General features: G+C 27.7%; 47 protein-coding genes, 1 tRNA gene, 1 pseudogene and 1 other annotated feature (2 of these 50 only partly in view). Of the genes and pseudogenes, 9 read left to right on the forward strand and 40 right to left on the reverse strand.

Features of this window, described 5'->3' with window-relative positions; all coding sequences use genetic code 11:
- Window positions 1-59 carry the start of a redox-regulated ATPase YchF gene (gene ychF / locus ACYUEX_RS07535; protein ID WP_460287388.1) on the reverse strand. The gene continues 1,039 nt to the left of window position 1, outside the view, so 59 of the gene's 1,098 nt are visible here — the first part of the coding sequence; the start codon lies at window positions 57-59; its stop codon lies beyond the left edge, outside the window.
- Window positions 60-383: 324 nt separating this feature from the next.
- On the opposite strand from ychF, the gene pdaA reads away from it, so the two are divergent.
- Window positions 384-1,166 carry a delta-lactam-biosynthetic de-N-acetylase gene (gene pdaA, locus ACYUEX_RS07540; RefSeq protein WP_460287389.1) on the forward strand — a complete coding sequence of 261 codons (783 nt, stop codon included), beginning with the start codon at window positions 384-386 and terminating at the stop codon, window positions 1,164-1,166.
- Window positions 1,167-1,188: 22 nt separating this feature from the next.
- On the opposite strand, the gene ACYUEX_RS07545 is transcribed toward pdaA, so the two are convergent.
- From ACYUEX_RS07545 to ACYUEX_RS07630, 18 genes and pseudogenes are all read right to left on the reverse strand, one after another.
- Window positions 1,189-1,842 (reverse strand): cyclodeaminase/cyclohydrolase family protein, encoded by a 654-nt coding sequence (locus tag ACYUEX_RS07545; RefSeq protein ID WP_460287391.1) that lies wholly within the window; start codon window positions 1,840-1,842, stop codon window positions 1,189-1,191.
- A 2-nt stretch (window positions 1,843-1,844) separates the two neighbouring features.
- Entirely contained in the window at window positions 1,845-2,993 is a 1,149-nt protein-coding gene (locus ACYUEX_RS07550; protein WP_460287392.1) for a glycosyltransferase, read from the reverse strand.
- A gap of 2 nt (window positions 2,994-2,995) precedes the next feature.
- Window positions 2,996-4,276, reverse strand: a complete 1,281-nt coding sequence (locus ACYUEX_RS07555; protein WP_460287394.1) for a glycosyltransferase — start codon at window positions 4,274-4,276, stop codon at window positions 2,996-2,998.
- Window positions 4,277-4,285: 9 nt separating this feature from the next.
- Complete coding sequence (gene murJ / locus ACYUEX_RS07560) at window positions 4,286-5,818, reverse strand: murein biosynthesis integral membrane protein MurJ (protein ID WP_460287395.1); 1,533 nt, start codon at window positions 5,816-5,818, stop codon at window positions 4,286-4,288.
- Window positions 5,805-6,545 carry a WecB/TagA/CpsF family glycosyltransferase gene (locus ACYUEX_RS07565; RefSeq protein ID WP_411167966.1) on the reverse strand — a complete coding sequence of 247 codons (741 nt, stop codon included), beginning with the start codon at window positions 6,543-6,545 and terminating at the stop codon, window positions 5,805-5,807. The genes murJ and ACYUEX_RS07565 overlap by 14 nt, the downstream gene beginning before the upstream one ends.
- A 127-nt stretch (window positions 6,546-6,672) precedes the next feature.
- A complete protein-coding gene (locus ACYUEX_RS07570) occupies window positions 6,673-7,761 on the reverse strand; it encodes a tetratricopeptide repeat protein (protein ID WP_460287397.1) in 1,089 nt (362 codons plus the stop codon).
- A 421-nt stretch (window positions 7,762-8,182) separates the two neighbouring features.
- Window positions 8,183-8,308 (reverse strand): hypothetical protein, encoded by a 126-nt coding sequence (locus ACYUEX_RS07575; protein WP_411167968.1) that lies wholly within the window; start codon window positions 8,306-8,308, stop codon window positions 8,183-8,185.
- A complete protein-coding gene (locus ACYUEX_RS07580; RefSeq protein WP_411167969.1) occupies window positions 8,292-8,432 on the reverse strand; it encodes a hypothetical protein in 141 nt (46 codons plus the stop codon). The genes ACYUEX_RS07575 and ACYUEX_RS07580 overlap by 17 nt, the downstream gene beginning before the upstream one ends.
- A 54-nt stretch (window positions 8,433-8,486) precedes the next feature.
- A pseudogene (locus tag ACYUEX_RS07585) lies at window positions 8,487-8,633 on the reverse strand (transposase); the annotation flags it as partial.
- A gap of 81 nt (window positions 8,634-8,714) precedes the next feature.
- Window positions 8,715-10,232, reverse strand: coding sequence for a thiol-activated cytolysin family protein (locus ACYUEX_RS07590; RefSeq protein WP_460287398.1), 1,518 nt, complete (start codon window positions 10,230-10,232; stop codon window positions 8,715-8,717).
- Window positions 10,233-10,794: 562 nt separating this feature from the next.
- On the reverse strand, window positions 10,795-13,833 hold the full coding sequence (gene lacZ, locus ACYUEX_RS07595) for a beta-galactosidase, LacZ type (protein WP_460287399.1): 3,039 nt from the start codon (window positions 13,831-13,833) through the stop codon (window positions 10,795-10,797).
- Between the two features lie 261 nt (window positions 13,834-14,094).
- Entirely contained in the window at window positions 14,095-19,281 is a 5,187-nt protein-coding gene (locus ACYUEX_RS07600; protein WP_460287401.1) for an endo-alpha-N-acetylgalactosaminidase family protein, read from the reverse strand.
- 681 nt (window positions 19,282-19,962) lie between these two features.
- Window positions 19,963-20,865: a carbohydrate ABC transporter permease gene (locus tag ACYUEX_RS07605; RefSeq protein ID WP_460287403.1), complete on the reverse strand. Its 903-nt coding sequence runs from the start codon at window positions 20,863-20,865 to the stop codon at window positions 19,963-19,965.
- Between the two features lie 5 nt (window positions 20,866-20,870).
- Window positions 20,871-21,752 carry a carbohydrate ABC transporter permease gene (locus tag ACYUEX_RS07610; protein WP_460287405.1) on the reverse strand — a complete coding sequence of 294 codons (882 nt, stop codon included), beginning with the start codon at window positions 21,750-21,752 and terminating at the stop codon, window positions 20,871-20,873.
- Between the two features lie 74 nt (window positions 21,753-21,826).
- Window positions 21,827-23,104 carry an ABC transporter substrate-binding protein gene (locus tag ACYUEX_RS07615; RefSeq protein WP_460287407.1) on the reverse strand — a complete coding sequence of 426 codons (1,278 nt, stop codon included), beginning with the start codon at window positions 23,102-23,104 and terminating at the stop codon, window positions 21,827-21,829.
- A gap of 202 nt (window positions 23,105-23,306) precedes the next feature.
- Complete coding sequence (locus ACYUEX_RS07620; protein WP_460287409.1) at window positions 23,307-23,921, reverse strand: DUF624 domain-containing protein; 615 nt, start codon at window positions 23,919-23,921, stop codon at window positions 23,307-23,309.
- 5 nt (window positions 23,922-23,926) lie between these two features.
- On the reverse strand, window positions 23,927-25,540 hold the full coding sequence (locus ACYUEX_RS07625) for a response regulator transcription factor (protein WP_460287411.1): 1,614 nt from the start codon (window positions 25,538-25,540) through the stop codon (window positions 23,927-23,929).
- Entirely contained in the window at window positions 25,533-27,308 is a 1,776-nt protein-coding gene (locus ACYUEX_RS07630; protein WP_460287413.1) for a sensor histidine kinase, read from the reverse strand. The genes ACYUEX_RS07625 and ACYUEX_RS07630 overlap by 8 nt, the downstream gene beginning before the upstream one ends.
- Window positions 27,309-27,792: 484 nt before the next feature.
- On the opposite strand from ACYUEX_RS07630, the gene ACYUEX_RS07635 reads away from it, so the two are divergent.
- Window positions 27,793-28,299 (forward strand): hypothetical protein, encoded by a 507-nt coding sequence (locus ACYUEX_RS07635; RefSeq protein ID WP_460287415.1) that lies wholly within the window; start codon window positions 27,793-27,795, stop codon window positions 28,297-28,299.
- Between the two features lie 358 nt (window positions 28,300-28,657).
- Here the strand turns inward: ACYUEX_RS07635 and ACYUEX_RS07640 are convergent, their stop codons facing one another.
- Window positions 28,658-30,385 (reverse strand): phospho-sugar mutase, encoded by a 1,728-nt coding sequence (locus tag ACYUEX_RS07640; protein ID WP_460287417.1) that lies wholly within the window; start codon window positions 30,383-30,385, stop codon window positions 28,658-28,660.
- A gap of 119 nt (window positions 30,386-30,504) precedes the next feature.
- Window positions 30,505-31,104: a 50S ribosomal protein L25 gene (locus tag ACYUEX_RS07645; protein ID WP_460287419.1), complete on the reverse strand. Its 600-nt coding sequence runs from the start codon at window positions 31,102-31,104 to the stop codon at window positions 30,505-30,507.
- Window positions 31,105-31,308: 204 nt separating this feature from the next.
- On the opposite strand from ACYUEX_RS07645, the gene ACYUEX_RS07650 reads away from it, so the two are divergent.
- A complete protein-coding gene (locus tag ACYUEX_RS07650; protein ID WP_460287421.1) occupies window positions 31,309-32,772 on the forward strand; it encodes an aminotransferase class I/II-fold pyridoxal phosphate-dependent enzyme in 1,464 nt (487 codons plus the stop codon).
- Window positions 32,773-32,812: 40 nt separating this feature from the next.
- On the opposite strand, the gene ACYUEX_RS07655 is transcribed toward ACYUEX_RS07650, so the two are convergent.
- The 15 genes from ACYUEX_RS07655 to ytxC all read right to left on the reverse strand — a co-directional run bounded on the left by ACYUEX_RS07655 (window position 32,813) and on the right by ytxC (window position 50,822).
- Window positions 32,813-33,958 carry a M15 family metallopeptidase gene (locus ACYUEX_RS07655; protein WP_460287423.1) on the reverse strand — a complete coding sequence of 382 codons (1,146 nt, stop codon included), beginning with the start codon at window positions 33,956-33,958 and terminating at the stop codon, window positions 32,813-32,815.
- A 137-nt stretch (window positions 33,959-34,095) separates the two neighbouring features.
- A complete protein-coding gene (locus ACYUEX_RS07660) occupies window positions 34,096-35,166 on the reverse strand; it encodes a hypothetical protein (protein ID WP_460287425.1) in 1,071 nt (356 codons plus the stop codon).
- Between the two features lie 2 nt (window positions 35,167-35,168).
- On the reverse strand, window positions 35,169-35,618 hold the full coding sequence (locus ACYUEX_RS07665; protein ID WP_460287427.1) for a 2-thiouracil desulfurase family protein: 450 nt from the start codon (window positions 35,616-35,618) through the stop codon (window positions 35,169-35,171).
- A gap of 90 nt (window positions 35,619-35,708) precedes the next feature.
- Complete coding sequence (locus ACYUEX_RS07670; RefSeq protein WP_460287428.1) at window positions 35,709-38,066, reverse strand: endonuclease MutS2; 2,358 nt, start codon at window positions 38,064-38,066, stop codon at window positions 35,709-35,711.
- Window positions 38,067-38,086: 20 nt separating this feature from the next.
- Window positions 38,087-38,446 carry a hypothetical protein gene (locus ACYUEX_RS07675; RefSeq protein ID WP_460287429.1) on the reverse strand — a complete coding sequence of 120 codons (360 nt, stop codon included), beginning with the start codon at window positions 38,444-38,446 and terminating at the stop codon, window positions 38,087-38,089.
- Window positions 38,447-38,456: 10 nt separating this feature from the next.
- Window positions 38,457-40,808, reverse strand: coding sequence for a DUF3656 domain-containing U32 family peptidase (locus ACYUEX_RS07680; RefSeq protein ID WP_460287430.1), 2,352 nt, complete (start codon window positions 40,806-40,808; stop codon window positions 38,457-38,459).
- A 145-nt stretch (window positions 40,809-40,953) separates the two neighbouring features.
- Window positions 40,954-41,811, reverse strand: coding sequence for a cell division protein ZapA (locus tag ACYUEX_RS07685; protein ID WP_460287431.1), 858 nt, complete (start codon window positions 41,809-41,811; stop codon window positions 40,954-40,956).
- A 191-nt stretch (window positions 41,812-42,002) separates the two neighbouring features.
- Window positions 42,003-44,381, reverse strand: coding sequence for a phenylalanine--tRNA ligase subunit beta (pheT, locus tag ACYUEX_RS07690; protein ID WP_460287432.1), 2,379 nt, complete (start codon window positions 44,379-44,381; stop codon window positions 42,003-42,005).
- Window positions 44,382-44,399: 18 nt separating this feature from the next.
- Window positions 44,400-45,419 carry a phenylalanine--tRNA ligase subunit alpha gene (gene pheS, locus ACYUEX_RS07695; protein WP_460287433.1) on the reverse strand — a complete coding sequence of 340 codons (1,020 nt, stop codon included), beginning with the start codon at window positions 45,417-45,419 and terminating at the stop codon, window positions 44,400-44,402.
- Window positions 45,420-45,467: 48 nt separating this feature from the next.
- Window positions 45,468-45,695 (reverse strand) — a binding site (T-box leader).
- A 67-nt stretch (window positions 45,696-45,762) separates the two neighbouring features.
- Window positions 45,763-46,548, reverse strand: a complete 786-nt coding sequence (locus tag ACYUEX_RS07700) for a TrmH family RNA methyltransferase (protein ID WP_460287434.1) — start codon at window positions 46,546-46,548, stop codon at window positions 45,763-45,765.
- Between the two features lie 14 nt (window positions 46,549-46,562).
- On the reverse strand, window positions 46,563-47,231 hold the full coding sequence (locus ACYUEX_RS07705) for a potassium channel family protein (RefSeq protein ID WP_460287435.1): 669 nt from the start codon (window positions 47,229-47,231) through the stop codon (window positions 46,563-46,565).
- Window positions 47,232-47,245: 14 nt separating this feature from the next.
- Complete coding sequence (locus ACYUEX_RS07710; protein ID WP_460287437.1) at window positions 47,246-48,586, reverse strand: TrkH family potassium uptake protein; 1,341 nt, start codon at window positions 48,584-48,586, stop codon at window positions 47,246-47,248.
- A 302-nt stretch (window positions 48,587-48,888) separates the two neighbouring features.
- Window positions 48,889-49,248: a 50S ribosomal protein L20 gene (rplT, locus tag ACYUEX_RS07715; RefSeq protein WP_322413098.1), complete on the reverse strand. Its 360-nt coding sequence runs from the start codon at window positions 49,246-49,248 to the stop codon at window positions 48,889-48,891.
- Window positions 49,249-49,268: 20 nt separating this feature from the next.
- Window positions 49,269-49,466 (reverse strand): 50S ribosomal protein L35, encoded by a 198-nt coding sequence (rpmI, locus tag ACYUEX_RS07720; protein ID WP_016206790.1) that lies wholly within the window; start codon window positions 49,464-49,466, stop codon window positions 49,269-49,271.
- Window positions 49,467-49,931: 465 nt separating this feature from the next.
- On the reverse strand, window positions 49,932-50,822 hold the full coding sequence (ytxC, locus tag ACYUEX_RS07725; RefSeq protein ID WP_460287438.1) for a putative sporulation protein YtxC: 891 nt from the start codon (window positions 50,820-50,822) through the stop codon (window positions 49,932-49,934).
- 135 nt (window positions 50,823-50,957) lie between these two features.
- On the opposite strand from ytxC, the gene ACYUEX_RS07730 reads away from it, so the two are divergent.
- Window positions 50,958-51,659, forward strand: coding sequence for a DUF6873 family GME fold protein (locus ACYUEX_RS07730; RefSeq protein WP_460287440.1), 702 nt, complete (start codon window positions 50,958-50,960; stop codon window positions 51,657-51,659).
- A gap of 130 nt (window positions 51,660-51,789) precedes the next feature.
- Here ACYUEX_RS07730 and ACYUEX_RS07735 read toward each other — a convergent pair whose 3' ends face one another.
- Window positions 51,790-52,467 (reverse strand): HD domain-containing protein, encoded by a 678-nt coding sequence (locus tag ACYUEX_RS07735; protein WP_460287442.1) that lies wholly within the window; start codon window positions 52,465-52,467, stop codon window positions 51,790-51,792.
- A gap of 100 nt (window positions 52,468-52,567) precedes the next feature.
- On the opposite strand from ACYUEX_RS07735, the gene ACYUEX_RS07740 reads away from it, so the two are divergent.
- Window positions 52,568-52,642, forward strand: a tRNA-Cys gene (locus tag ACYUEX_RS07740).
- Between the two features lie 44 nt (window positions 52,643-52,686).
- Here ACYUEX_RS07740 and hslO read toward each other — a convergent pair.
- The 3 genes from hslO to ACYUEX_RS07755 all read right to left on the reverse strand — a co-directional run bounded on the left by hslO (window position 52,687) and on the right by ACYUEX_RS07755 (window position 54,681).
- Window positions 52,687-53,568, reverse strand: coding sequence for an Hsp33 family molecular chaperone HslO (gene hslO / locus ACYUEX_RS07745; protein ID WP_411167999.1), 882 nt, complete (start codon window positions 53,566-53,568; stop codon window positions 52,687-52,689).
- 22 nt (window positions 53,569-53,590) lie between these two features.
- The gene (locus tag ACYUEX_RS07750; protein WP_460287688.1) at window positions 53,591-54,325 is read right to left on the reverse strand and encodes a class I SAM-dependent DNA methyltransferase; all 735 of its coding nucleotides are present in this window, start codon (window positions 54,323-54,325) and stop codon (window positions 53,591-53,593) included.
- A 104-nt stretch (window positions 54,326-54,429) separates the two neighbouring features.
- On the reverse strand, window positions 54,430-54,681 hold the full coding sequence (locus ACYUEX_RS07755; RefSeq protein WP_460287444.1) for a small, acid-soluble spore protein, alpha/beta type: 252 nt from the start codon (window positions 54,679-54,681) through the stop codon (window positions 54,430-54,432).
- A gap of 152 nt (window positions 54,682-54,833) precedes the next feature.
- Between ACYUEX_RS07755 and ACYUEX_RS07760 the strand changes: the two genes are divergently transcribed.
- The 4 genes from ACYUEX_RS07760 to ACYUEX_RS07775 all read left to right on the forward strand — a co-directional run.
- Window positions 54,834-55,826, forward strand: coding sequence for an aspartate-semialdehyde dehydrogenase (locus tag ACYUEX_RS07760; protein ID WP_460287446.1), 993 nt, complete (start codon window positions 54,834-54,836; stop codon window positions 55,824-55,826).
- A complete protein-coding gene (gene dapA / locus ACYUEX_RS07765; protein ID WP_460287447.1) occupies window positions 55,826-56,704 on the forward strand; it encodes a 4-hydroxy-tetrahydrodipicolinate synthase in 879 nt (292 codons plus the stop codon). The genes ACYUEX_RS07760 and dapA overlap by 1 nt, the downstream gene beginning before the upstream one ends.
- 10 nt (window positions 56,705-56,714) lie before the next feature.
- Window positions 56,715-57,470, forward strand: a complete 756-nt coding sequence (gene dapB, locus ACYUEX_RS07770) for a 4-hydroxy-tetrahydrodipicolinate reductase (protein ID WP_460287449.1) — start codon at window positions 56,715-56,717, stop codon at window positions 57,468-57,470.
- Window positions 57,471-57,590: 120 nt separating this feature from the next.
- Window positions 57,591-57,671, forward strand: the 5' end (the start) of a protein-coding gene (locus tag ACYUEX_RS07775; RefSeq protein ID WP_411168004.1) for a hypothetical protein. The gene runs 84 nt beyond the window's last position; 81 of the gene's 165 nt are visible here — the first part of the coding sequence; the start codon lies at window positions 57,591-57,593; its stop codon lies beyond the right edge, outside the window.

The following is a 57,671-nucleotide window of genomic DNA, read 5'->3' on the forward strand; positions in this document are numbered from 1 at the left end:
ATTGCATTAAATAAAGTACTTTTACCTACATTTGGTAAACCAACTATTCCTAAATTCATCTATGTACATTCCTTTCTTATCTTAATCATATCTTTAAAATTATACTCTACAATATTAATAATTTCAACATTTAAAGAAATATAGAAAGGCAATTAATAGCATTTATACATTGTATTTCTATGTGTAAAAGAATTATTTTAGATAAAAATAAGATTATATATAAGTTGTAATAAAGATTATACATTTATTAAAGAATATATCTTTAATGTATTACAAATAAAGCTAATATTATAACAACTTATATAAAAATTTGGCTGTGTTAGAGAGAAATGTCTAACAGAGCGAAAAATTTAAATATATATAAGTAAAAAGGTGGTGAAATAATGAAAAAATTTAATGTATTTACAGCTTCATTAATAACTTTAATTCTTATTTTCACATCTTCTCTTACAAATGCAAATGTACTTGTTTCTGATGATTTAGAACTAAATTGGTACTTTGTTAATAGAGAAAAAGGAAAAACCCCTGAGCCTCCAAAAGAATCAGTAGCTTTCTTTAGTGAACTTGGCGCTTATTATGTAGGTGATACAAACTCAAAAGTATTGTATTTAACATTTGATGAGGGTTATGAAAATGGAAACACTCCAAAAATTTTAGATATTTTGAAAGATGAACAAGTTCCTGCTGCATTTTTTGTAGTTAAGCCATATGTAAAGGAGCATCCTGAAATAGTCAAAAGAATGGTAGAGGAAGGACACTTAGTATGTAATCATACCTCTCATCATCCATCAATGGCTAGTATATTAGATAATGATAAATTTAATAAAGAATTTACTGAAGTTGAAGAGGAATTTAAGACCTTAACATCTCAAGATATGCCTAAATTCTTTAGGCCTCCTATGGGTAAATACTCTAAAAATTCTTTAAAGAAAACACAGGGCTTAGGATATAAAACTATATTTTGGAGTTTCGCTTATAAAGATTGGCTTGTAGATAATCAACCTGAAGAATCTGCTGCAATAAAGAAAATATTAAATGGAGCCCATCCAGGATCTATAATGTTATTACATGCAGTTTCAAATACAAATACTAAAATATTAAAGGATGTTATTAAAGAACTTAAATCTGAAGGATATGAATTTAAATCATTAAATGAACTACCCTAAAAAAATATAGTCTCTAAAGAGACTATATTTTTTTAGGGTATATAATATTTTCAACACTATTTATTAAATTACGTTTTTTTATGTATGATTCATTTATTATTGATTTACATTTATTTTCTATTTCCTCACAAATATCTTCATCTCTTAAAAAATTTAAATTCACTTTAACATTAAGTACCGAACTCTCTATTGCAGAATGTAATAAAATTGTTGCTACACCAGCATCTGAAATTAAGTTTTTATTACCATACTTAATTGCAAATTCAATATTATCATAGAATTTAATACATTCTTCTGCTAAAGAAAGCGGAGTTTCCATTGCTTTAAAAGTATTTTTCTTTATCTTCTCTTCTCTAAATTTAAGTTCTACCTCTGTTTCTTTAGGCAATTTATAGCTATTCATAAGATTTAAAAAATCTTCTCTATCACTTTCCATAAAACTTTGAGCACTTTTCGTAAATTTTTCTGCTTCCTCTTGTAAATTTATCATCATATTCTTTTCTTCATCATTTAGCTTTTCAAAGACTTTTTTACCTACTGTCAATGAATAGACCATTGAATTCAAGCTAGATGCTAAAGCTGCAACTAAGGCTGCAGTACTTCCACCTCCTGGTGAAGGAGCATTAGAAGATAATTCACTTATAAATTTATCTATACTATAATCTTTAAATAACATATTTATCCTCTCTCATTTAATACTAAATTGTAAACTTCTATTATTTCATTAGTTATTTTTTCCTTAGAAAATTTAGCTATACACATATTTCTAATTTTATTTGAGTTGTAATTTTCTATGTTATCTCTAACATATTCCATAGCCTTTCCTAATTCATCAATATCATCTACCTTAACTATTTGCCCATTATTACTATCTATAATATCCTCAGCACCACCATTATAAGTTCCTATAATAGGTTTACCTGATGCAAGTGCTTCTATATAAACCACTCCAAAAGTTTCATATTTTGATGCTAAAACAAAGGAATCACAAGAACTCATATATTCCGAAACCTCTTCTCTAGATAAAGCTCCTACAAAATCAACTTGATTTCTTATTCCTAAATCCTCACATAGCTTAATTAAATATTCTTTTTGGCTTCCATCTCCACCTATAATAAGTTTAGATGAAGTTTCTTTAAAATATTTATTAAAAGCCTTTATAAGAATATCCATTCCTTTTTCACCTTCTAGAAAAGCTAAAGAAAAAAAAGTAAAATCTTTATTTTTAGCTTTTTTTATATGAAAATTCTCTACAGGTATTAAGTTATGTATAACCCCTATATCTTTTCTACCAGAAAACTTAGAAATTTCTTGCTTTAATCCATTTCCTACCGCTATAAGTTTATCTGCTTCAACATAAGATTTTTTTATTAAAGGTTTATAACTTTCCTTTATGTAAATAGCTTTTTCCAATGAAGAATGTTCTGTTATTATTAAAGGTATATTATATTTTTTTGAAATATAATTCGCACTTATTCCAGCCCAAAAAGAAGATTGACAATGTATTATATCTATCTTTCCCTCTTTTTTTATTATTTCTTCATATAACTTTTCTAGCCTTTTATTAAATATTTTAAACATCATAGGATTTTTAGGTAGAAAATTATAATTCTTATATCTATAGGTTTTTAGCCCTTCTTCAATATTATAATTTAATCCTATTTTTTCTTTAACCTTAAAAGCCAAAGTCAAAGGCCAAATTTCATTATAAGCTACAGTAATTTTTATACCTCTATTTTGTAATGCTAATGCTTGTTCTTTAAAAAAACTTCCATGCACAGGGTTTCTTTTATTATGATACCATGATGGTATAAACATAACATGCATAACTACTCCCCCTTTAAAATAGAATTTAATTTTTTAGATATATTTTCCCACTCATATTCTGTAATTGGATTAGACTTTTTACCTTCTAATATTTTATTGGATAACTCTATAAGCCCATCAAATATTTCCTCTAATCTGTTTAATGAAACTTCACACTTTTCTAAACCACTTACCACATCTATTATAGGATCATTTTCGTCTCCTAAAACTACCAATATATATCCATCACATCCAAAATAATCATATATCTTAGCAGGTATTTGTTTTGATTTTTTATTTCCAAATAGAAGTAAAACATCTGCATTTACCATATAACCTAAGGCTTCTCTATAAGGAATCCTATTTGAAACTGTAACATTACTTATTTGACATAGCTCATTTTTAATTTTCTCATCGTCTATATTTCCAAAGAAAAGTATATTTAACTTTTCATAAAGTTCTATATTTTCTATACTTAATCTTCTCATCGCTTCCATAAAGGGCTTTATATCCCTAAGCTTTGAAAAAATTTCTCCAGTATAAATAATATTTATTTTTTTATTATCAATCAGTAAAGGTCTTTCATTTATTTTTATATCATTATAAACTTTCTCATCATATCCCCTAGTTATTATATAAGTATCTTCCTTTTTAATACTATATGTGTCCATATAATCATCTCTATTAGCATTAGTTACAAAAATAAACTTATCTGCTAAAGCAACAATATTTTTCTCATATCCTTCTTCAAAGTTTCTTCTTATTGAGCTAGATCCTTCTCTAGTAGAATCCTTAAGCCAAGGATCGCTCCAATAAGTTATCCATTTTAAATTAGGATATTTTTTCTTAATCTTGTATGCACAAATGTGACTTGATGGTGGTTCATGCATAGAAAACATAACATCAAAGTTTTCTTTCTCCATTAATTTTATTCCGTATTCACTTGCTTTAAATGCCCAATACAAATACATATCTGGAACTGCAAATATTTTTTTCACTCTTCTTAAAGCACTTTTAATTTTAACTTTGCTCACATTTTTCTTAATGGTACTTCCTTCTTGAGCTTTTTTAGGCATAATTAGCTCAAATATCTTGCCTCCTGATATTATATGTAAGTTAATTCTTTTATCTAGCATTTTAAAAATATATTCATCATAATAAACTGAATTTACAGGAAAGTTTACAGTTAATAAGTGAATCTCGTTTTCTTCAATTTTTGCTAAATTATTTAAATATTGAAGAGTTTCTATAGATGCTGAATTATTTATTAATGGCGAATAACATGCAATAAATAATATTTTCATTTTATTAAACTAAACCTCCCTTCTAACTTTTCCTTTTATCATGCTTAAAGCTTCATTAAGTTCTTCTATTTGTAGTAACTTACATATTACTACAAAGAAAACTGCTCCAACTATTCCATCTAATAAAATAATTGCAAAAGAATTCTCCAATTTAAATAAATTATTCATAAAATACAATGCTACTAGCATTAAAGTTGAGCTTAACGTTACTTTAATTATTTTTATAATCATATCTTTTACATCAAATTTTCCAATTATTTTCTTAGTTGAATTTAATAAGAGTATTGCTATTAATCCAGATGAAATAGATGTTGCTATAGCTATACCTAAAACGCCTATATATTTTGATAGTATTATGCTTAAAATAATATTTATTACAACACCAATAACTCCATTTATCGTTGTTACCTTTGTCTTTTTCATAGAAAATAAAGAGGAATTCAATATATCTCTTATTCCTGCAAAGGGTAGTTGTATTGAATATCCTAAAAGAGCCATAGATGTTATAATAACAGCTCCTGAATCAAATTTTCCTCTTGCATAAAAGGCTACAACTATTTCTTTTCTTAGAAATAACATACCAAAAGTAATAGGAATTAAAAATAAACATATAATTACGATAGACTTAGTTAAATATTTAATAAATCCCTCTTTGTCTCCAGAGTTCAACCTATTTGCCATTAACGGATAAACCACTGATACTATTGAAGTTGTTATAGCAGTATTAGCAAATTGGACTATTCTTTGTGAATATTCTAAAGATGCCATACTTCCTGTACTTAATCCAGAAGCTAAACTTTTATCCACTAGCATATTTATTGAATTTGCTCCCGCTCCAATTATAACCGGAATTATTAAAATCATCATAGTCTTTAGTTTTTCATCTTTTAAATCTATATATAATTTAAATTTATATCCTTGCTTATATAGAGAAGGAATTTGAACTAATACTCTTAGTAGATTTCCTAAAACATTAGCTATTGTAAGACCAATAATACTTACTTCACCAAAAAAAGCTAAATATACAATTATAGGAAGATTAAAAAATAGCCCTAACAATGATGGCACTATAAAATCTTCACATACTTGTAATATTGAAGCGAAGCATGCATTAACACATAGTAATACTATATTTATTAAAGTTATTCTCGTTAAAAATATGGTTAAATCCATTTGTTCTTTTGTAAATTTAGGAACAAATACATTAACTATATCCTTTGTAAATATTAATCCCAATAATACTATAAATAATGATGCTATACCTAAAATAGTAACAACATTATTTGAAAATTTAAACATTTCATCCTTATTCTTATTATGTCTTATTTCACTTAGCATCGGTATAAATGTAGTTGATATTGCAAGACCAACTATCATAAAAACTGATTCAGGTATTGCAACTGATGCAACGTATATATCGTATGGTCCTCCAACTCCAAAATGATATGCCGCAAGCATATCTCTACCAAATCCTATTATTCTACTTAATATAGTCATAGTCATAACTATAAAAGTTGCTTTAAATATCTTATTTTTGCTCATACATCACCTTTTTATTTTTAAATACTAATAATAAAAATTTAGGAATACTTCCAAGCCTCTTTATTCTCCAAGGCTCTTTTGCAACTCTATAAAGCCATTCTAATCCAAGTTTTATCATCCATTTAGGAGCTCTATTAACTTTTTCTGCAATTACATCAAAGCTTCCTCCAACCCCCATAAATATTTTGCATGGTAACTCATCCATATATTTAACTATAAATTTCTCTTGCCTTGGACATCCCATTGCAACAAAAATAGCATATGGCTTTTTTTCTTTTATTTCGTTTAATATCTCATCAGAATTATTAATATCAAAAAATCCATTTCTATATCCTACTATATTTATATTTGGATATTTAACCATTAAATTTGCAACACAAGCTTTAATATTTTCATCAGATGTTCCTAAAAGATATATTCCTTTATCTTCTCTTTCACATCTTTTTATTATTTCCTTCATTAAATCTATTCCTGCAATTTTTTCTTTAACAGGAGTTTTTAAACGCTTGGCTGCAATTTGCAATCCAACACCATCAGGTATTATAAATGATTTATTAGATTTAAAATTATTTAATAATTCCTCATTGTATAATCCTGTGTATAACACCTCGGGATTTCCTGATATAATATGCACCTTATTAAATTTATCTATATATTTTAAAGCATCTATTAAGGTGTTTTTATAAACTTTATATCCCAAGACATCAATAAAATTATTATCTTTCATTTCTTCTCCTCAATAATATATTTATTAAAATTATTTATAAATATAATACCATATTTATCTACTTTACTAAAGAAATAAATTGTATATATAAATTTGGGAGTTTAATATTTAAACTCCCAATTCAACTTTATTTATTTAACATTTTCTCTAAATCTTTTACTACTTCATCTTCTGGATTTAACTTTTTAGCTATATTTAAATGTAACTTAGCTTCCTCTAAATTATTTAAATTAACATAGCACATAACTATATTAGTACATACTTCTACTTCTTTAGTAACCTCAAATGCCTTTTTAAAATATCTTATTGCGCTTTGGAAATCATTAATACATGCATAATTTATTCCAAGTTCAACTACCACTTCATATATGCCACTTTCTTTTTGTAAGCTTTCATTTAAATAATATATAGCTTTTTCATAATTTTCTATTTTTCTATATGCAACTCCTAAATAGTAATAAATTAATGGATTTTTCTCAAACTTTTCTACCAATTTTAAAAGAAGTTCTATTGTTTTGCTAGGATTATCATTTAAATGCTCTATAGCAATTTCATAATTGGAAACGTTAGTAATATCATCAATAACTATCTTTATATTTTCTGTTACTTCTCCACCCTTATTTAAATACTCGTTTATTGAAACCTTTGCTCCTTTGAAATCTCCATCATCTTTTAATATTAAAGCCTTATAAAGATAAGCCTCTGGAACTTTCAACAAATTAGTCTCACAATATTCAATATCCTGTAATAACATTTCTTTAAAAGTACTATCCTTTTCTCTTATATTTTCCCCAACTAATAATAGTTTCTTCATAATATCAATATCTTTTGAATATCTGTAAAAACCTTTTAATAATAAGTAAGCATCTATCATTAAATCATCTTTTATTTTTTTGGAAACTATACTTTTTATACAATTCTCTGTATCTTTTATATAAGTTAATATTGTTTCATAATCTTCATTAAACTTCAGATTTTCATCTGCTCCTAAGGCAAAAAACATTCCTTCTATAAAGTAATATATAGGTAAATTTTTTATTTTAATTTCATTATTTACATTTGATGTTATGTAATCTGGGGATATAGGTAAATATAAATCTTTATTTTTAAAAGTTACATAACTAGGAATATTTATACTTTCTTTAAATCCTTCTTTATTCATTTCTAAAAATAGTAATTTACCTAACTTTTCTTTAAATGCTGCATTATAATCCAATACAGATCCCTCCTTAAAAATAACTTTATTATAAATGATAATCTCCCATTATAATCAATATACTTATTTTTTATTTTTATATATTGAAAAATATATAAATGTAAGAAATAAATTTATAAAATTTTATAATTATTTGCATGACAAAAAAACCTTAAATAGCTTTTTAATAATTTAAAGGTTTATAGCTTTTAAAGTTTATTAATTAAAACTATACGCCTTTAAAATTGACTTTTTAGATATATTTGCTAATACTCTCATTTTCCTCTGCATTGTTATTAAAATAACTCACACATACCCATTTATCTCTTGTAATAATACTTTCAATATTACTTATTCTATATTCCCAACTCTAAATATCATTGCAAGTCTACATGATAATTCTAATTATATTTTTCTTTTCATAATTTTACAAGACAATTTTCTATAAAAACAAGTAATTATATCTTTTTAAAGCCCCTTCTCTTACGTCGCTCTTACCATCATATTCTTTAACCAATTTATCTATATAAATTTTAGAACAATTTAATAATTCAATTAGCTTCTTCATTTAATAGATGCTGAACATATGTTTTAGCAAAAACTCCACATCTTGCTACTATAGAATAAATTACACTATACTCTTTCGCCAATTCATTCGATCCAATTGTATCAACCTTTAAAAGAGATGCCATTTGACCAGTAAAGTCCCCAAAGCTGAGCTGGTGGCTTGATTAAGTCTTATAAAGGCATACATTCGCTTTGATAATTTCCACACCATTTCTTTTGCATATTTCCCTTAACATCTTACCTGTTTCAACTTTGTACTTTCCATATATTATCTGTCTTCTATACTTTGACGCAAATACTATATGATATCGGCATCTCCATTTTGTCTACTGGTATAGCCAGTGGTTATCAAAACAAAAAAGTCATATTTTGAGTACATTCTCAAAATATGACCTTTATATTATTTGTTAAAAAGTAACATTAGCACTAGGGTATAATGTTGTTCCTCCAATTGTAACTTTTATTTCATTTGTTAAAGGAACATTTTGTTCATTAATTATATTTCTCCAGCCTTCCCATGCTAGTCCAGTTAATTCCCAAGCTAATATCTTTATATTTTTAGCATTAGCTGGCAATGGTATTACTGTATTAAAATGAGCAGTTTTATTTTTATCGTTTCCTTCCCATTCTTTATGTGTTAATATCTCTTTTCCATTTTCATCATAAGAAACTTCATCCCATGATACTTCAAATTGTGCAACATACGCTCCATAATGATCTAAAATAATTTTACCTTTTGAATATTCTGTAGAAGTAGTTTCTACATAATCTGTTTTATTATGAACAGCTGCAACTGAATTATCTCTTAAGAAAACACTTGTATAAGAAATCGGATATCCCGGATTTCTAGTACTAAACACTGCATTATTTTTAATTACATTTCTTACTTCATCAAAATCCTTAGTAATAATCTTATTATGCTCACTTGAGTCACCACCTAAAACTACAGCTGTAAAAGAACTATCATCATATATATCTTTATATTGATTGTTAGTATTAATACTACCATCTTTTAGTAATGCCTTAAAAGCCGCTTGTACATCTTTACTCTTTGAATTTGTTTCTAACTTTACATAAATAGTTCTACCGTAGGCTACATTTGATACCATAACTGGTGGTGCTTGATTACTTACACCTTTTCGTGTTAATTCATTAAATGTAACGCTCTCATCAAAAAGATCTGAAGGATTATTTGGTAATTCTGCACTTACAGTATAAAATATTTGCTTATATGCTGCTACCATAACCTTCTTTTCACCATTACTAACTGCATCGAAATCGATTCCAAGAGAATTGTTAAGTACATTGGCGTTTACATTAAGAGCACTAGCTATTTGAGATTTACTATAGACCATAGACTCTGAATACTGTGTTCTAGCTGGTAATGTATGTGAATTTGAATACTTATTGTTCCATAAAGAAACTAAATCATCAATAGCTCCAGATACATTTCCATAAGTTGGATTGTTAACAGTGGTTATTTTCTCTTTTCCCATACCTGGTAAATCTATACTTATGTTTAATGGTTTTCTTTTAGCAGTTAATAAATTAGGTTTATTATCTACAAAATCACCATTAACAAGTTGTAATGCACCTGGGTATGTTCTATCTGTTACTGAGTCAATAATTGAAATGTCTACAGGAGATGTTGTTATTGATTTTTTATTTCTCTCTACAACTATAAATTTATCATTTGAAAATAGGCCTTCTTTTGGAACAAAGCTTTCTACCCTATCTCCATTAGAGGCTAAAACTTCATATTTGTTGTAGTCTAAATTTGATATCCCTAAATCGATATCACTAGCATTATCATTCTTAGCTACTAGATTTGTGTCTATCGCTTTTACAGGATAAGATACAATACTTAAACTAAAAATTGCGCAAAGTAGTAACATTTTTTTATTAATTTGTTTTAAGAATTCCATCTTTCATTTCCCCCTTAAAATATTAAAAATTCATCTCCTTTGTCTTAATTTTAACAATTTTCTTTATTAAAATAAATAGTTTTTTAGAAATTTTTACATTTGCTAACAATAATACTGTTCATTTACCATTTTTGAATTTTTTATGAATTTTTTTATATATCTTCATAATTTTTTCTGCATTATTTACCATTATTTTACTGTTATTTTGTTTATATTATTTATTTAATACAATTTCAAATTAAATTTTTTAAATTTGAAATGATATTTATTAATATAATTTATATTAACTAGAAAAAATGAGTATAATAGTTAAAAATTTATTCTCCAATAGTATGTAATAAATTATCTTTATTAAATAAAAAATTAACAATTATTGAGAAATTCAATAAAATTAATCATCTATTTTTAAAAAGTATGTACTATCCCATTATTTCATCTTTTAACAGATATAATAACTATTAAAACACATAAAGACCTAGAAGCGAAATAACACCTCTAAGTCTTTGATATTATTTTATATAATCCCATTAATATTTTTTATTAGTACCATCCTAAATAAAAACTATATTGCTATTATATTAAACTTTAAGCATCTATCTTCATTGGCCTTTAATAAATATTCTTCATGAGGTGTTGCCCCCCAACTATCATCTCCACCTACCCCTGTTTGTTTTGATGATACTTTTATAACAGTATTGTAGACTTTCGGCAATTCATAGTGATGATTTGCATTATCTAGTTCATGAGGTGTAAATGGCAATGCACTAAAATCTAATGAATCTCCAAATATCTTTACTCCATGGCCTTTGTTATCAGTAATTTTAGCCCACCTAACCCCTGTTCTATTACCGCACTCTTGTGGTACAACATACTTTGACACATTATCACTAACCTTTATTTTATAAACATCGAGTCTTGCTCCTTTATTTCTATCTTGATAATTCTCATCTGCTCCATACCCATAATATTCTAAGTTGTCATATAAACATGGAATCTTAAATATCATTCCAAAGTCAAGCATATTAGGTAAATTTTCAGTTCCCTTATATTCTAATTCAACCTCTATTTTTCCATCACCATAAACAACATAAGTAAGCTTACAGTTAGTGGTTGGTATTGTCGGTAACTCATAAGTATATGATATACTTGCATTATAATCACTAATTTTTGTTTCTATATCTATTATATTTTGATATAAACTAGCACCTTTCCACATAGATGATTTAAATCCCATCTTACTACCGTTATCATTATCTGTTATAGCTCTCCAAAAATTCGGTTTAGGAATTGAACTTATAAGCTCTACATCTCTATGTTTATAAGAAATCAACCCACCATATGCCTTTGAGAACATTATCTGGAAGTATTCTCCCTTTACTCCAAAATTAAATTCACAATTACTTACTACTATTTTTTCTAATTTATTCTCTTCTTCTTGTTCAACATTATAAACACATTGACCATAAGCCACTTCATGCCCTTTATTTGCCCATAATGTATCTTCTTTTAAAACTATAGATACATTAACAATATATTCACCTTTCTCCTTAGCTTTGCTTATAGGTAATTGAATTTTCTTTTCTTCTTGTGGTGATAATTCTACTTCTAAATAGCCTTCTTCTTTTACTTCACCATTTTTTAATAATGAATACTTTAATTTATACTTGCTCATATCAATAAATAAATTATTATTTTTTATAACAGCAGATGTTTCCTCTACATTTACCATGAAGCTTTGGTAATTATATTTAACCTCTTGCATTTTAGGTGAGACCTTTCTATCTGCATATACTATTCCATTGGTGCAAAAATTATAATCTGTTGGTCTATCTCCAAAATCTCCACCAAAAGCAATATATTCTTTTCCATATATATCTTTTGTTAATATTCCTTGATCTATATAATCCCAAATAAATCCACCTTGATACATTAGATATTTTCCTGAAAGATCTGTGTATTTGTGCATACCGCCATTTGAATTTCCCATGGAATGTGTATATTCACATAATATAAAAGGCTTTTTAGGATTATCATTTAAATACTTTTCTATATCCCAAACCTTAGCATACATCCTGCTTTCCATATCACTTGTATCATTAAATCTTCTATCTTGAAATACTCCCTCATAATGAACTAACCTTGAATCATCTCTTTCTTTAAAAAGCTGAGACATTTTATATATATTTTCTCCACCAAAGGACTCATTACCACAGGACCAAATTAATATTGATGGATGATTCTTATCCCTTTCAAGCATTGCACTAGCTCTAGAAAGAACAGCTTCTAGCCATTGACTTTTCCCATCTGGAATAACATTTACATAATCTATTCTACCAATGTTTTGCCAAGTTCCATGAGTTTCTAAATTTGCTTCATCAATTAAATATAAACCATACTCATCACACAATTCATAGAAATAACTGTTATTTGGATAATGTGATGTTCTTACTGCATTAATATTATTTTGCTTAATAGTTTTAACATCATAAAGCATTTCTTCTTTAGATATATTTCTTCCATTATACATACTAAATTCATGTCTATTTACACCTTTAAAAACTATTCTTCTTCCATTAATATGCATAATATTATTTATCATTTTAAACTCTCTAAACCCAACTTTTTCAGTTACAACTTCTACTATTTCATTATTATCATCAAGAATTTCAATTATTAAATTATATAAATTAGGCTTTTCAGCACTCCATAATTTTATATTGTTTACTTCAAATTTTATTTCTAAATTGCAGTCTTCTTTAGATTTATCTATATTCTTACCTATATTTATAATATTTTCAGAATTTATTAAAGAAGTTGCATCTTTAGAATCTATTAAAGATAATCTTAATGACCCTTTTAATCCGCCTAAAATATCTAATTGTATATTAAGATCACTATCCTTATAATTATTTTTTAGACTTGTCTTTATGAACATATCTCTTATATGAGTTTTAGGTATTGTATAAAGATATACATCTCTAAAAATTCCTGAAAACCTCCAAAAATCTTGATCTTCTAGCCAACTACCTGTACTAAATTTTACTACCATTACAGCAAGTCTATTTTTACCTTCTTTTATATATGGTGTTAAATCAAATTCAGCTGGAGTAAAACTATCTTCACTATATCCAACAAACTCTCCATTAAGCCATATATAAAAAGCTGACTCTACCCCTTGAAAGGATATATAAATAGGTTTATCTTTCCATTCATTATTAATATAAAAATCCTTTGCATATCTACCAACAGGATTAAAGTCCTTTGGTATTTGTGGAGGTATAAGATTCTCATGTCCATCCCAAGGATACATTGTATTTACATAATGAGGTTTACCATACCCTTGTAATTGAATATGCCCTGGAACCTCTATAGTATCCCAGTTATCAACCCTAAAATCTTCTTTATAGAAGTCCTTTTGCATATTATATAGATTGTTCGCATAATTAAACTTCCAGCTTCCATTTAATGAAGATTTCATATATGTTTTATTAGAAGTAGCTTCCTCCATATTTTTAAAATATTTGTGATCAGAATGATATTTCATTCTATTCACTTGAAAAATTTCTGGATCCTCTAACCATTCCAAATCAAAGTTATTCATAATATCCCCCTTTATCTCAACTTGCAATTTTCTATACTTTCATAAGTCTTTTATTAAATTCTAATAAATTTATCCCATTAAAAGAATGATTTTTATTAGTATTTTTTGATATATATTAACTTTTACTAATGTTGTAATCTTCTCCAATCTGTATATTAATTTATTATTAATATTTCTATTAAGAAAAGAGACCTTCTTACAAAGTAAATATAAGAAGATCCCTTTTATTATTTGCCCTAATTACTAAAAACTTTAAACTTTTTACTCACTTATTTTCTTTCTATCTTTTCTCTTAACAAAGAATAATAAGCCTACTCCAACTATAGCTAAAGCTAAAATAACTAAATTGCTACTATTAACTCCACCAGTATTAGGAAGTGATCCACTTGGTTTTCCTCCATTTGATGGCTTTCCTCCATTTGTTGGTTTTCCTCCTTGCTCTTTGTCGTCGTCTGATGGTTTGTTTCCTTCACCAGGCTTATTGTTTCCACCCTTTTCTTCTAAATTAGCTAAAGCTAATTCTAAAGACTTAGTTGCAGAATCAATTTCTTTTTCAGTAGCTTCTTCATTAGCAAATATAGTTCTTGCATTTGCTAAAGCCTTATCTAAAGATTTTAAACTCTTATTAGTATATTTATTTCTATCAATATTTTCTACTTTATTGATTAGATCTTCTAACATATCTTTATTTGGTTTTAATCTTAACGCTAGGAATGCTCTCATTAAGTTATCATAAGTTTCATTTACTTCTTCCACCATAGCATTTTCGTCAGCCATAACTTTGTTTGCAGCTTCTAAAGCTGTTTGTAACTTAACCCAAGTAGAAGAGATAAATTCATTTTCTGATAATGTAGCTATTTTATCCATTAAAGCTTGTAACGCTGCTTTATCACCTTTTTTGAATGATAACATCTGCATAGCCTTACTTAATCTATCAAAGGAATTATCTACTTTAGTTTGAGTAACTTTTTCATTACCTAATATTCCCTTAGCTTCTTCTAAAGCAGCCTTGAATTCTTCCACTACAGCTGAGACAACATCCTTAAGTTCTTCTTCAGTTACTTCTTCAGCAACTTCTACAGCTATTTCTAAATGCTTTTTGTAAACTGGCTTTTCTATAATGCTATTATTAAATATATCGATACTCTTATTTAATTCAACTATAGCCTCATTTAATTGCTTATCTTTTGCTCCTTCACCTTCTAAAACAGCTTGTGCTAATTTTATAGCCTCCTCTAAAGCATCCTTTGCAGATTGTGGATATTGACCATTTTCATTACCTATTTCAGCATTTTCCAATGTATCAGAAGCTTCCTTTATAGCATTGCTTAAATCAACTTTGATGTCTTTACCTACATTCAACTCCCCAATTGTTGCAAATCCATTCTTACCTTCCAAAGCAATAAGCTTAACATATTTTGCTTCAGTAGTTTCAAACCTTGCAACCTTTAGCCCTTTATTAGCAACCCAGTCTCCTTCTGCAACCTTAGTATAATTTTCACCATCCATACTTGTATAAATTTCATACTTTGTAATAACTCCATTATCTTGACCTTGTCTTGGTACAACCGTTACTTTATTAATATTATAAGTATCCCCTAAATCAAGAGTAATTGAATGCGGTAATACTGCTGGCTTACCTGACCACTTGCTGTGCCAGAAAGTCTCATTATCTCCATCGATAGCATTACTTACTGGTGCCCATTCTCCGCTAGTTTCTTCACTTGAAGCAGTAACTTTCATGCCTGATTGAGGTATTAAACTTATATCATCTGATTGATCAATAGATGCTTCTGGATCTATATCACCTTTTGGTATTTCAATATATTCACCTACTCCAAGATCTTCTACTACAAGATCATCAATTACTAAATCTGACTGTCCACCTAATACAATTGTTCCAATCCATAAGTTACCTGATTCTGGTGCTGTAAACTCAACAATATAATCCTTAGGTGTATCAGCAAGGTCAAAGCTTTGCATTGAAAGTTGATTTTTACCATCACCAATTACAAAAGCATAGTCTCCTTTTATTGCATTTTCATACTTGAATGAAACTTTATAATTTCTTCCTGGGGTAAATCTTAATGTTTGTGGTATTGTTTGATATAATAATCCACCTGACTCTTTGTGTGCCTTTAAGGAATAATGTCCATTTATGACATCATCAATTTCTTTTCCATTCCATCCCTTTTGAGTATAAGGTGCATGTAACTCTGATAAATGTGTTCTTGGATCATTTGTTCCACCAGCTGGACCTTTTACAAATGGATATAATCCATGTTGAACATTCTCAAAATCTTGAGTGAAATACACATTATTAGGATTTGCAGATCTTTCTGTCTTAGTAACCCTAACATCATCAAATACAACAGTCCCTGATCCATCATTTACTTCTAAATAAAGTGTAGCATTATCTTTCCCTTCCGGAACATCAAAAACTACTGACATTCTTTGCATATAACTTCCATGCTTCGAATCTGCAGCAATGTAATTTTTAGCAAATGATATGTCTGCATAATTGGAAACATCAGCATTACCATAATCTTTAACACCTATAGTTGCTTTACGATCTCCAATTACTTCTACAGCTACAGAAGCTTCATAAGTTCCTGGTTCTAATCCTGTAAGCTTTTGACTTACTACTGAAGTATTCTCACCAGAAGTTTTTAACTCATAATTTCCTCTATCATTTCTTACTATAGATAAATCCTTACCTTCTGCATTCCAACCATCTAATGTTGAACTTTCAAATCCAGGATTCTTAACTATTCCACCTTGTCCCCAATCATTAATTACCTTTGGTGCTACTTCACCTTTATCAATAACATATGGTACATTGGCCTCTGCATTAATAGTAATTTGATTGTTATTAACAATTATATTTCCAGCTTCTACACGTCCTGTATCTGTTAATTTATATAATTTAACAGTGCTTAACCCCGCCCAACTATTTGGTAATGTCCAAGTAGTGCTTCCACCTTCACTATTCCAATGATATAACTTAGTTTCTTCCTTAGGATTCCAAGGTAATAAGTAGCTATTACCATCTAAAATTGTAATACCATCTTTAGACATAACTCTTGTACCAGTTTTATTTGATACAGTTATGTTGTTTTCAAAATTAATAGTATCCTCTGTCCATTTTATTATTGGGAAGTGTTGCATGTATTTTGTTGGTAGATTAGTATCGAAAGTCATTTCAATAGTATTATCAAAGTTTGTTCTTCCTACCCAACCTTCATAATCATCCATCTCAGTTCCACCTAAAAGTGGATGTCTTACAATCCAAGCATCTTTTTGATGATTTCTAATAAATCTTGCAATATTACTACTATAACCTTTCATATCTTGGCCACCATACTTATAATCTACTGACCAATGATACCATGTAGAATCATTTTCTAATACATAAGGGAATTCTGTAGTTAGATTCCAACCTAATGAATTTACTTCTTTAGCAAATCTTCTTGCATCAAAGCCTTGTTCAAAAAATGCATCAGCATAAATAAAATCTAAATTCGGTACTGCCTCCTTTAGTACATCTAATCTCTCTAATCTATTATTTTCTGATGCTTCTTTTCTCATTTTTTCTTTATTAAAGTCATAAGAAGCATCTAACCAGTCCCATCCTAGTTTCTTAATATCTATAACATCCTCTGAGAAATTCTTTGCTTCTGGATTTGCTCCTGTAGCTGATATATGAACACCAAAATATCCACCATATTTATGACCTTCATTAACTAAGGTATTTAAATCCTCAACGCCACCTTGTCTCTCTCCAATGTGGTTACCATAATCTAGGTGAGCTTGGTCATGTCCTTCTGCTTGATATCCTTTAAGTTCTACCCACTGTCCTAGCCCATCTGTAGCCAGATACATTTTCTTAGTTTCATCAAGAGTCTTTAAAAATGGATTTGTAGCTTGGCTTGCAAAGTTAAATGGAATACGCATAACAACTAAGTCCGGAACATCTTCTGAACGGAATGGAACATTCATGATTTCACGGAATGCTACAGCTCCATCTTGCCAATCAACAATACTATCTTCATTAGAATCTTCCGTTATTATAACTTTAGTTACTGGCATTTCTTTCATTATATTGTCTTCAGCTAATGTAGTTGGCATATTTTCAGCTCTATAAACCCATGAACTACTCCAAAGTGATGTTTGAGTATAATTCCCAGTATTTGTTGTTTGCTTTCTTATTCTATCATTATCATTATCTGAACTATAATCTGAATAAGCATTTGTCCAAATAGCTCCTGAAAGTTCATTTGTGTTTAATATACCATATAAATAATTCGTAGGAGTCTTAGATACAGTACTTTTATCTGTAACAGTTTCAAAAACGTCACCTGTACCATTTACTTTATTATTCATACGAGAACCAGCAAACTTTGCTCCTGATTGCGTACTACGTACTGATAATAAATTTTGATTAGCAAATTCTATACTCTTTACTTTATCAGCTCCATTTTCTTTAACTTCTGTAATATTCATAGTTAATATATTTTTCTCAACTGTAAATTTTGTTTTTATAACAACATTAATTTCATCAATAGTAATTGTATATTCTCCTTGATTTGTATATTCTACTTTAGGAGTATACTCTTTTCCATTAATAAGCACTTTATCTGAAGAGTACTCTGTTCCATACATTATTTTACCGTCTTTTTCATATTTCATTACATTAGGGAAATTCTTATCTATTGTTACCTTCATATCTCCTGATGAAATAACATCAGTGTTAGTTATTGGTCTTCCATTAGTAACATCTCCCCCTGGATTACTTACTACATCTGAATATTTAATATTATCTATAAGCATTGTTTTACTATTGTACCATGATCTAAACCCTATTTTCCCAGCCTCAGTTGGAAATTGTTTTAAAGAATCTACTGAGAATGTATCAATATTAAATATTTCTTTACCATCAAGGAACATTGTAATTTTTGTTCCTATATATTTCACCTTCATTGTATATTGTTTATCTACTTCTAATTTTGGACCAGGTATACCATCCTTCCAACCAGTTGGACACTCAATTAGCCACGTTCCATCTGTATTGTTATATCCAGCAAATGCCCATGAATCTGGTGATGTATATCTAAATATTGCACCTACTCTACTAGCATCTCCTTGCAGTGTAAATTGGAATTCATATTCTCCATTTGCTTTAGCTGGTGAATTTTCATCTACTATAATATTATTTCCACTGTTCTTAAAAACTAAGTTTCCACCTACCACAGATAATGGTTCTTTTGGCGTACCTTTAACAGCTTTCCATCCACCTACATTTCCATCATCAAAATTCTGAGTATAAGTATTAAGTTCTTCTGCAAACACTGATAATGTTGATATTGGCATAATTTGAGTAACTATAAATGCTACTACTAATCCAAGTATCCTTGCCCTTTTAAACATTTCTTTCAAATTTCTTCTCACAAAAACACGTCTATATAATATTATCAATTTATTGATAATATCTAATTCTGTTCATAAAGGCTCGCTAACCCTTTACAGTTCTCTTATGAACTTCTCATGCTTTCACATGAGACCAGACTATATCACCTACCTAAATATAATTAACAAATTATATTTAGGTAGCCACCCACTTCCACTACCAATTGCTTGTAATGTACGGTATATATACCTAGTCGTTGAACCTTATCCTATTCAGATCTTGGCTGCTGATTACCCATTATTAAAAACACTTAGGATTTAACCATATGACATCTAACTAATTTTTTTTACTTTCGTAACCTTCACACTCATCCTTATTTCATAATCATGTTGTGGTTTAGTTAGCTTTAGGGACTTCCAGCAATTAAGGTGGTTTGCTATGCAAATTTCTTTACATAGGGGGCATTTAGTTAAAATTTCATTACCCCTTTAATTTATCCTAATATACAAAAAGAGTATTTAATAATTAATTCACCTCCTATCGATACTCTTTTTAATTTTTAGCAAATCCAACATACTCCAAAATTATTTTAATTAAGTTTTTAACACATATTAACTTTATATAATATCCCATAATTTGAATTAATTAACATTGATATTTTAAAATAATGCTGAATCATCTTTAAATCTAAGAGGATTCAGCTTAAAATAATTTTTCTTTAATTACTCCTTTACCGCTCCAGCTGCAACACCGCTAAAAATATATTTTTGGAATATAAAATATATTACTACTGTTGGAATCATAACAACTATTGTTGCCGCACTTAACTTAGGCATAGAAGATGTCTGAGGATTCTGTACATAATTAAACAGTAAAGTACTTAATGTACGGTGCTCTCCCCCTGGCATATATAGGAAAGGAATATACATGTCATTTAAAACATCAACAGCCTTAAGTATGCCAAGTGTTGCTGTTGCTGGAATAACCATAGGGAATATTATTTTCCAATATATAGTAAAATATGATGCCCCATCAATCATAGCACTTTCGTCTATAGAAAGAGGTATCTGCTCTAAAAATTGATTATAAATGTATATTTGCATTAAATCAGCGCCTATATATATAAATATTGGTGCAAGTAGCGTATTATAAAGTTTTAAATCTGTCATTATTCCAAATCTAGATATTTCAGTAACAGTACCTGGTATTATTAAACCTATCAAAAACATAGCATAATATACTTTTTTCAATTTAAAATCAAACCTAGTTAAACAATATGCCACCATAGTACTTAAAAGAGAGTTTATTATTACAGTAACTATTACTAATATAGTTGAATTTTTCAATGCAACAAAAACTTGACCATTTTTAAAAACATCCTTGTAATTATCAAGCATTAAACTTGTAGGAGGTTTAATAGCTGATTCTGACCCTATTTGAGATAGAGTTTTAAATGATGCAAAGAATGTAACTAGCATTGGCATAATTACTATTACTGCAATAAAAATAAATATCATAAATTTTAATACATCACCACTTTGAATTGACTTCTTCTTTTTTATTTTTTTAGTCTTTTTTTCAATTGAAGTGTTAGTACTATTTTTTTTCTCCAAATTAGCTTCCATTGATATCACCCCTTCAATTTAAGTAGTTTCTTCTGAACAACTGAAATCACTATAATAATCATCATTAAAATTACAGCCATAGCTGATGCCTTTCCAAAACTTGAATATTGAAAAGCTGTTTTAATAGTCTCTATTGTGAATGTACTACTAGCATTTCCAGGTCCTCCACTAGTCATAACATATGGAATATCAAATATCATCAAAGCTCCTCTTACATTTAAGAATAATATTATTTCAACAACGCCTTTAATATTTGGTAATACTATATGATAAAACTGTTTAAAGCTACTTGCTCCATCAATAAGAGAAGCTTCTACCATATCAGTTGGTAATGACTGAAATGCTGCTAAAAATAATATTATATGAATCCCTGAAAATTTCCATAATGAAACTATAGCAAGGGACATATTAACTATTTTAGGATCACTTAGCCATGAAACCTCATTCATATGTAAAAATTGTAGAAAACTATTTAACACTCCATTCTCTGAACTATATAAGAATGAGAACATACATGCAACAGCAACACCATTAATTACATATGGTAAAAATACAATGGTTTTAAAAGCTTTACAACCTCTAACTCTATTATCTAATAAGAATGCAATAAAAAGTTCTACTGGTATGAATAATAAGTGGAAAATGAAATAAACCCCATTATTTTTTAACGAAGACCAGATTTCTGGAGAATCAAAAAATATTTTTCTAAAATTATCTAATCCAACAAAATTTTTTGTATCGCTTAATCCATTCCAATTTGTAAAACTCAATCCCATTAATTTTACTAATGGAAATAACATAAATACTATCATTAATATTGTAGGTATAACTAAAAAACTAAATAATAACTTATTCTTTTGTGCATCTTTTCTATTAATTGCTAGCACAATACCCCTCCAATCTTATTTGTAAAAAAAGAATAAAGTATCCAAAGGTACCTTATTCTTCTTAAATTTAACTACTAGTTAGCAGCTTTTGCTTTCTTCCATTGGGCATTTAAGTCATCTACCATTGAATCAAATGATGTACCTGCAGCCATTTTTTGTCCTATAGCTTTAACATCGAATTTCATTGCATTCATAACATTGTTATAGGCATCATCATAGAAAACTGTTACTGGCTTTACATCTATTCCTTTAAAAGCTTGTTCAAAGAATTCATTTTTGTACTCTAAGCCTTTAACTGTAGGTTTTACCCCTTGTGAAGCCATTAAATCAACATAGTAATCACTTGCGAAGAACCACTCAAGGAATTCTTTTCCTGCTTCTTGATTCTTAGAAGTCTTAGGAATTCCCCACATAAATTCAGTTGATGCAGTTGTATAGAATGGATCAGAAGTAGTATTTCTTGTTGGTAATAGGAATACTCCTATGTTTTCATCCTTCCCGCCAGCTTGGTTGTATTGATCTTTATACCAAGAACCAGATGCTATCATTGCTCCTTCTCCAGCTGCAAACATTGCTCCTGCTTGATCCCATCCATATCCCAATGCATCATTTCCACATACTTTAGCATCATATAATTTTTGTATTTTATTATATGATGTGTTAAATGGTGTTCCTTTTGAAAATGGTGCATCTTCTGTAGCCATTTTGTTGTAAATTTGGCCATCACCAGCTTCTAGCATAGGCATATATTCGTTAAATGGATAATCTACCCATGAATCTTTAAGACCTAATAAAAGTGGTGTATATTTGCCTCCAGCTTTTATAGTTTCAGCTACTTTAATAAATTCATCCCAAGTTTTAGGAATTTCTATATTGTACTCTTTGAAAATATTCTTATTGTAATATACAAATTCATTAAATACAGCTTGTGGAATACCTATAACATTTCCATTAATCATTGTTTCCTTAGCATATATATTGTTTTCAACTGCCTTTAAATCATTTAAAGGCACCATGGTATCTGCATATAATGATAAGTTTGCTTGTCTTACTGGGAATACATCTGGCAATTCTCCTGCTGTATTTCTAATTTTCATTGTATTGTCATATTCTGTTTTAGCAATTAGTTCAACTTCAATATTAACATTTGGATGATCCTTTTTATAAGCTTCTGCTAATTTCTTTGTTTCTGTCATATACTTATAATCGCCTTCACCCCAAGTTGCAAGTTTTAATGTAACTTCCTTTTTTGAATTAGGACTATTTTTAGAACATCCAACTGTAGCTAAACCAAATATGCTTACTCCTGCAACCATAAAACATATTTTTCTTTTTAAGCCTTTACTTAACATATTATCTCCCCCTTAATTCTTTATACCCTATTGTAAACATTAAAATAAACCTACTAAATGCTTACAATTATATTTTAAACATTTAGTAAGTTTATTTTAATGATATTATTTAACTGTTTTTTGATTTATATTACCTTCGTTTAAATTACATTATTTACATATAGTAGAACAATGATATTTATTAATTTTTTTTTGATTTATATTACTTTTCTTTATATGTATAATCTTTTACAGCTTCAAATACCCTTTTAATTAAATAACTACTTATTAATCCGTATATCCCCATAAAAAACAATATTGTCACTGGTTTAAATAAAAGTGATACTATTAATAGAGCTAATACAACTACATTTATAATACTTATAATTATATTTCTATATGCTAAAACTACAGCATTAACTATTATATCCGTAATATTCATAGTAGTTCTATCAATTAATGGAAATATATAATTGCTTATAAGTAGAATTTGAAAAATTATAAATATATGAACATACTGTAACCATACATAGTTACCCTTAAAACTGTTTATTCTAGTCATATTATAAATACCAATACATAACATAATGGTTATAATTGTTCCTAATATAGAAGCTTGTCTAATATTTTTCTTATAAGCTTTAAAAAAATCACTATAAATTTTATAACCTTTTCCACTAATCTTTGAGTTATAAACACTGTAAAGCGCTGTAGTTGATGCTCCAATAGTAACTATAGGTATACATCCAATAATCCATAATATATTTAACATACATGTTTCATATATTAATTCACAAATCTTATATATTGGCCCATCATAGCTAAATATTCCTTTCATATATATTACCTACTTTCAATTTTTTTATTTTTATACTGTAGTGGACTTAATCCCACGACTTTCTTAAAGGTTCTACTAAAATGTTCAATATTATGATATCCAACACTATCACATATTTCATATATTTTCATATCTGTTTCCTCTAAAAGTTTTTTAGCATTTTCTATTCTAACATTAGTTAAATATTTAATAAAATTATCACCAAATTTTTCTGTGAATATTTTACTAAAATATATCTTGCTAAAGCCTATTTGTTTACTAACTGACTCTAAAGTTATATTTTTTGAATAATTATTTAATATATACTCCTTGGCCTCTTTTACTACATTACTTTCCCTTTGCTTATTATGTTTCAAATAAGAAATAACCTTAGTTAAAATCTCTAGTACCCAATTTTCTATTTCCTTAATTGTCTCGAATTTTCTTATATCATTATATAAATCTATTTCTTCTCCAATTACATCTTCTAAATTATTATCTTCATCTTTTATTACGTATTGAACCATCATTAATACAATTTCTAAATAATAAATATATCCATTATCAAGTTTATCTTTAAAGGATAACTTCTGTATATTTAAAATTTTCTTCATCTCTTCCAAACATCTTTTTTCATTTAGTTCGTCGATAGATCTAAGAAGCCCGTTACTTTTATCCATTTCTCTAATAATTTGTTGAGTCAAGTTATTATTTTTATTCTTTTTTATCTTATTTAATTCTTCCACATGTTCTGAAAAAATATCTTTTCCTTTACCAAAAATAAACCTCATCTTTGCATTTCTTTGAGCTTCATTAAATAATATATTTGTTTCTTCAACTTTACTGATAAAACCACTAACCCCTACAGTAATATCTATATTTAGAAATGTACAAAGGGTATATCTAATTTTCTTTAAAATATCTCTTAATCTATTATTTAGATTTTCACTACTATCATCTTGAAAACTAAAAAATATTACATATTCCTTAGGTGATCTGGCTAAAATTTCTCCATTATTTATTGTACTAAATACTTGCATAACAGCATTTTTGAAAGAAGATATAAGGTCCTTGAAGTCATTGTTACTATATCTACGCTTAATAATATTAAAATTATCAATAATAATATAACAACATACGTAGTTATTACCATATAACCTTAATCCACTCTCCCTTAACTCTTCAACATTTAAATCTCCAACTAAAAGCCTGCTTTTAACCTTTTCCTTATCTAGCTTTTTCTCTTTAACAGTTTTTTGCTTTTTTGATGTATTAGTCATATTAAGGACAGTGTGTAATATTTTTTCCATATCCATTTCAGTTTTTAAAGTATAATCATTTATACCTAGCTTAAATGCCTTTCTTACGAACTCATAATCGTCATAAGCACTTAAAACCAAAAATTGAATATCATTATTAAATTTTTTTGTTTCCTCTATTAACTTAATGCCATTAACACCAGGCATATTAATATCCGTTATTACTATATCAATATCATTACATTCTCTAATTATATCCAGTGCTTTTGCACCATCAGCAGCCTCCAAAATTTCATCAAATCCATACTCTTGCCAATTAACTTGGGTTTTTAAAGCAAGCCTTACAATAGGTTCATCCTCAACTAAAAGTATTTTATACATAATCATTACCTCTATCTTTAATAATTGGGAGTATCAAAGTTACTCTAGTAAATTTATATTTTTCACTATCTATTTTGATACCATACTCATCTCCACAATTTAATTTAATACGCTTTTCAGTATTCTTAATTCCAATTCCATTAAGACTGGTCTTAGATTTATTATGGTTTTCAAAAATCTTTGTAATATCCTCCTCATACATACCTACACCATTGTCTATTACTTCTATAATAAGCTTATCTTCTTTTAAGTATCCCTTAATAATTATATCCTTACTTCCCTCTAGCTCATTTAGCCCATGAACAATTGAATTCTCTACAATAGGCTGCAATACTAATTTAATAATATATAAATCTTTTAGTGATTCATCAAAATTCATTATAAGATTGAAATTATCTCCAAATCTAACTCTCATAATTTCAGAATAGCTAGTTATATATTGTAATTCTTCTCTTATTGTAATAAAGCTAGAATTACTTTTAAATGTCAATGCTAAAAGCTTCATAAATGAATCAGTTACGCTTCTTATATTGTCAACTTTAGATATGGTAGCCATCAATTTGATAACGTTTAACGTATTGTATATAAAATGTGGATTAATCTGTGCTTGAAGCACCTTCATCTCCTGCTTTGATCTTTCTTTCTCCTTTAAATCTCTTTCTGTCATCAATTCCTTTATATTATTAATCATTTTATTATAATTGATATTAAGCTCTTTAATTTCGTAAATATTACTTTCAATATTATTAATCTCATCTAATTTGCCATTTTGTACATTATCCATTTTTTTCATTAAACTTTTTATAGGATTTATTATTTCAGTAAAAAATATCTTACAATATATAAGATATAGTAAAATTATAATAAAAAATATTAATAACACTGTATTCATAGCATTTGATGTGTCATTTGTAAGGTTATTATAATCAATAATATTTATAATTTTCCAATCTAATTCATTTGCTGAATATCTGGTAATATATTTAATTCCATTTTTTGATCTATACTTATAATAATCTAGTTTATTTTCAATTGCTAAATTAATATAATCTATATCCTTAACATTCTCTCCTATTAATTCCTTATATGGTGCAATTACAATTTTTCCATTTGAATCAGCAATTATCATTTCTCCTATTTGCGTACTAGAAAATTTTGAACATATAGACTTTAAAACATCATTTTTCATTTCAAAACAAATAAAATCTGTACTTGTATTAGAATAGTTAATGCTTGGACTAATTCCAAATAAAAATTCTACAGTATTTATGCTTTCGGGTCTGAAATCGTTTAAATAAACTACTTTATCCTTGTTCTCTATACACTGCTTATATAATAAATTATTTCTAATACTAGATTTTCCTTTATAAAAGGGCTCTTTATACTTTACTTCTCTCCCATCCTTAGATAAAAAAGTAATGGAATTTACTTCTCCCAAATAGGCAAATAAATAGTCTAGTTTAGAATTTATTTGCCTTGATAATTCTAGTCTCTTTCCTGCATCCTCTTCATAATAAGCATTATTTACAAGTCTTAATAATTCCTCATCTGTAGAAACCTTAGCAACAGAAAGTGACATTCTTTTAAATTCATTCTTCAAATCAATAGCTAATTGTTCCATAATTTGTTGGACCTTTTCATTATAATTATATATTAATATATTTACATACAATCTATTAAAAATAAGAGTTATAACTATAACTGGAATAATTATAAATAGCATAAAACTAGCTACAAACTTTTTTGACATATTTTTATTAGTAAACATATAAACCTCTTAACACTTTATTTTATATTTAATAAATTAATTGCTTACATTATCAATTTTATAATACTTTTACATTTACTTCAATTATAACCTTAAATTTCTTTATTTATCTAGTTTACAAAAAATCTCCTTAACTAGATAATAAGATAGTTGTCTATTTTTCTGCTTTATCATGCACAAAATTACCTTTACAAACATGGATTGAATATGTTAAAGGGATGCTTCTTGGTCTTTCTATAAGAGAAAATTCCAAGACCACCTCGAAAAGTAGGAAAAGAATTTAAAAACGTGGTATTAGTAATGATAAGGACTAAAAATATGCTTATTCATAGTATAATTCTCTTTGTTTATACTAAAATGAAATAGTACAAAGAAAGAGAGGTTATATTTATAGTATTTGTAAAAATAGTTATAATTTCCTATAATAAAGATATAAACTAATTAGCAATAATTAGTTATCTATTATAATAAGGAGGAGATGTAAATGAAATATTTTATTAAAATCATTTTACTTATTGGTATATCATTACTTTTACTAATAGGGTGTAGTTCTACAAAACAAGAAAAAACTATAGATAATTTCATTAATAAGTTAATATCTGTAAAGACTTATGAAAATATTACTTCTTCTGAGGCTGATAAGTTTATAGATGAATCAAAGGCAATTTTTGAAGAAGATTTAACAGAAGATGCATTCAGTACTTTAATGTCTAATAGAATTCCTTATATTTATTATACTGTTATAAATAAGAATGGTATCAACGATACAACAGATATTAAAATAGTAAAAACTAAAGAAACAAAAAATGATACATATACTCATTATGAGTATAAAGTGTCTTATAAGTTAAAATCAGGTGATAAATCAATAGACATGACAGATTATATGGTTTTTAAGGTGATGAAAGATAATACTTCTATTATTGATGAGGTTTATGTATTAGATAAAACAAGTAGCATTTTTAGTGAACATAAAACTATATCTCGATAGTAAAAATTATTAAAATAAATTAGTTTTACATTAAGATTAGAATAATGTTTATACATTATATAGTAAGATAGTTCAATCGAACTACATTATATTTATATCTCGTAAATCAACAAATTACTCTAACGGAGGCAAATAAAAAAATAGACATATGTAAGTTTACTTATTTCGTCGCTCTGCTCCAAGTAAACGTAAACTTATATATGTCCACATAAAAACTAAAGGTAAGGAAAGCATAAAATAAATATACTTTGCAACATTGAATTACTAAAAGCCTTATATAATCAAATTTTCAAAGCTTTAAACTTTTATACTTTCCTAGAGATTAAATGAGTATGGCATATGCCCTACTCATTTTGTATTAATTTAATTTTGAGTTAATTAAATTTACAACTTCATTTTTAAAGTTTTCTAACTTTTCTTCTGAATCTTTTAATCCAGTACCTTTAATAGCTACATAAGCTTTCATTTTAGGTTCTGTTCCTGATGGTCTAACTACAAACCATGATCCATTTTCTAAAACGAACTTAAGAACATTTGATTTAGGAAGATTGATTTCATTTTTATCTCCACTTATCATATTTTCTTCAATGCTTAATTTATAGTCATATTTATTAACTATTTTTATACCATTTAATTCAACAAGCTTTTCATTTCTAAGAGAATCTATACACTTAGAAATTTTTTCTCCGCCTTCTTTTCCTTTTAGTTCAAATGATACTAGAGTTTCTTTAAAATAGCCATATCTATCATATAACTCTATTAAACCATCATATAAACTCTTTCCTTGCTCTTTATAGAATAATGTCATTTCTGCTATTAGCATTGCTGCTATTACAGCATCCTTATCTCTTACAAAGTCTCCTGCTAAATATCCATAACTTTCTTCAAATCCAAAAAGATAAGTTTTGTCTTTATTCTCTTTAAATTCTCTTATTTTTTCACCTATATACTTAAATCCAGTTAAAACTTCTATAAGTTCAATTCCATAAGCCTCTGCAATTTTTTTAGCTCCATCTGTTGTTACTATAGTTTTAATAACAACTCCATCCTTTGGTAGCTTTTCTTCTTCCTTTAAAGCATCTAGAATATATTGAGTTAATAATAATCCTGTTTGGTTTCCAGTTAAAACTCTATATTCACCTTCACTATCTTTTACAACAACACCTATTCTATCAGCATCTGGATCTGTCGCAAATATAACATCTGGATTTTCAGACTTTGCCATTTCTAAAGCCAATTTAAATACTGCTGGCTCTTCAGGATTTGGATATGATGCAGTTGGGAAGTTTCCATCCGGAGCTTCTTGTTCTTTAACCACTGACACACCTGTATATCCAAGTTCATTAAGTACTCTTCTAACTGGCATATTTCCTGATCCATGAATTGGAGTATATATAACCTTTAAATCTTTTGCATTTTCTTTTACTAAATCTTTTCTTATTGTTAAGCCTTTTACAGCATCTATATAAGCTTTATCTACTGCTTCTCCAATATATACTAATAAGCCTTTTTCTAAAGCTTCCTCTTCATTTATTGTATTAATTTCATCAAAACTATTTATTTTATTAACTTCATTTATTATTATATTGGCCTTTTCATCAGTAACTTGCCCACCAAATTCATCATATACCTTATAACCGTTATATTCTTTAGGATTATGTGATGCTGTGACAACTATTCCTCCTGTGCAATTTAAATACCTTACTGCAAAAGAAAGCATTGGAGTTGGTCTTAAATCCTCATATAAATAAACAGTAATATTATTAGCACAAAGTGTTAATGCTGCTGCCTTAGAAAATTCCTTTGACATATTTCTTGAGTCATATGCTATTGCTACTGAAGGTTTTTCAAATTTATCATTTAAATAATTTGCAAATCCTTGAGTTGCTTTAGAAACAGTATATATATTCATTCTGTTGCTTCCTGCACCAATAACACCTCTTAACCCACCTGTTCCAAACTCAAGATCTTTATAAAATCTATCTTCAATTTCTTTTTCATCTTTTATAATTCTTAATTCTTCCTTCATTATATCATCTACAATATTTGATTCTAACCAATCATTATATTTTTCTCTATATATCATGCTACCCCTCCTAAAACTTAATAATCAGGTAATATTATACACTAAAAAATTTAATTGTGGAATAAAAAAATGTAAAGAGATTAAATATTGTAACTCTTTACACTTTTCGCGATTTTTTTTTATTTCTTTTTACTATCTTCTTCTATTACTTTTTCCATATCGTCACTTACAGTTTTTCTTTCATAACTTACTGATGCTATTACAGTAGCTAAATTATCAATTATTGATAACTCAGATGCTACCTCTAAATCTCCAATTCTATAAACATAGCCATCTGCACTTCTATTTACATTTATATCTACATACTTTGGTAAAGTATCTGCTGTACATTCAATTTTTATACGATCTTTTTCTTTTTGTAATACCATTCCTCTTTTATTTAAAGTATCTTCTCCTATATAATGAATAGGAACAGATGATATTATTTTTTGATTTTCTTCTAACTCTTCTAAATCTAAATGAATGATTTTATGTGTTACAGGATCTCTTTGAACACTCTTTATTAAAGTTTTATGATTATCACCATTTAAATTAACATTTAAAATACCATGCTCACCTTTTTTAGAAATTTCTCTACATAATTCTAATTCCCCTACTTCAAACATAAATCCATTTAAAGTTTTTCCATAAAGTACTCCTGGTACTTTTCCTAATCTTCTTAATTTCTTAGCATTATTAGGTATATTTGCCTCTCTTTTATTTAAATTTAAATTGTTCACAGTACTTCCTCCTATTAATAAGATTCTCCTCAAATATTCTTGTCATAAATACTGTTTTTTATTCAATCTTAACTTATTTGTATATTTCTTTTAATATTGTGTAGTATTTTATTGCATAGTTTAAACTAATAAAATATAATATTAATGTTTGTATAAAACTTATGGGATAACCAATAATATTTATAAGAGAGAAGGTGTTCTAAATTGTATAAAATGAATCAATATGAAACTCCTCTTTTTGATGCTCTAAAGGAGTATGTAAATAGAGATACACTACCATTTCATGTTCCTGGACACAAAAAAGGAGTAGGTATAGATAAAGAATTTAAGGATTTTATCGGTGAAAATCCATTTAAAATAGATGTGACAGTTTTTAAACTAGTTGATAGCTTACATCATCCTACTGGACCTATAAAGAAAGCACAAGAATTAGTAGCTGATGCATATGGATCTGATGCTTCATTTTTCTCAATACATGGCACATCAGGTGCTATACAAGCTATGATACTTGCAGTAGTAAATGATGGTGATAAGATAATAGTTCCTAGAAACGTACATAAATCAGTTACTTCTGGTATTATTTTAAGTGGAGCTGTTCCTGTTTTTATGGAGCCTGAAATTGATAAAAAATTAGGAATTGCTCATGGAGTAACCCCTGAAACTGTTGAAAAAACACTTAAGGAGAATCCAGATGCTAAAGCTGTATTAATTATAAATCCTACTTATTATGGTGTTGCAACAGATATAAAAAGAATTGCTGATACAGTACATAGCTATGATATACCATTAATAGTAGATGAAGCCCATGGTCCTCATTTAGCCTTTTCAGAGAAGTTACCTATGTCAGCATTAGAAGCTGGCGCTGATATTTGCGCACAAAGTACACATAAAATAATAGGCTCATTAACTCAAGGCTCTTTATTACATGTTAAAAGTAAATATGTTGATCCTAAGAGAATTCAACAAATTTTAAATTTAATGCAGACAACTTCTCCTTCTTATATAATAATGGCATCTTTAGATTGTGCTAGAAGACAAATTGCATTAGAAGGAAAAGATTTACTTCAAAAAACAATAGAACTTTGTAAGTACACTAGAGATGAAATAAATAAAATTCCTGGCTTCTATTGCTTTGGAGAAGAAGTTTTAGGAAAACCAGGTTCATATTCTTTTGATTCAACAAAGCTTACTATTTCTTCTAGAGAACTTGGAATTACAGGCTTTGAACTTGATATGATACTTGCTGATAAATACCATATACAAATGGAATTATCAGACTTCTATAATGTTTTAGCCGTTGGTTCCTTTGGAGATACTAAAGAAGGTATGGATAGATTATTATCTGCACTTAAAGAAATATCTAATGAGTATTATGGTAAGAAAGAGCCTGTTCAAGACTTCTTAGATATTCCAGCAATACCAAGAAAAGTCCTTAATCCAAGAGAGGCCTTTTACAGTGATAAAATCTCGATTCCACTAAATGATAGTATAGGTAAAATTTCCGGTGAATTTTTACTTGCTTATCCTCCTGGAATTCCTGTTCTTTGTCCTGGAGAAGAAATAACTCAAGAAGTTGTAAACTATGTTCATGATTTAAAAAGAGCTAATCTTTATGTCCAAGGTACAGAGGATTTAACTGTTGAAAATATTAAAATAGTTACAAAGTAACAAAAAGGTAATTTGATTTAAAAATCAAATTACCTTTTTATTATAATCCTAGATATTCTTCTAAAGTTAAATCATTATCTTTAAAATTTTTACTATGCTCTACTCCAATATATCTAAAGTGCCATGACTCATGCATATATCCAGTTTTCCACTCTTTTCCTTCTGGATATCTTAATATAAATCCATATTTATAACTATTATTTTTTAGCCATTCTGCTTCTTTGGTATATTTAAAATCGTCTTTAGCCCAAAGAGATTGATCTAATCCTCCAATATCAAATGCAAGTCCTGTTTGATGCTCACTAAATCCAGGCTTCGCAGAAAAAGTATCTGTAGGATCTTGTCCATAAGTTGAAACATAGCTCCAATATAATCTATCTTGGCTCCAATAGCTTCTATAAGTTGAAAAAGCATTAAGATAAATTCCTTCCTTTCCTGCATCAGCTTTCATACTTTCAAAAGCCTTTCTAGCTTCTGTACTTTCTCCTTGTGCAAAACTGTCAGGAAGTCCAAATTCTTTATTTACAATTAAAATTCCATTTATATATTTAGGCTCTCTTAAGCTTGCATCTTCACTTGATTTTTTTTCATAAGTTTCTTTTATTTTTCTTTCATTAGCAACCTTTTTTGTTTCAGTTATGTAACTATTCAAGGAATATAATGTCTCTTTAGCTTGTTTATACTTTTTCTCATTATATAGGGTATCATACTCATCTTTAAGCTTATTGACCTTATCCATTTCATCATTACTAAATCCTTGAAGATTTTCATCGTTTATATTATTGAATGTTTGATCTAACTCTATTTGATTAGCTGCACTTAATTCATTTATAGTAGCTTTTAATTTTGATATTGAATCTTCTATTTCTTCATTAATACCATTAGATAACTTTTTTTCTATATCATCTATCTTATTTTTTATTTCATTTGATTTTTCTTCTGTAGTGTATATATTATTAAAAATATCTTTTATATATTTATAATCATTTATGGATTCCATTTGCAAATTAAATCTTTCATTTGCCTTTGCTTCTTTCTTTAGTAAAGCAAAATGCTTTAATTCAATAGGAGCATAAAGAAATACTCCTATAATTATACCAAAAACAACTACTGACACTATTCTTCTTTTTATAATCTGTTTTCTTCTCAAAACATTCTTTCTTCTTTTATTAATATTTTTATTCAATCTCTAACTCCTCCATCACTATTTAAAATTATAACAAAAAGCATATTATGTTAAAATACATTTTTATTATAAAATCTAAATAGTAGCTCTTTTGTATAATTAATCTTTAAATATTAAAAAATATGATAGATAAATATTTATTTAGATTTTAACATAGCTTTAATTCTTTCTCTTAATCCCTTATCTAATGAGTATTCACTTAAATAATGAAGCTTACTATTTATATCGTCATCATTAAAATCCAATGAATAATATGTTATAGCTGCATCTATTCTTAAAAAATCATTAACTTTTTCTATAGAAACAATTTTTGGATCTTCTTCTTCAATTCCCATTATTTCTTCTAGATTAATAAAGCTTTTACCCATTGCAATTGCTTTTAAAAAGTTTAAATGACCTTTAGTAAATCTCTCTGCAGCATTAATTAGATGTTTTAAAGTTTTATAAGCATTTTCTATTTCTCCATTCTTTACAAAAGCCTTATAAAAATGCTGTATTAAACCAATAACTTGATTGTTTTCTTTAATTTGAGACATAAATCCTAAAATAACAATTTTATTTTCATCATTGAATGCAATAAGATTATTCATTATAGAATTTACTATTTCTTCAGTTTTTACTCCTTCACTAGCTAATTTACATAATAAATTTGTAGCCTTTAAGTTTAGGTTTGAATTCCTTTGAGAAATTCGTTCTAATACTGGAACTGCATCTTCTTTGTAGCTATAAATTATCATTAAAACAGAATTTTCTACAACTACTCCCCACTCTCCTATTTCATCGTACTTATCTATGAATCTACTTGACTTATGTATTTTCCTATTTAAATAATTAGGTAGTTCCTTTATATAATTCTTACCAATATTTTCAGCTGCTTCTCTTGCAGCAATTTTAACTTTATCGAAATCATCATATAATTCAATTACTTTTAAAATTTCACTGGAAATTAACTCCTCTATTTCTTCCTTAGACAATTCAATTTCCTCTTTTAAATTTGCATTTTCTATATCTTTTATATTTTCAATAATATTTTTTTCTTCTATTAATGTATCTACATCTTTTTCCTTAATATTCAGGTCATTCATTTCTTCTTTTTTCCTATAATCATATTCACTTTCTATTTTATCCTCAGTATCCTCATAATCATCTTCATAATCATCTTCATAATTTTTTCTTTTTATTTTTTTTAAAATATCTAATATTCCCATAGTTATTCTCCTTCTAAGTCAATATCACTTATAACCTCTATTCCATTATTTTTAAGGATAGCTGTTGTTATTCCCATTCCTTCTATCTTTTTTCCATTAAAATTACCATCATAAATATAATTAACACCACAAGATGGACTTCCATCTTTCAAAATGGCTTTATTTGCATTAGTTAATTTAGCTATATTTAAAGTTTCATATGCTCCCTTTAAAAACTCTTCTGTAACATCTGCATTATCTTTAGTTAGAACCTTATGATTACCATTTAAAACCTCTTCTGAATTTCCTTGTATTTCTGCTGGAGTTCTAGGTGTAGGAAGTCCTCCTAGTTGTTCAGGACATACCAATATAGCTTTTCCTTCTCTAAAAAGATCTACACACTTACTATTTAAGTTATTTCCACCACTATATTTACAATTAACACCACATAAACAACCACTTATAAGATACATATATACACCTCTTTTCTATATAATTATAACATAAAAAGAGACTCTAAAAAATGAGTCTCTTTATATATTAATATTATTTTAATTATTATTTTATTTTAAAATTACTATTGTAACACCATCTCCACCTTCACCATATTCACCTAACCTATAGCTTTTTACATGTGGATGTCTCTTTAACATATCATTTATAGCTTTTCTTAAAACCCCTGTTCCTTTTCCATGAACTACTGTTACTTCGCCTAAATTAGCCATATATGCTTCATCTAAATACTTATCAGCTTTGTAACAAGCTTCTTCTGAATCCATCCCTCTTAAATCAACTCTATTTTCTATTGATTTTAAATTTAACTTAAGCTCCCTTTTCCTCTTTTCTTTTTTAGCTGGAGTATTGTTAATTTTTCTTAAGTCTTTTAACTTAACATTTATTTTCATTATACCTGCCTCTACTTGAACTTCTCCCTTTGAATCAGGCATTGAAATTATAATTACATTTTGATTTAAAGAAGGTAAGTATGCATCCATACCCAAAGTTACTTTTTCAATAGCTTCTCCTGTATTTTCTCTTGATTTATAAAGTGATTCTTCTTTCTTTTCCAAACTATCCTTAAGCTTCTTTCTTTCTTCCTCTAATCTTGCTCTACCACCTTGAGCAATTCCTAACTTTTCAAGTTCTCTCATAGCCTTTAAAATTTCATCTGCTTCATCTTTAGCCTTTGCTATGATATCTTTTGCTTCTCTTCTTGCTTCGTTGTAAGCTTTATCTCTTACTCCTTCTAACTTCTTGAACTTTTCATCATACTTCTTTTTAAGCTCTTCAGCCTCTGTTTTTATTCTTTTAGCTTCTCTTGCATCTCTATTTGCTAAAATACTTTTTTCTTGCAAATCTCTTATTAAATCTTCAAACTGAAGATTTTCTGAAGAAATATTACTTTTAGCTTTATTTATTACATCATCTTGAAGTCCTAATCTTTTTGAAATTTCAAATGCATTTGATTTTCCTGGCACTCCTATTAAAAGTCTATAAGTAGGTCTTAATGTTTCAACGTCAAATTCTACAGAAGCATTTTCAATTCCATGTGTTCTTAATGCATATCCTTTTAACTCACTATAATGTGTTGTAGCAATTAATCTAGCTCTTTTCTCTCTTAATGTGTCTATTATCGCTATTGCTAATGCTGCCCCTTCAACAGGATCAGTCCCGGAACCTAATTCATCAAATAAAACTAAAGAACTATCATCTGCTTCCTTCATTATTTTTACTATATTAGTCATATGAGATGAAAAAGTTGATAATGATTGCTCTATACTTTGCTCATCTCCTATATCAGCAAATATTTTTGTAAAAAAGCTTATACTTGAAGCATCCTTTGCTGGTATTAGAAGTCCACTTAATCCCATTAAATGTAGTAACCCAACTGTCTTTAAAGTTACTGTTTTCCCTCCAGTATTAGGACCAGTAATCATTAATGTATTAAATTCCTTACCTAAATATACATCAGAAGGTACAACTATTTTAGGATCAATTAATGGATGTCTACCATGAATTATATCAAAACTTTTATCTTCATTAACTTCTGGACAAATTCCATTTAAACTTGAACCATATTTTCCTTTCGCAAATATAAAATCTAATTCAGTAAGTATTTTATAATTACTTTCTACTGTTTCGATATTTTCAAAAACTCTATTAGATAAATCAATTAATATTCTTTCAATTTCAGCTTTTTCTTTAAGTTTAAGTTCTTTAATTTCATTATTTAAATTAACAAGACTCATAGGCTCTATAAACAACGTTGCTCCAGTTGAACTTTGATCATGCACAAGTCCCGGAACTGAACCTTTGTACTCAGCTTTTACAGGTAAAACATACCTATCTCCTCTCATTGTATATAAAGCATCTTGTAAATACTTCGCATTTGATCTTACAATTCCATTTATCTTATCTCTTACAGACGAATTTTTATCTTTTAAGCTTCTTCTTATTCCATTTAACGTACTACTTGCTCTATCACTTATTTCCTCTTCAGAAATTATAGACATTTCTATAACATCTTCAAGATTTTTGATTGGAGTTAGTATGTACGCTAAATCCTCTAAAACTATATGAGGAACCTCATCATCTCTTCTAGATATATATTCCTTAAATCTTCTTGAGCATTTAAGCATTCCACCAATTTTTAATAATTGTCCTGCTGATAATACTCCACCCTTTTTAGCTCTTTCTACTCCATCCTTTACATCAAATAACCCTTCAAAAGGTGGATTTCCCTTTGTTATTAATAAATCTAAGGCCTCATTACTTTCCTTAAGTTTGTTTTTAACTTCAAATACAGTATCATAAGGTCTAAGGCTCTCTATAAGTTCTTTTCCTCCAGATGTTACTGCATATTCTTTTAATTTTTCTTTTATTTTATTAAATTCTAATACTCTAAGAGTTCTTTCTTCCATAATATCTCCTCTTCGTTACCCTAACCTTTAATTTTATTTAATAAATTAGCTATGCTTCTATTAAAATTATTATAGTTATAAGTAGCTAATAATGCTGAAATTAGTACATATAAATTACCTATAACTGCAAATGTATTAATTGCAATCTTATTGTCATTCTCTTTAATTAACATAGCTAATAAAAATAATGTTACTCCTATTGCAATCATTATAATTTGCTTTTTCCAAAGGCTTTTTAATAATTTAATACCTTCTCTTCTATATTCAACATTTACATTTACTATTTTAGTATTTTTATTGAATTTCCTTGTTCCTAATATAACTAGTAAATTTAATAATACTACTCCTAAAATTAAATACTTAATTAATGTAATGCTCATATTTTCCCCTCTATTCTATCCCTCTTCTATAGTGCCCTTTTGTATAATTATTAGTATTAACTTTTTCTTCTCCTCTTATCATTTTAAGTACTTTTTTTACTTCATTAGAGTTCTCATCCCTAAGCTCTACTCTAAAGGAATTTATTCCAAGGCTTTTTAAATCGTCTTTTTCTTCAATAAGATTTAATGGGTGTGGATTTAAGATATAACTTCTACAAAATATATCTGTCATGACTCTAAACTTTTCATTCATCCTATCAATTAATGTAAATTCATCTCTTGTACATGCTAAATTACAATCATTACAAGAGGATTTTTCTCCAAAAGTACTTCCTATTGGGCAATATTCACTTATCATAAGCTCAGTTTTACCATATATTATCCCTTGTACATTCCCTTTATTTCCTTTTAGCATATTTTTAATTTCTTTTCTATTTAATTCTAAACTAATAGTAGGAATATCAATTTCATTTTGATAAAACTTTAAAGCTTGTGAATTAATTATATTTAATTTATAGTCACCTATAATAGTCATTTCATTTTGGTATTTACGAATTACCCCTACATTAACAGTTACAATACCCTTAATATATTCTTTAGCTCTTTCTATTATATTTATTACATTCTTAAATTCACTTTTTATTATATTTGGAACTTTTAAATATATATTAATCTCTTTATCCTGAGATACTTCAATTAAATCTTTGATTTTAATAGCATCTTTGTCTCTATTAAATATATCAACTATTATATCTTTTATACCTTCTTCTATTAAAGTATTAAGCTGCTCTTTTGTAATACATTGATATATTATATCTAAATTACTAAAGTTATTTTTTATTTCATCAGTTTTCTCTAGCTTATTAGGTCTTTTTCTTCTAAAAGACTTTGTAATAGATTTTTGTATTCCTTCTAATGCTTCTCTTCTTAAGTTATTTAAATCACTAACTCTTATAAATCCATCCTCAAAATCTGTAAAATTAACTTCATCTATTTTAAAAGCACAGTCTCCTGATTTGCTTAGAGAATCTACTATTCTATCTTTTTCTAAAGGCCTTTTTTCTGCTTTTTCAACAACTTCACCTAAAAACTCATAATCCTTATCATCATAATTTATTGTTATTTTTAACGGTTCAGAAACTTTCAATTTAACATTTGCTTTTAATGATATTTTTCTGTTATATGGTTTAATTGAGTCTTCTAGAGAATCAAACAGCTTTTTATCTAAAGATTTAAATATGTCATCTCCAACTTTGTAAGCAGTTGGGAATATTTTAACCCTTTCCCCTCTTTTAGCTTCTTTTACTTCATTACCATTACTTATAATTTTATTTATTGAAAATCCACTTTCTCTAAATCTGAAACCATCACCTAAGGAAATATCTTCTTTTAAAACTATTTCTCCATTCTTTTCAATTTTACCTAGTGGTACTCCAGTATTTCTTGGATGTTTGAAGCTCATCATATCCATCCCAACATTTTTATGTAAATAAGCTTTAGAAAATCCACCTCTATTGAATAGTTGTAATAATTCTCTTTTACCTTTGCTAACATTATATTCTGTGTTATATAATTCCTTTTCTACAGCCTTCGTATAATTTTCAACTACACCTGCAACATACTCAGGCCTTTTCATTCTTCCTTCAATTTTTAAAGAATATGTTCCAGAATCTATAATATCCTTAATATCTTCTATTGTACAAGTATCTTTAGGGCTTAAAAGATAAGCTTTTCTTTCTCCAGACTTATTTCCTTTTAATGTGTACTCCATTCTGCAAGGTTGTGCACATCTACCTCTATTTCCACTTCTCCCACCAATCATAGAACTCATAAGGCATTGACCTGAATATGATATACATAAGGCTCCATGTACAAATATTTCAGTTTCTATTCCTAAATCCTTAGAAATGTGCTTAACTTCATCTACGGATAATTCCCTTGATAAAACTATTCTATGGAATCCTCTTTCTGTAAAAAATAATGCACCTTCTCCATTATGTATTGTCATTTGTGTAGATGCATGTATTTCAAAATCAGGATAATCTTCTTTTATTCTTTTAAATAAACCTAAATCTTGAAGTATTATTGCATCTACTCCTATTTCATATAAAAATCCTACATATCTAACAGCTTCTTCAATTTCATTTTCCTTTAATATAGTATTTAATGTTACATAAACCTTAGCTCCATAGCTATGTACATAATCTACAGCTTTTATCATATTATCATTATCAAAATTAGATGCATATGCTCTTGCTGAAAACTTATTTCCACCTAAATAAACTGCATCTGCACCTTTATTAATTGCTGCAATAAGACTTTCCATGCTCCCTGCTGGAGCTAAAATTTCAACTTTCTTCATAAATACTTCTCCTAAACTTTAGTTTATTATACTTTTAATCTTTCCTAATTATATATATCATAAATTTTAACTTTTTTCTATTATATATAAAAACAGCTTAATTAGGAAAATCAAGCTGTTTTTATATATTAATTATATCTACTAACTAAACATTCTTAATCAAGGCATTCTTATACTTTTTCTCTGAAGCTAACTTAATTTGTACGTCAATTAACTTCTTTTCTAAATCTAATAATTTATACTTTGAATTTTGCAACTGAAATTTTATTTCTTTATTCCTTAACTTTAAAGCTTCCTTTTCATCTTTAGTCTTTTTAAAATCTTCTTCCATTATCTTGCACTCTTCATTAAGTTTAATAAATTTTTCTTTATAGTCTACTTCATTGTTTTTAAGTAAATCATTAGTTACTTTTAAATTCTCCACCTCATCATAATATTTTTCTACCTCTTCTCTTAAGGTTGAGTTTTCATTTTTTAAAGATTCCATCTCATTTTTTAAATTTAGGCTTTCCTTTATTTCTATTTCTTTAACCTCAATTTCCTTTTCTAATTCTGATATTCTTTCCTTTAAATCATTCTGTTCTTGTAATTCTATATCAAGAGATGAAATTTTATTTTTTAACTCTTCTCCCTCTAAAAGTCTCTGATTTAAGTCTTCAATGATTTTGTTTAAACCTTCTATTTCTCTATTGTTATTAAATTGAATTACTTCTGTATCTTCTCTTATTTCTTTTATTCTTTCTTTTAAAGTTATATTTCTTTCTTCTAATGATGTATGTTTTTTCATTAGTCCTTCAACTTCTATATCTGCTTTAAATAATTCATCAGCTATATTTAGTGCAACTAGCGTAGCAACTGCTGTAGAACTTAATTTTCTATTATTGGTCATTATATCTTTTACTTTTCCATCTACATACTTTGCTACTTCTAATAAATACTCTTCGTTTTCTCTTCCTTTTAGATTATATTCAATCCCATTTATCTTAATAGTTACCGTACTCATAATACACCTCATTAACATAATATTTATTATTAATTTAATTTTAACATAAATATTCCAAAGAATGTATAGATAATTATAATCTAATTATAGTTAAAATAATAAAAGATATTTTAGATTTAAAACAACTATCTTAAATCTAAAATATCTCCTTAATTTTTTCTACCCTCTAAAATACCATTATTAATATTTTATTACCTTAAAACTGCTCCTAATTTATATTCAAGGCTTCTTAATATCTTATCGTGAACTTTGTTAACATCATTATCTGTAAGTGTCTTCTTTTCATCTCTATATGCAATTGCATAAGCTATACTCTTTTTGCCTTCTGGTATTTGAGCACCTTTATAGATATCAAATAATTTCACTTTTTCAACTAAATTTCCACCAGCTTTTTTAATAGTATCTTCTATTTCTTGTACTAGCACTTCATCATTTACTAATAAAGCTATATCTCTTGTAACTGCTGGGAATTTTGGAAGTGCTTTATACTTCTTAGTAGTTTCAGCATTATTAAATAATATATCTAAATCTAACTCAGCTAAATAGCAATTTACATCAACACCATAGTTTTCTGAAACATCAGGATGAACTTCACCTAAAACTCCAGCCTTTGATTTACCTATCATTAAAGCTGCAGTTTTTCCTGGATGATAACTTGTATTTTCTGCTTCTCTAGCAAATGTTACTTTATTTAATCCTAAAGCTTCAATTACATTTTCTACTACTCCCTTTAAATCTAAATAATCACAATCTCCATACATACCTATTGTAAGTATGTTTCTTTCATTTGGAAGAGCTGTTTCATCTCCATTAGGTATATATATCTTACCAACTTCAAATAATCTAGCATATTCATTATTTCTTGAGTAATTTCTTCCTAAAGACTCCATCATAGAATGAATAGTAGTAGTTCTCATAACAGAGTAATCTTCTCCTAGAGGATTTTTAATCTTTACTACATTTCTTAACTCACTATCTTCTGGTAAGTTGATTTTATCAAAAACTTTAGGTGATATAAATGAATAACTAATTGATTGGTTTAATCCACTTGATATCATAGTATTTATAACATCTTCAGCTAATATTTCATTTTTATATTTAGGTTCTCTTTCAGTAGATACCTTAAATATTGTAGTTGGAATCTTATCATATCCATATATTCTTGCAACTTCTTCAGCAATATCTTCTTTGATCGCTATATCTATTCTAAATGTTGGTATATTTATAACTAAATTATCATTAGCAACTTCTGTTTTTAAGTCTAATGAATCAAGATATCTCTTCATATCTTCTTTTGCTATTTCAGTTCCTAAGAATTTATTTATCCAGTTAGAATCTACTGTTATACTTCCTTCCTCTTTCTTTTGAGTATATACATCAATAGTTCCTTCAATTATTTCACCGCATCCAAGCTCACATATTAAAGCACAAGCTCTGTCTATTGCGAGTCTTGCAAGATTTGGATCTATATCTTTTTCAAATCTTGATGAACTTTCAGTTCTTAAATTAAGTTTTTTAGAATTAACTCTTATATTTGTTCCATCAAAATTTGCACATTCAAAGATAACTTCAGTTGTATCTTCTTTAATTTCTGAGTTTAATCCACCCATTATTCCTGCTAAAGCTATAGTTTTGTCTCCATCTTTTATACATAAGAAACTAGAATCTAAATTTCTTTCAATTTCATCTAATGTTACAAAAACTTCTCCCTCTTTAGCTCTTTCTACAACTATTTTACTACTTTCTATTTCTCTTGCATCAAAAGCATGCATAGGTTCACCAAATTCTAACATTACAAAATTAGTTATGTCAACTATATTATTTATAGGTCTAACCCCTGCCTCTAATAATCTTTCTTGCATCCAACCTGGTGATGGCATAACTTTAACATTTTTAACGCCTCTTGCCATATATCTTCTACATAAAGAGTCATTAACTTCAACTTTAAGATTATCATTAATATTTTCAGAATTTTTCACTTCATAATTAAAGCTAGGCATCTTATATGATGTTCCAAGAGTTGCTGCAGTTTCTCTAGCCATTCCAACTATACTTAAGCAATCTGGTCTATTTGAAGTTATTTCAAAATCTAATATTGATTTATTAAGACCTAAATACTCTTTTATATCCATTCCAAGAGGTGCATCTTTAGGTAATATCATAAGACCATGAACAGGTTCATCACCAGCTATTCCAAGTTCTTCTTCTGAACAGAACATACCGTTAGATACTACTCCTCTTAGCTTACCTTTTTTTATTTCAGTTCCATCTGCTAAAATTGATTTATGAATAGCAACTGGTACTACGTCTTCTTCTTTCATATTTGTTGCAGCTGTAACAATCTGAATATTTTCAGCTAATCCTATATCAACTTGACAAACCTTTAATTTATCAGCATCTGGATGTGTAGTTATCTCAACAATTTTTCCAGTAACTACATTTTTAATTGTATCACCTTGAGTAATAACTTCTTCTACCGCTGAACCTGATAATGTTAATCTATCTCCAAGTTCTTTTGCATCTATATTCACTTCAACATAATCTTTTAACCAATTAAATGGTACTTTCATCTCTTTTACCTCCTATAATTAAAATTGATTTAAAAATCTCATATCACTTTCGTATAATAGTCTGATATCATCTATTCCATATTTAAGCATAACCATTCTATCAACGCCAAATCCGAAGGCAAATCCGCTATAAACTTCTGGATCTATACCACAATTTCTTAATACTTGAGGATGAACCATTCCGCAACCTAAAAGTTCTATCCAACCGCTTCCTTTACAAACTCTACATCCTTTACCTTCACAAACAAAGCAAGTTGCATCCATTTCTGCTGAAGGTTCTGTAAATGGAAAGTGGTGAGGTCTAAATTTAGTCTTAACTTTATCTCCAAACATCTTCTTTGCAAAAAGTTCTAAAGTACCTTTTAAATCTGCAAAAGTTACTCCCTTATCAATAACTAATCCTTCCATTTGATAGAATATAGGAGAATGAGTTGCATCAACTGCATCTGATCTATAAACCTTACCTGGTGCTATCATCTTTATAGGAGGTGCTTGATTTTCCATAACTCTAATTTGAACTGGGGAAGTTTGAGTTCTTAATACTAAATTATCATTTATATAAAAAGTATCTTGCTCACTTCTTGCTGGATGATCTTTTGGAATATTTAAAGCCTCAAAATTATAATGATCCAACTCAACTTCTGGTCCTTCTTCTACTGTAAAGCCCATTGATATAAAGATATTCTTCATACTTTCTAAAGTTAAATCTAGAGGATGTCTCTTACCAATTAAATTTTTCTTTCCTGGTAATGATACATCTATAACTTCAGATGCTAATTTAGCATTTTTTTCTTTTTCTTTAATACCTTTTGCTATTTCTTCAATCTTATCTTCAACTTCTTTTTTTACTACATTTACAAGTTTTCCTACTATTGGTCTCTCCTCTTGAGATAATGCTCCCATACCTCTTAATATAGTAGTTAGTTCTCCTTTTTTACCTAAATATCTAACTCTTATTTCTTCTAATTCTGAGCTAGTATTTACATTTGTTAATTCTTTAAATGCATTTTCTTTAATAGAAATTAACTTTTCTTGCATCTTATATTTCCTCCTTTTTTGATAAAAATAAAAAACTTCGCCCCCTATAAAAGGGACGAAGTACCGCGTTACCACCCTAATTGGTTTATAAATTTTATAAATTTAAAACCCAACTCAAATTTAAATAACGGTTAAAACCGCTAGAAACTACTATTACTTTCATCTCTAGGACTCCTGAGGGAACTTCAATATAAACTTCTTTAAAATGGTTTCCAGTCTTAGACCACTTCTCCCTGAAAAGTCCTTTATATCTACTTTCTCATTCTCAGTCTTTATATATTCAATTTACAATCTATTATACAAATAAACTTAGTTAATTTCAATAGTAAGTTTCTAATTATTTCTATATTAAATTTTGTCTTACTTTTTCAAATAAAATTATTGATGTTGCTATTGCTACATTTAAAGATTCTGCTCCTCCTGGCATTGGAATTTTAACTCTCTTATTTGCTAAGTTAAAAAGTTCATTGCTTATTCCATTTCCCTCATTGCCTACAGCTAACATTATCTTTCCTTTTAGATCTTCTTCAAAAAAGTTTTTAGATTCTTCAAGAGATGTTGTTACTAAACTAACACCACTTTCTTGAAGCTTTTTTATAATATTAAATTCTTCATCATCATAAAAAATTGGAACATAAAATATAGAGCCCATTGTAGATCTTATTGTCTTATCATTATATATGTCAACAGTTCCTTTAGTTAATATTATCCCAGCTACTCCAGCTGCGTGAGCTGTTCTTATTATGGTTCCTAAATTACCGGGGTCTTGAACTTTATCACATACTAAGAAAAATTCACCATCTAAATCTACGGAAATTTGCTTATTTTTTACTACAGCAAGAATTCCTTGAGGATTTTCTGTAGACGCTAATTGTGAAAATAATTTTTTTTCTAAAACAAAAATTTTATCCTCTGCTATAAATTCCTTTAATAAGGTACTTGACTCTAATATATCTTTATCTCTTTCAGATAAAACTATAAACTCTATTTCCATACGGGCTTTTACGGCTTCTTCAATTAAACGAAGTCCCTCTAAAATAAACTTACCCTCTTTTTGTCTAAATCTTCTTTCCTTAAGCTTTTTTGTAGACTTAAATAAATTATTTTCTTTACTTTCTATATAAATCAAAAATTTGCACCTCGTTAGTTTGATTTAGCTATCATACCTTCTAATCTATTTAAATCTTCAGCTGATCCTATAGCAACAATTACATCATTATTTTCTATTATATCATCAGCTGCTGGTGATAAATTAACTTCATCATCTCTTTTAATTGCCATAACGTTTATTCCATACTTACTTCTAAGTCTTAATTCATTTAAAGTTTTACCAGCCCATTCAGATAAAACTTGAATTTCCATAACACTATAATCTGCTGATAACTCTATATAATCTAAAATACTAGCTGAAACTAAATTGTGGGCAACTCTTACTCCCATATCCTTTTCAGGTAGTATAACTCTATCTGCTCCAATTTTATAAAGAACCTTTGCATGTAAATCACTATGGCCTTTAGCAATAATATATTTAACTCCAAGTTCTTTAACTAATAATGTAGCCATTATACTTGATTGTATATTATCTCCTATTGTAACCACTGCTACATCAAAATTCCTAATTCCTAAAGATCTTAAGGCATTTTCATCCGTTGCATCTAGTTGTGCAGCATGTGTAACACTATCTGATATTTCTTGTACTATATCTTCATCTTTATCTATTGCTAGTACATCATTTCCTAAAGAATATAAAGTTTTTGCTATTGAAGATCCAAATCTTCCAAGCCCTATAATTACAAATTGCTTATTAGACAATTAAATCCATCTCCTTAACCAATTAAAATTTTTCCTTCTGGATATTTATATCCAGATTTTTTACCCTTTCTAGTTAATGCCAACATTACAGTAAGAGGGCCAACTCTTCCAAAATACATCATAAGCATAATTAAAACTTTACCAATAGAACTTAAATTTGGAGTAAGTCCTAATGTTAGACCTACAGTTCCAAATGCAGATGTTGTCTCATATAATAAATCTATAAAGCTTGCACCAACCTCAGTATATGATAAAATCATTGTTGCAAATATTACTAATGATACACCTATAAATAATAAAGTAAATGCTTTATAAACAGCTTCTTTAGTAAATCTTCTTCCAAAACCCTCTGCATCTTCTCTTCCTTTTATTACGGAAATAACTGTTAATACTAATATACCAAAAGTTACTGTCTTTAATCCACCAGCAGTTGAGCCTGGGGATCCTCCAATAAACATTAAAATTACAGTTAAAAATTTACTTGCTAATGTCATTCCACTAGTTGATACACTATTAAATCCAGCAGTTCTTGGACTTACTGATGCAAAAAATGAATTTAAAAGCTTATCTTTAAAATTCATATTTGCTATGGTTTCTGGGTTAGTGTATTCAAATATTAACATTAAAATAGCACCACCAAATACTAATATAGCTGTTGTTATTATTACTAATTTGGAATGAAGAGATAATTTTTTTATTCCTTTAAACTCATATATTTCTAATAAAACTGTGAACCCTAAACCACCTATTATTATTAATGCACTTATTACTAAAATAACTACACTATTACTTGAATACCCAACAAGACTTTTTCCAAATAAATCAAACCCAGCGTTACAAAAAGCAGATATTGAATGGAAAACGCTATAAAAAGCGCCTTTTGCAATTCCATACTCTGGAACAAATTGAGTTGATAATAATAGAGCTCCAAAAAATTGAACTGAAACCGTAAATACTAATACATATTGTACCATTTTTACAAGTCCTTGAATAGAATATGTATTCATAGCTTCTTGCATTACAAGTCTTTCCCTTAGAGTTATTTTTTTACCTAATATTAAAGATATTAATACTGCAAAAGACATAAACCCTAGACCACCAACTTCAATTAAAGTCATAATAACAGTTTGCCCAAAAGTACTCCAGTGGGTACTAGTATCCAATGTTATAAGACCTGTTACGCATACTGCTGAAGTAGATGTAAAAATAGCATCCAAAAAATTAGTTGGCTTCCCACTACTAGATGAAATAGGTAATGAAAGTATGGTTCCACCTATAAAAATAACTACTAAAAAGCCTAATGCCAATATTTGAACTCCATTTAACTTAATTTTACTTTTCAAACTAAATTGCATATCCTCCACCTCTTAGATATACTAAAATTTTATACTAATTATTATACACTATTTTTAATATATTATTATATTTATCTATAAAAAAAGTCGCCAAGGCGAGCTTGCCGAGCCGTCGACTTTTTTTAGTGCATATGCATTTCCTAAGCTTGTCTGAGGAAAATCTTGCACGCGCACTATATTCATATTTTTTACTCTTTAGGAAATAGCTTTAATAGCTAAATATCTTAGAATATTTATCCACAATAAATTTAGAAATATAATTCCCTAAAGAGTAAAAAATGCGACCATATGGCCGCAGTAGATTATTTGTTTATTTGGCTTTTTGCTACTTCTACTAAATCTGCAAATGCCTTAGGATCATTTATAGCTATTTCTGATAACATTTTTCTGTTCATGTCTATTCCAGCTAATTTGATACCATTTATGAATTTTGAATATGAAAGACCATTCATTCTTGTAGCAGCGTTAATTCTTGCTATCCATAATCTTCTAAAATCTCTCTTTTTTAATCTTCTTCCAACATAAGCATTTCTTAAAGCTCTTATTACTGATTCGTTAGCAGTTTTAAATAATCTGCTCTTTCCACCATAATAACCTTTTGCAAGCTTTAATACTTTTTTGTGATTTTTACGTGAATTTACTGCTCTTTTAACTCTTGCCATGTTTCAATCCTCCTACAATCTTATAAATATGGTAATAATTTTTTCATTGCTTTTTCTTGAGTAGTTGAAACATAAGCAGCTTTTCTTAAGTTTCTCTTTCTCTTAGAGCTCTTCTTTGTTAAGATATGACTCTTGAAAGCTTTAGCTCTCTTTAACTTTCCTGTACCTGTTTTCTTAAATCTCTTTGCTGCACCTCTGTGCGTTTTCATTTTTGGCATAATAAAATCCTCCTCTCAAATTATGTTTCTTTTAAGGGAAATCTCAATTACACTTATGTGATAATTTCTCAATATTAATTAAGTACAAATATTTTTTTAATACTTACTACTTTTCTAACTAAACTATTCCCCTAATTAGTTATAATCTAATTCCACTTATAGGAACTAATTAGCATTATATAGTGCTTTTTTATTTGTAATAATAACTATTACTTTCTTCTTTATATAATTCCTTAAGAGAATTTTTATAATTTTACTTATCTCTAAGTATTTATTACTCAAAAAGACAAATAAAAAAGACAGCACTACGCCGTCCTCATAATATACATTAATTTAATCTAAATAATACTAAATTAAAATAAGAATGTATTACCTTACTAAGCTATGCCGTAAGGTGAGAAACGGCTTTGTTTCTTCTTAACACTAGTAATTATATTATCTGTTAAAAAACTTGTCAATATAATTTTAAAATTTAACCTGTTTTTCAGTACATAAGGAGCATCCTTCACAGTAACTTACCTTATCCTCAAACACATTTTCTATAGTGTTTATAAATTCCTTATTTAAACAGTTATCTTTTCCATGAATTATTACTTTTTTAGGAGCATTAGTTATTAGTCCACTTATTATTATATCTTCCATTTTTGCATCACTATCTATTCTACATTCTATTAATTCCTTCATAAATTCATTAAAAATATCTTTTTTCTCTCTATCTTTTATATAATAATTGCCACCTTCATCTATACATATATTTATTTCATCTATCTTGCTTTCTTGTATATCAACAAAATATTTTAATAATTTTACAAATTCTTTATATTCTTTTTCAACCATATAACTTTCTATTACCTTATCTATTATGTTTTCTATATCTTCTCTTAATTCCTTCATTCTAAATCTAATAAATCCATTTATGTTTATCTCTGAGTTTTCTTCTAAACACCCTTTAATTTTTTCTATTACACAGTTCATCTTATTCATGCAATAAATCAAATTTTCTGATTTTAAATATTCTTCACATAGTAATACTTTCATAACCTCTTCTTCAACTTCTATTACTTCATCCTGCTTAAGAAAAAAGTAATTTTCAGTTAAAAAATCAAACATTTCTCTTTCTTTATATTTCTCTATAACGATTTTATATAAAATATTACTTATATATAAGTTTATAACTTCTCTTATTCTATCATTATAATCTTCATCATCACATAGTACTTTAACTATATGATTATCTAATTCCACACTCTCTACTACTCCAATTTTTATGTGTTTTTTTCTTAGAACAGTCCTTAGTTCTTGAATTTCTCTTACAAAATCTAGATCCTTATTATATACAAGCTTTAGTACAAGCATGGGTTCCACTCCCTTCCTAGTAATAGTATGTATAAAAAATTAAACTATATTCAAAAAATATTTCTTACTAATCGACAAAATTAATTTACCAAACTATAATAAAATATATTAAATACAAATTTAGGGAGTATATTTATGGTTTGCTTTGTTGATTATAGAACTACAAATAAAGAAAAAAAAATTCTTGAATCTCTTGATTTCTCAATAATAGAAATTCCTCCTTGCAATAATCTATATAAATCTATAGATGGACATGTAGATATACAATTAGCTATATTAGATAAAAAACTTAAGAAAGTAATAATTCAAAAAAATATGTCAGAAAGCTTTAAGGATAAGCTAAAAAATTTCAACATTAACTTTATTGAAAGTAAAAATTCTTTAGACTATAGTTATCCTAATAATATTTTTTTAAATGCTTTAATTTTAAATGACTATTTTATACATAATTTAAAATATACTGATGAAATACTACTTTCTACTCAATCCCATAAAAAACTAATAAATATTAATCAAGGATATACTAAGTGCTCTTGTTTACCAATTTCAGATAAAGCAATAATAACAAATGATATTGGTATATATAATTCCTTAAATCCCCAAGGATTTGATATATTATTGCTACCTCCTGGTGATATAATTCTTGAAGGTTTAGACTATGGTTTTATTGGCGGAACTGGTGGCCTTATTAATGAAAACCTAATAGCTTTTTTCGGAAATTTAGATTCATATATATACGGTGATACAGTTAAATGCTTTTTAAAAAAATATGGAGTTAAACCTATTTATTTAAAAGATGGAAAACTCCACGATAGAGGAAGCTTGTTTGTATTATAGTCTTTTATATAATACGTTTTTTTTATATAAATGTTTCTAATAATACTTTAATAACATTTTAATTTAACTTTTAATTTTATAGAGATTAATTTAAAATACTTAAAGGAGATTAATTAAAATCTCCTTTAAGTTATTCCTTATATATAATTTTTTCAAATTCCTTTATTTTATTTCTTAATTCATAATATTTTATATTAGATTCCTTTTCTAATTTATCTAATATAAGAAAAATCTCACCTAAACTATGTTTGTATTCATTTATATCTTTATTTCCTCTTCCGAGTTTGTCACAAATAAATAACAATATAATGTCATTAAATTTTTTACTACTTAATAAGCCTTCTATATTAGAAAATGGTAAATTTTTAATTATATAAATATGGTGCATATGATATCTTACTAACTCACTTACGTCCTCCGTTAATTCTGTATAACCATATTTATTAAGCAACTTATAAGCCATCTCTGCTCCTTCTGTATCATGATTATAAGATCTATATCTTCCCTTAATAAATTTTGTTGTTGGTATTTTTCCTATATCATGTAATAATGTTGCCCACATAAAGCTTCTAGCATCATCAGAAAGGTTTTTAATCTTAGCTCCCATATCTACCACCATTTTAGTATGATTCCACACATTTCCTTCAGGATGATATTTTTTTTCTTGGGGGATATCTTCCAATTTCCTTATTATACTAAAATCACTTTTATTAAATTTTTCAGTTTTCATCATATCACTTATAGCTACAGATGGTTCTTTTTCATTTATTAATATTTTTTCTAATTGATTAAATATTTCAATATCCATATTGCCACCTCCTAAATAATATTATTTGTACTTATTAAAATTTTATTTTAAATTTAGTATCAAAAATTTAAATATTACATATCATATAATTATAAGATTTGGCGCTATAGCCAAGTGGTAAGGCAGAGGTCTGCAAAACCTTTATTCCCCAGTTCAAATCTGGGTGGCGCCTCCAAAATTAAAAGGCTTAGATATTTAATTATCTAAGCCTTTTCATTTTTATTGTTTCGCTTTATTTAATAATTCTCCAATTTCTTGATTTGAAAAATTATATGCTGTATTACAGAAATTACATTTAATTTCTTCTTCTTTTCCATCTTCATATATTTCTCTAAGGTCTTTTTCTCCTATAGATAATAAAACTGACTCTACTTTTTCTCTTGAACAGTTGCAAGTATATTCTGGTTTTGATTCTTCTAATATCTTTAAATCCATACCTTCAAATATAAACTCTATAACTTTATCTATGCTTCCATGCTCTTGTAACATTTGTGTTATTGAAGGAATTTCTTCTAATCTATATGTAATTAAATCTGATAATAATTCATCAGCATCTGGCATCATTTGAATTATAAATCCACCTGAAACTTTAATTGAAAAATCTCTATCAACTAAAACTCCTAGAGCTACAGCTGATGGTGTTTGTTCTGAAACTGTGAAGTAATATGCTAGATCTTCTCCAATTTCCCCTGTATATATTGAAACTTGCCCTACATAAGGATCTCTCATCCCTAGGTCTTTAATAACTGTAAATTCCCCATCTGTACCTATATATCCGCCTACATCTAGTTTACCTTTTGGGTTTAAAGGCATATCTCCATATGGATTTCCAATAAATCCTTTTACATTACCACCTTCATATGCTGTTACAGTAACTCCTTTTGCTTCGCCTCCTCCATTTATCTTTAAAGTTATTACTTCTTTCTCTGATTTCAAAGTAGATCCCATAAGAGATCCTGCTGTTAACATTCTTCCTAATGCTGCTGCAGCAACTGGTGTACATTCATGAATTTCTCTTCCCTTATTAACTAACTCTGTAGTTTCTCCAGCTATAATCCTTACCATTCCATCCTTCGCTGTTGCTCTAATTATTTTATCCATTAATATTCCTCCATTAAATAAATTACTTTTTTACTACATACATTATTCTTTCTGTTAAATTTTCAACATTTTTGTCAGAATAACCATCAAATTTACCAATAACTTTAAATCCCAATTCTTTAAGTTTACTATCTATAAATTCTTCTTTGTAGGCTCTTTCTATATGTTCTTCTTCAAATCTTTCATATAAGTCACCCTTTTTAACGAAAAAAGTTAAAAACATACTTAAAATATCATCTTCAAAAGTATTTTCCCAAGTATAGAATACCTGATCCTCACTATATGTATATATATTATTTCCTAATATTTCTGAAAGCTTATAGTAAGAATTTATATCAAATATAAATATACCATCATCACTTAAGTGTTCTTTTACTCTTTTTAAATAATCAATAAATTTAGATTCTTCTACAATATAATTAGATGAATCTAATACTGATGTAATTAAATCAAATTTTCTATTTAGACTAAGCTCACTCATATCTTGGCAAATTAATTTACACTTTATTTTTTCTTTTTTTAGTTTATCAAAAGCTTCTCTTAACATGTCATCAGATAAGTCTACAGCAAAAGATTCCTTAAAGTTTTTAGCTAATTTCACAGTTACATTTCCTGTTCCACAAGCTATATCTAAATAATTATTGAAACTTATATTTTCATCTTTGCATATATCAATAATTCTATCACACATTTCTTGATAATTAATATCTTCATTTATTAGTTCATCATATATTTTAGCAAACTCCCCATATGTCAAAATATCCATCCCCCTTTTTTATAGAGTTTTCTAAAACTATATTAAATGTAAAATTTCCTTTAGTCAATCTATAGAATCAATAAAAACTCCTATTTAAAGTAAATTTACTTTCTACCTAAAATTTCATCATTTGTAGGTATCTTTAGCATCCTCTTCCTCTTTGTCATTATTCCACCTATACGCCCAGTTTCCTCTGCTGTTAATCCTCCCCATCCACACTTATCTACTTTATCCTTTAAACCTAATTCATCAGCAATTTCATACTTTATTTTTTCTCTTAATATTTCTGCGTCTGATAATTCTTTATTTGATCTTATTTTTGATTTTATTATTTTTTTTAATGGTGTTTTACTCATTTTAATACCCCCTAAAAATATAATATTTATATTTTTTCCAAAAGTTTTTCTAATATACTATTAAATTAATTATTCACTATAAAGCCTTAAATTTTATATATTATAATAAAACATTAATTTTTAATATTTAACTATGTTAAGGGGGCAAATTTATGTACAATGTTGCAATAGTTGGGGTTACTGGTAATGTAGGTAGAAAATTTTTAGAAATTTTAGATGAAAGGAATTTTCCTATAAAAAATTTATATCTATTTGCATCTAAAAGGTCAGCAGGTTCTAAACTTAAATTTAAAGAAAATGAGATTATAGTAGAAGAAACCTCTATTAACAATATAAAAAATAAAAAAATAGACTATGCACTTTTTTCAGCTGGTGGTGATGTTAGTTCTAAATTCTCACCAATATTTGTTTCTTATGGAGCTACTGTTATAGATAACTCTAGTGCTTTTAGGATGGATAGAAATGTACCTTTAGTTGTTCCTGAAGTTAATCCTGAAGATATAGAGTGGCATAATGGTATAATAGCTAATCCAAATTGCTCTACCATTCAAGCTATGGTTCCTTTAAAGGTTTTAATAGATAATTATGGTATCAAAAGAATAGTATACTCTACATACCAAGCCGTTTCAGGTGCTGGCATGGAAGGTATAAGTGATTTAGAGAATGGATTAAAGGGCTTATCACCTAAAAAATTTCCTTATCCCATTGCAGGAAACTGTTTACCTCATATAGATGTATTTCTAGAGAATGGGTACACAAAGGAAGAAATTAAAATGATTAAAGAAACAAAAAAGATTCTTCATAATAATAATTTAAAAATTACAGCAACTACTGTTAGAGTGCCTGTTCTTAATAGCCATAGTGAAAGTATCAATATTGAACTTGAGAAGCCTTTTGAATTAGATGATGTAATAGAATTATTTAAAAATACTAAAGGCCTTACTGTCTATGATAATATTAAAGAAATTAAATACCCTACTGCACTAATGGTCTCAGGAAAAGATGATGTATTTGTAGGCCGCATTAGAAGAGACTTTAGTGTAAATAATGGATTAAATCTTTGGGTGGTTGCTGATAACATTAGAAAAGGTGCTGCTTTAAATGCAGTACAAATAGCTGAACTATTAATAAGGAGTGATAAGTAATGTCAATTTTTAAAGGCTCTGCTGTAGCAATAATTACACCCTTTACTGAAGATGGAGTTAACCACAAAAAACTTAAAGAATTAATAGAGTGGCATATACAAGAAAAAACAGATGCTATTGTAATTTGTGGTACAACTGGTGAAGCAAGCACAATGACCTGTGAAGAAAGAAAAGAAACAATAAAATTTACTGTTGATATAGTAAACAAAAGAGTTCCTGTAATAGCTGGGACTGGAACTAACAATACGGCTGCTTCAATTGAAATGAGTAAGTTTGCAGAAAGTGTGGGAGTTGATGCTCTTTTGATAATAACACCTTATTATAATAAAACTACACACAAAGGCTTAATAAAGCATTTTGAAGCTATAAACAATGCTATAAATACTCCAATAATTTTATATAATGTCCCAAGTAGAACTGGAGTTAATATTACACCTAATGAACTTTTCGAATTATCAAAATATAAAAATATTGTTGCTATTAAAGAAGCCAGTGGAAATATAAGTCAAATAGTTCAAATGAAAGCATTATGTAAAGATAAAATTGATATATACTCAGGGAATGATGATCAAGTTATTCCTATAATGTCTCTTGGTGGGCTAGGAGTTATTTCTGTTTTAGCTAACATACTTCCTAAGGAAGTTCATAATATGACTACTTCATATATAAATGGAAACATTCAAGAGGCCTTGAAAATCCAATTAGACATTTTAGATATAGCTAATAAGCTTTTTGTAGAAACTAATCCTATCCCGGTTAAAACAGCATTAAATTTAATGGGAAAAGATGTTGGAGCTTTTAGATTGCCATTATGCGAAATGGATAATAAAAATCTTGAGTTATTAAAAGACTCATTAAAAGAATATAACTTAATTTAAGGAGTTTATTATGATAAAAGTTGTGTTAAATGGATGTTGCGGCAAAATGGGAAAAGTAATTATTCAATCATCAAAAAATTTTCCTAATATTAATATAGTAGCTGGAATAGACAAATATCCTACTAATGATTGCTATTTTAAAGTATTTAATAAAGCTAGTGATTTAGATATAGATTACGATGTATTACTTGACTTTTCTAGACCTGAAGCTCTTAAAGACATTTTAGATTTATCTTTAAAAAATAATAAACCTATTATACTTTGCTCTACAGGTTATTCAGAAGAAGATTTATTACTAATTAATGAAAAAAGCAATGAAGTTTCTATATTTAAATCTGCTAATATGTCCTTAGGTATTAACTTGCTAAACTCAATATTAAGAAAAATAGTACCTTCTTTATATGAAAATTATGATATTGAAGTAGTTGAAAAACATCATAATCAAAAAGTTGACTCTCCAAGTGGAACTGCTCTTTTACTTGCTGATACAATAAAATCTGCTATTCCAAAAGAAACGGTATATATATATGGAAGAAGTGGAGAAAATAAAAGAGAGAAAAACGAAATAGGAATTCATGCCATTAGAGGTGGATCAATAGTTGGAGATCACGAAATTATATTTGCTGGAGCTGGAGAAGTAATAGAACTATCTCATAAAGCTATATCTAGAGAAGTTTTTGCAGTTGGAGCCTTAAAGGCTTGTGAATATATGAGTAAAATAACTAAAGCTGGTTTATATAATATGAATGATGTATTAGGAATTTAAATGTATTAAAAAGAGATAAGATTAATTCTTATCTTTTTTTATTTTAAGAATCTATTTCCAGTTTAAAAATCTTCTATAGTGTAAAACTATAATATCATCAATTTATAAGGAGGTTTAATTATGGCAAAAGATAGTCAACCTGACAATAAGAAAGCTAGAATGGAAAAATGTAATTATCAAACTCCAATAACTGAAGAAGGT

This window comes from Clostridium sp. CTA-7 (assembly GCF_054768095.1).

What these genes read in the sequence shown, in the direction of transcription:
- pdaA (WP_460287389.1), top strand. Translation starts at nt 384, where the DNA reads ATGAAAAAATTTAATGTATTTACAGCTTCATTAATAACTTTAATTCTT.
- ACYUEX_RS07545 (WP_460287391.1), bottom strand. Translation starts at nt 1,842, where the DNA reads ATGTTATTTAAAGATTATAGTATAGATAAATTTATAAGTGAATTATCT.
- ACYUEX_RS07550 (WP_460287392.1), bottom strand. Translation starts at nt 2,993, where the DNA reads ATGCATGTTATGTTTATACCATCATGGTATCATAATAAAAGAAACCCT.
- ACYUEX_RS07555 (WP_460287394.1), bottom strand. Translation starts at nt 4,276, where the DNA reads ATGAAAATATTATTTATTGCATGTTATTCGCCATTAATAAATAATTCA.
- murJ (WP_460287395.1), bottom strand. Translation starts at nt 5,818, where the DNA reads ATGAGCAAAAATAAGATATTTAAAGCAACTTTTATAGTTATGACTATG.
- ACYUEX_RS07565 (WP_411167966.1), bottom strand. Translation starts at nt 6,545, where the DNA reads ATGAAAGATAATAATTTTATTGATGTCTTGGGATATAAAGTTTATAAA.
- ACYUEX_RS07575 (WP_411167968.1), bottom strand. Translation starts at nt 8,308, where the DNA reads ATGAAGAAGCTAATTGAATTATTAAATTGTTCTAAAATTTATATAGAT.
- ACYUEX_RS07580 (WP_411167969.1), bottom strand. Translation starts at nt 8,432, where the DNA reads ATGGCATCTCTTTTAAAGGTTGATACAATTGGATCGAATGAATTGGCG.
- ACYUEX_RS07590 (WP_460287398.1), bottom strand. Translation starts at nt 10,232, where the DNA reads ATGGAATTCTTAAAACAAATTAATAAAAAAATGTTACTACTTTGCGCA.
- lacZ (WP_460287399.1), bottom strand. Translation starts at nt 13,833, where the DNA reads ATGAATAACTTTGATTTGGAATGGTTAGAGGATCCAGAAATTTTTCAA.
- ACYUEX_RS07605 (WP_460287403.1), bottom strand. Translation starts at nt 20,865, where the DNA reads ATGGAAGCTAATTTGGAGAAAAAAAATAGTACTAACACTTCAATTGAA.
- ACYUEX_RS07615 (WP_460287407.1), bottom strand. Translation starts at nt 23,104, where the DNA reads ATGTTAAGTAAAGGCTTAAAAAGAAAAATATGTTTTATGGTTGCAGGA.
- ACYUEX_RS07620 (WP_460287409.1), bottom strand. Translation starts at nt 23,921, where the DNA reads ATGAAAGGAATATTTAGCTATGATGGGCCAATATATAAGATTTGTGAA.
- ACYUEX_RS07625 (WP_460287411.1), bottom strand. Translation starts at nt 25,540, where the DNA reads ATGTATAAAATACTTTTAGTTGAGGATGAACCTATTGTAAGGCTTGCT.
- ACYUEX_RS07630 (WP_460287413.1), bottom strand. Translation starts at nt 27,308, where the DNA reads ATGTTTACTAATAAAAATATGTCAAAAAAGTTTGTAGCTAGTTTTATG.
- ACYUEX_RS07635 (WP_460287415.1), top strand. Translation starts at nt 27,793, where the DNA reads ATGAAATATTTTATTAAAATCATTTTACTTATTGGTATATCATTACTT.
- ACYUEX_RS07640 (WP_460287417.1), bottom strand. Translation starts at nt 30,385, where the DNA reads ATGATATATAGAGAAAAATATAATGATTGGTTAGAATCAAATATTGTA.
- ACYUEX_RS07660 (WP_460287425.1), bottom strand. Translation starts at nt 35,166, where the DNA reads ATGGGAATATTAGATATTTTAAAAAAAATAAAAAGAAAAAATTATGAA.
- ACYUEX_RS07665 (WP_460287427.1), bottom strand. Translation starts at nt 35,618, where the DNA reads ATGTATCTTATAAGTGGTTGTTTATGTGGTGTTAATTGTAAATATAGT.
- ACYUEX_RS07670 (WP_460287428.1), bottom strand. Translation starts at nt 38,066, where the DNA reads ATGGAAGAAAGAACTCTTAGAGTATTAGAATTTAATAAAATAAAAGAA.
- ACYUEX_RS07675 (WP_460287429.1), bottom strand. Translation starts at nt 38,446, where the DNA reads ATGAGCATTACATTAATTAAGTATTTAATTTTAGGAGTAGTATTATTA.
- ACYUEX_RS07680 (WP_460287430.1), bottom strand. Translation starts at nt 40,808, where the DNA reads ATGAAGAAAGTTGAAATTTTAGCTCCAGCAGGGAGCATGGAAAGTCTT.
- ACYUEX_RS07685 (WP_460287431.1), bottom strand. Translation starts at nt 41,811, where the DNA reads ATGAGTACGGTAACTATTAAGATAAATGGGATTGAATATAATCTAAAA.
- pheT (WP_460287432.1), bottom strand. Translation starts at nt 44,381, where the DNA reads ATGAAAGTACCATTTAATTGGTTAAAAGATTATGTTGAAGTGAATATA.
- pheS (WP_460287433.1), bottom strand. Translation starts at nt 45,419, where the DNA reads ATGCAAGAAAAGTTAATTTCTATTAAAGAAAATGCATTTAAAGAATTA.
- ACYUEX_RS07710 (WP_460287437.1), bottom strand. Translation starts at nt 48,586, where the DNA reads ATGCAATTTAGTTTGAAAAGTAAAATTAAGTTAAATGGAGTTCAAATA.
- rplT (WP_322413098.1), bottom strand. Translation starts at nt 49,248, where the DNA reads ATGGCAAGAGTTAAAAGAGCAGTAAATTCACGTAAAAATCACAAAAAA.
- rpmI (WP_016206790.1), bottom strand. Translation starts at nt 49,466, where the DNA reads ATGCCAAAAATGAAAACGCACAGAGGTGCAGCAAAGAGATTTAAGAAA.
- ytxC (WP_460287438.1), bottom strand. Translation starts at nt 50,822, where the DNA reads ATGCTTGTACTAAAGCTTGTATATAATAAGGATCTAGATTTTGTAAGA.
- ACYUEX_RS07730 (WP_460287440.1), top strand. Translation starts at nt 50,958, where the DNA reads ATGGTTTGCTTTGTTGATTATAGAACTACAAATAAAGAAAAAAAAATT.
- ACYUEX_RS07735 (WP_460287442.1), bottom strand. Translation starts at nt 52,467, where the DNA reads ATGGATATTGAAATATTTAATCAATTAGAAAAAATATTAATAAATGAA.
- hslO (WP_411167999.1), bottom strand. Translation starts at nt 53,568, where the DNA reads ATGGATAAAATAATTAGAGCAACAGCGAAGGATGGAATGGTAAGGATT.
- ACYUEX_RS07755 (WP_460287444.1), bottom strand. Translation starts at nt 54,681, where the DNA reads ATGAGTAAAACACCATTAAAAAAAATAATAAAATCAAAAATAAGATCA.
- ACYUEX_RS07760 (WP_460287446.1), top strand. Translation starts at nt 54,834, where the DNA reads ATGTACAATGTTGCAATAGTTGGGGTTACTGGTAATGTAGGTAGAAAA.
- dapA (WP_460287447.1), top strand. Translation starts at nt 55,826, where the DNA reads ATGTCAATTTTTAAAGGCTCTGCTGTAGCAATAATTACACCCTTTACT.
- dapB (WP_460287449.1), top strand. Translation starts at nt 56,715, where the DNA reads ATGATAAAAGTTGTGTTAAATGGATGTTGCGGCAAAATGGGAAAAGTA.